We start from the raw sequence: 56,885 nt of genomic DNA, 5'->3' as shown, positions 1-56,885 counted from the left end.
ACCAAGGCATAATCATCGTGCTTTTATAGATCAAAAAGCATAAACTTTAAATTTTAGGTCTACTCTATTACAGGATTTTCGACAGGCTCCTTTCTATTTTTTAGAGGTGGTACCACACTTTGTTGGTGCCCTGCTGCTGATAATATTCCTGACGCAGGATAATATGTTCACTGTCGCAGCCTGACAGTGCGGCGGCGGCCATTTCCTTTTGTAGGGATTCATCAATAATGGGCAAGCCTGCAGCATCAAAGTAAGCATTGATGGCATAGATCTTATCGCTACAGTCCCGATTGGCCGGCGATTTTTTGCCTACCACATAGCGTGTGTACTGATGGGGATCGGAAGGATCTACCCGCGTACCTTTCTTGGGGGTAAAGAGATACCAAATTCTCATCTTGAGTTGTTTTTTAAGTAATATAATCAATTGCCGCTTACTCGATTGCAGGGTTTTCAGCTCGGCCCTTTGTGATTTGATTTTGTATCTGTTGCCTGAAGATAGGCGGCGTACAGCATAATCTTTAGGGGATGTGTACGCGCCCATTTCAGACATGAAAACTAAAAAAACTATTAACCATATTGGATCAATCGCAATCTACGCAGTCATCACCTTTGAGCAATACATTGGTGGTACTGGTCTGATGTTCCAGTGCGCAGCAGATCTCTTCTTCCAGATCGCAGGTAATGATCGGTTTCTTGCGATTATCTTCCGCCTGTATAGCGCAGACTCTCAGGTGACCTTTACAGTAGGGCGGGTGACTGCCATAAAGCGTGTATTGATTTTTGTCTTTCGGATTACCATCCTTTGAACAGCAGGGGGTGAAGGTGTACCATGGCATAATCGGGGTGCTTTTATACATCAAAAAGCGTAAACTTTAGTTATGTGAATAAATGGAACTGCATCATCAGTATGCCCAGAAAAGCGAGTGATGTGAGCCAAATATTGACCTTTAAATATTTTTTCCAGCCCATCCGGCGGAACATGGCTCCGCATGGGCAGGGATAGATATCGTAAACCTGAAAAATAATCCCGGAGACATAGATTGTGAAGATCAGCATCAGGCCAAAGGAGGCATATAGCCCCCATAACCTGGTCTCCGGGAACAACAGCAGAAACACAACAGCAAGTTCTACTAATGGAATCATCACCGATAAAATGGGTACGCTCCATTTTGGAATGGCCTGCGATCCTAAAATATTGTAGAAGGACCGAAACTTAAAAAACTTGGGTATCGCGGTGTACGCCCATAAGAGGACGAATAGCGCAACAATAAGATAGGTCAGTAGTGTAGCCATAATCAAGTTTTATCTGGTGAATTAAACTAACATCAAGTTAGCGACAAATCAGAGGTGGGTGTTAGCATGTTTTTGACAGTTTTACTGTTGCGTTTTTTTCATTTAAATTGTTTAAAATAAGACAGTTTTAATGATCGATCGTGTTTGTGAGTATGGGCTGTGGATAAGATGGAGGGGGGAGTTTATGTGATCGGTGAATAGGGTTGATCAACAGGAAAAAGAGGTGATATTTGACTTTTATGGTGAAATACATGCTCACAAGGTGTGTCCAAGTAGTAAGTCCTTTCTTGTGTTTGTCACTATTTTAGATACTGACCACTTTTTTAAAAATATCCCAATCGATCAAGGATGAAATCTCACTAAAAACGTTTATATTTATCATAGTGGTGTGTGATTTTTTGCTATTATACGATAGCTATTTTAAAAAACAAAACGCTGTCATATTTTCTTTTCTTAATCATTTGAGGACTCTACTTTACTGAGATGTGAAAATATTAACGAAATAAATCTAAGTGATAAAAAAATGAACTACGTAATTGCTGTTTACAGAAACAGGACAGTCAATTAAAAATGAACCTATGGAAGCAATAAAAAAAACCTTTAATTTTTACTGTGATGAAAGTACACATTTGGAAAATGATTCGCATCCCTATATGATTATTGGTTATATCAGTACCCCATATCATTTGTTGAAAATGCATAATAGGAATATTAGGGAATTGAAATTAAAACACTTTTTGAAAGGTGAATTAAAATGGAGTGCTTTGTCAAAATCACAATATCCTTTTTATAATGAATTGATAGACTATTTTTTCAGTAATAGTTCCTTAGAATTTAGGGCGATTATTATTAAGAAGAGCCAAATGGATCATGCTGCACATCATCAGACACATGATGATTTTTACGACAAGATGTATTACCAGTTGTTGAATAAAAAGATTCATCCTGAACATAGTTATAATATTTTTATGGATATCAAGGATAGTTATTCCTATCGTAAAGCTAAAAACTTGAAAGTCTATCTAGAACGGGACTATAATAATGTTCGCAATCTACAAGTTATAAAATCGTTTGAAAGTGAATTACTTCAATTAGCAGATGTTTTGATTGGTGCCTTGAATTATAAACTTAGAGGGTTGAATAAAGTGACGGCAAAGAATAACATCATTGAGAAGATCGAGCGACATTGCGGTAAACCACTGACAGAACGTACACCTAAAGATGAAAATAAATTTAACCTGTTTTATATTGATTTGAATCATGGCAACTAATCTTTTGAAGAAATATAACGGTTTTTTGGATCTTACTCATCTTAATGAAGCCAGTAGAACGATTTCCTTAAGAGGTGTGTTTGATAGAGATATCGCTAATAATACAGCATTTGTTTTTCGTCAAAAAATAATTCGCCCTCTAAAAAAGGAAGGTGAAGTGGATATGGACACTTTGTTTGGTCATTTGACCAGAAAAACAGAAGATATGATTAACCCAAGTGGCGAAACAGTAAAGTCAAGAAATATATTTGATATAGATCGTTCAAAACGTTTACATTGGATATGGCATCATATTCAAGAAAATGTACCTACTGTACTTATCTTCTCTTCTCAAGAACGCAAAGATGGAAAGGATGTTATTCGTACATATATCTTTGATATAGACGAGCATTATGTTATAGTTCTACAGCCTCAACGTTCTACTTTTGATTACTATTTATTGTCCGCATATTATCTAAATGAAGAATGGGCGAGGCGAAATATGAAGAAAAAATGGAAAAGAAGAATATCAACGCTCTATTAAACCGCAAAGTCCGGTATGTATCGGGACATATCGGACTTCGAAATTCTTTTCTCCTATTGTGGTAGAATGAACAAAGCAAAAGTAATAGTAAAATATGATAAAAACAAATCTTAGTAAATTTATTTCCTGTTACCTTTCATTAAGCCACCTAAGATTAGATTTTAGTTGTTTTATAATAAAAAAATCCCCAGCTCTTGTGGAACTGGGGACATCATGGCCGATTTCAATTAAACAATGGGCTATTTCCCAACGCCTCGTTTAATTTCGTTAAAATGAGTCAACCATTTTGCAATAAACTGATATAAACTGTGTATCAACCATCTTAACATGATGAACAGAACAAGAGCTAAGTTAGGGAATCATCTATAGGGAGCGTTAGCATCTATTTGACAGTTTGAATGCAATATTGATGACATCGTGATCGTCATTGATGTGACTATCCATAGGAAGGTAAAATATCAAGTTTGCTATCCTGAATGATTTTGAGATGAATTTATGGAGATTCCACTAGGGAACTGCCTGTGTCGAGGAACCTATATACGTGTACTTTTGCTGAATGGCTGACCGATACACCAATTGATGATACTCGTTCAAAACTTTTATGAAAAACAAACAAATTTTACTCTTTCTATTTTTGCTGCTCTGTGGCGCTTCTTTTGCACAAAATAAAGAGGCTCTGTCCTCTGCAAAAGTGATCAATACCACCAATGCGAAAGCGCATCTCTCTTTTTTGGCGTCTGATGCACTGCGGGGTAGAGAGGCCGGACAGCTGATGGGGATAAAGCTGCACAATATATCGCCGACTACTATAAAAAAATAGGGGTAAAAGGGGCTGTTGATGGGGCCTATCTGCAAAGGGTCAATGCTACCCGCATTCACTTAGCCCAATCGCTCCAGGTAATGGGCAGTCCATATCAACCGGTGATTGATTTTTTTAATATGCCCAGTTCCATTTCCCTGCCTGGCTTTCAGCTGCAGACGGATAGTATCCTCTTTGCAGGCTATGGGGTGATTGATGATGGGATCCAATCTTATAATGATTTTGAGGAGCAATCGGTGACCGGAAAGGTGGTGATGCTGATCGGTTCTGGACCGCGGGATGGCGCCTTTTCTTTTCAGGATAAGGTCAACTATTTGGCTTTTCATAAAGCTAAAGCTTTATTGATGATCGAACCTGTGGTGGATCATAAATCGGATGGACTGATGCAGCATCTTTTTAATGAGCAGATGCTCTTGGAGGGGTCGGCAGAGCTTTCGAGCATCGAAAAAATGCCCCAGAATATGCCCATTATCTATATTGGACAACAGGTGGCCGATGCACTATTGAAATCGGTCAATACCGATCTGGCTACTGTGCGTAAAAAGCTGGTGGAAAGCAATAAACCTTATCCCTTTGTTTTTAAAACGGACTTGAAAGCTTCTGCTTCGCGCACATTTGAGGCTGTTCATCCGGCGAATGTGCTGGGATGGATACCCGGTTCGGACCCCATATTGAAGGATGAAGTGGTATTGCTGAGCGCGCACTATGATCATCTGGGCATAAATCCCTATAGTGTCGGTGATAGCATCAACAATGGTGCGGATGATAATGGATCGGGTACGACGGGTGTGCTGATGATGGCCGATGCATTTATGCAGGCGGTAAAAGCGGGCAAAGGACCTAAACGCAGCATCCTCCTGATGGCTGCTACGGGTGAAGAAAAGGGATTGCTGGGATCGTCTTGGTATATCAGTCATCCTGTGGTCCCCCTAAATAAAATCATCAGCAACCTCAATGTGGATATGATCGGTCGCACGGATACGCTGCCGCATCCTGATCACAATTATATCTATATCATCGGTGCTGATCGATTGAGCAGTGATCTGGATGCGATCATCAAAAAGACCAATGCGACCTATACCAAACTGGAACTGGACGAACGTTTTAATGTGCGCAATGATCCTTTTCAATTGTACTTCCGTTCGGACCATTATAATTTTGCGAAGCAGGGCATCCCGGTGACATTTTTCTTTAGCGGTTTTCATGCGGACTACCACAAAGCGAGCGATGAAATCGGTAAGATCGATTTTGATATCTTATGCAAACGGACGCAACTGATCTATTATACGGCATGGGAACTGGCCAACCGGGCGACTAAGCCTGTGGTGGACAAGAAGGTGGAATAGTTACAGGGAATGATATTTAGAAAAGGTTAATTATAAATATGTTCAAAAGAAGGGGTATAGTTTTTTATGGACTATAACCCCTTATTATTGGTTTAGGTGGTTAGATTAAAAAGAAATAAATGGAAGACAATTTTGTATGCGAAAGGCATATGGTCAAGGTTTTAACAGGACATTGACACCTTCCATTCTATTTTGTAAAGCTGTTGCGATCTCGCCCAGCAAAGTAGGGGTCAGAATCGGATGGCCCATATTGTCGTAAGCTTGGATAGCACATAGAAATATCTTAGGACTTGGACATACAGGTGGAAAAATACCTACCAGTGTATAATTATTTGGATCACAAATATTGCCGGGAAATGTAATCGGGGTATATGCGTACCAAGCCATAACAGTTAGTTAGTTAGTTAGTTAGTTAGTTAGTTAGTTAGTTAGTTAGTTAGTTAGTTAGTTAGTTAGTTAGTTAGTTAGTTAGTTAGTTAGTTAGTTAGTTAGTTAGTTAGTTAGTTAGCACATTTATTACTATCATCCAAGCGGACATTGATCGTGTCGATCTCCAGTTCTAGGGCATTTGAAATTTCCATACGCAGCATCATATCGATATGGGGCAAGCCTGCGTGGTCTTCGGCTTGTATGGCTGTAACAAAAAGTTTGGATTCGGAAGATTCGGGTGGTGTATCTCCCAATAAGGTATAATTGGTCGGATCCTGAGGATCACAAGAAGGCAATATGGGTGTAAAGGTGTACCATGGCATCATGAGGGTGCTTTTATCAATCAAAAAGCGTAAACTTTAATCTAGCCTACTCTGTTACAGGATTTTCGGCGTGCTCCTTTGTCTTTATATTTTTGTTTTATATCGTTATGGTCGATCTTAAAACCACATTTGTAGTTTCTGTTTTATTATTAACTGCTTCTGCAATTTCTAGTATTAAAGCTTGTGTAATAATGGGTTTTCCGCCAATATCATTAGCTTGGATACCACACAAATAGTTGTTTGGCCCAGCACAAGATGGTGGTGAACTTCCAACAGGGTTATAATTGCAGGCTCCTCCTATATTATAGGGCGGTGTTCCTGTAGGATTGTAAATATACCAAGGCATAATCGTGATGTTTTTATCAATCAAAAAGCTAAACTTTAGTTATGGAATAGTAATCGAATTAGCTTATAAAAGCTCGTTTATCTAAAGCAGATCGTATCCTTGTTTAAGGATTCTGTTCTTCACACCGGATGAGCATTCCAAAGACTTAAGCAGTATTCACGCTACTTAAGTCTTTGGTAATTACATCATGGGACAACCGAAAGCGCCAGCAGCGGTATCAGCAAAATCAGAATCGGTACGCCCCATTTCGGGTTTGAATTTGAACAGTATTTTGAAAAAAGAAAGTAAGTATTTGGTGTTTAAATTTGATATGCTTTTTTATGTTAAAGTCCCATCGGTCCTGGATCATGAAATCAAATCAGGCTAACATCGCCTGCTGCTGGACAAGAGGACATTGGTGGTATCTCGTCTATTCTGAAGTGCTTGCGCCATCTCTCCCCGCAATGCGCTGGTGATAATGGGCTGTCCTAGATTGTCGTTTGCCTGTATAGCGGTTAAAAAATAATTGGGTCCTGGAGCAAATGGTGGTACAGAACCGACCAATGTCCAATTGTTGGGATTGGTGGGACTGGATCGACGTGAAGGCGTATATATATACCAAGGCATAATGGTGATGCTTTTATAGATCAAAAAGCCTAAACTTTAATAAATGCCTACTCTGTTAAAGGATTTTCGGCAACCTCCTGTAATCGTATATCATGGTCCATGGTGAAACAGGAGTATGAAATACTGTCCCCTATGAACTCGTTGGTAACACTAAGTTCGAGAGAAATCGGATGGGGAGGTTAGCAGAAGATTGACAGTTTTGCTGTCGGTGATTTGACAAATATTTTGAAAAAATATGAACAGAGAAACTGTCAAAGATGTTGCATTTTTAGGGTAAAATCTTTGACAGTTTCCGGAGCTTTACCTGCCCATAATCTTTTTCTTCAAGACGGTATAGCCCTGGCGGGTCAAACCCACGTGCATGGCTTTGGTACCAACTGATGCAATGGTGCAGAACAAGGGGTTTTCGGCTTCAAACTTGACGATCCGATCTGTAGAGGGTTCGTTCAACAGTAATATCCGATGCTGCGAAGCCTGTTCATTCTGGACAACGATCTGCTCAATATGCGCGGCTACTTCATGGAAATCTTCGCGTAGTGCCAACACATCGCGATAGCTCATCGATAGGACAATACCGGACTCCAGCATCTGGATATGATTGGTCCGATCTTCGCCACGGAGCAGGCTTGATGCAAAGAGGATAATTTCGTTTTTCTCCAGATCTGGGTACCGTAATTGGCTCCTCTGGCTTTGTTGTAATAGTAACTGTGGACCATCGCCTGCGCTGAATACCAGATGCGGCCTTCGTGGGCAGGGCCTGGAGATTCGAGATCTTGGTATTTGATCGTTTTTTGGATCTGACATAGGGGTGCAGCACGCTCAAACAATAAGGCTTGCCTGTCGGGAGTCATGTTGAGCTTGGTTTCAATGTACTGTTTGATCAATTGGTGTTTATAATCTTTCATAATTGATTTATATTAACGTGGATCCCTAGGTTGGAATCGATATCGGATTGGGTGGATATCATGCTATTGGTTAATCTGTTCATGGTCTGCTTGGTGTTAGTCTGCGATACGGTACCTGATCCAAATCATAAAGGGATAAATAACCGTACTGTTTGCCGTGGCGCTGTTGACCGTCGGGAGCGGGGTGCTGGAGACAATAATATCTTTGACTCCCGGTTTGTCATCTGCTGCAATGGTCTCTTTGTCAAAACTGACATGCAGCTGCGCTTCCCAGGTACTGGCAATGCCCTCGGCGAGGGTCGCTCTAAAATTGGGGGGCATGTTGCTGATCTGCGCGATCTGGTTGACATGCAGATCAAAATGGGTGTTCATAAAGAGTGCGAAATCCGAGCGGATTTGCGCGATGAGAAATTGTTGTTCTGTTAAAGTAAGTTGGAACAATTCGTTTTGGAAGGCAGTGACGCCGGCGTTGTTTAGGATCTGTTTCATTCTAATTATATTTTTTTAGGTGCTTATTTAGTAAAATTCGGAACTTTAAAATCTAATTTCAAGGATATTAAATGGCTATTTTCGGAAATGTACATTTTTTGTACATCGTTTTTTAAATGTATGTATAACATAAAATACAGTTAATTTACTTGTAGTTTATTTTTATTAAGCTTGTATTCGAAAACGTTTTCGCTATTGAAAATGATTTTATAACTTTATGTTTCTATTATTTATAAAAATAGCATAGTACCATTTATCAATTTATAATTTAACCTATATCTTTTCTCTATGATTAATGTCTACCTGAAAAAGCATGTTTTTTATTTGCTCGCCATTGTATTATTTGCTTTTGTGATAAATCTTGGAACTGCCTTTGACAATGTGATGATGCGTATGAAACAACCATTATTCCAGCAGGTATTGGTGGCGACTGTCGCAATGCTGTACCTCTATTTATATATTGTCCAGAATATTTATCACTATTTTTTCTTTCGTATGGCGTGGTTTATCGGGCTAAAACCTCTGCTGAAAGCGGGCATATTTGTGATCGCTGCAGCCGGTCTGATCAGCTTGATCCATGTCCATATTTTAAATTTGCTGTTGGCCCAGCGCAACCACGGAACGGTCTTTACTTTTGATTACTTTACAACTGATTTCTGGTTTTTCTTTCTTCCGCTATTATCGTATGTGATCATCTTATATCTTAAACCAAATAGGCTTTTATTTAGGCTGCCAGCAAGAGAAACGGAAGAAATGTCTAATGGGCATGCTTCTCAAGCACAGGAATTGCTCCAGCAGATCGTCGAACCTATGGAAATAGACCAGGAGGATGAACTCTTGAAAATATGGCGCATCAGCAGGGTCAAATCATTTTGTATTTGATTATTTTTTTAGAAAGTTTTCTAAGGAAGAGCGATGGCATCTGGAACAGGATATTCCGCTCTGGAAAGTTGTTATTCTGGAGAAATCCGAATTGATCATGTTTGGCTATTTTATAAATGGTGAAAAATGGGCATTGCATCATGTGGACGACAAGATCTTAAGCAATCCATGGTTGGTCAAGGTAAGCCAAAATTGTTATATCAATATGCTGTATGTGGTCGATGGACTATGCCGCCGCAGTATGTTGAAGATGGATCTAAAAATGGGAAATCGGGTTTCAAAGGAGGTCAATATGGAATTGGTCATCCTCCATGAGGAAATAAGAGCGATCCTGCTGTCGACGACTAATTCGGACAAATTGGATCAACTTTTGATCGTGACGCGACGGATGAAAGTCAACTATAAAAATTTTTGGGAAAGCACTTTCTTGCATCAACTGGACGAAAATAGACTGATGGATCCCGTGGGATCCATCAACCGTAAAAACAATTAAAAGTCAGCCAATTGTTCGCATTGCAGCCAGCCAAGCCTAGTTTCGGAGGATCGGTGAGCACATCGTTTTTGATTTTTACACATTAAAATCAAGGCTTCCACATGGCGGATCCTACCTGCTTGTGAACGCGCTCGATTTTTTAAAGAAGCTCATCGCATCCCAATTATCGGGATCTCATCAATATATCATGTCGAGGATTTTTATAGTTTGGTATAAGTCAAAAGCCCGTTGGTCGAGAATATTTAAATAAAGATTGTAAAACAGCTAAATTTCCTTTCGTTAAGCCTAAATATATCATGATAAAAGAAAATCTCGCTAAACTACCGATCTTATTACTTACGTTGATTTTTTGTGTGCATCTGATTTTTGCTCAAGGAAGAGCTGCAAATACTGGAAAGGAAGATCTGCTCCATAATAGCTGTTCAACTTGGGGAAATACCGCGGTTCCTGACAGTTTATTGAGGACTGATTCTTTTGGACTTGCCGAACTTGACAATTATTCATTTGCACAGCTTCATCATGACATGCCAGGCGGTGGTATACTGGCTGCCCGCGATCTTTGTTTTGGTCAAAAAGAAATTAAAATACCCGTAATCATGACCGGGCTGGATCAAGGGATCGCACATTTGAAAAATCCTATCCATGAGGAAGGAAATCGATCGCATATCTCGTAGTCTCCAGCTGATTAAAAGAATTATATCTTGTGTTGAAAATAACTAAAAGATATGTAATGATTTCCGAATAATCAATATTTAGTCTATAAATTTATATCTTGGCGTTAAAAGTACGAAATGCTTTATATATCTGTTGATGATTATTTATAAAGAGAATTTTAAAAAAAATACATAAAAATACGATGATTGAATTGGATAGGAGCATAAAGCTGCTTATAACAGGAATGATATGCGTGACAACGATGGCATGTAACAAGGAAAATAAGTCGACATTATGGCCGGCAAAATTTACCTGTGAAGTCGATGGAATCGCTTATAAAGATCAAACACCCTATATTCTTCCTCCTGGCGCAAAGCGTACGCCCTCTTTCAACTATCACTTTGATGATCTTCAAAAAGGAATGTATTTTTCTTCGCGATTGGCGCTGGTCAATCAAGGGCAAAGTGAGGTGGGCGGGTATGCCATTATGATTGATATTCCTTTAAAGGACCCGTTAGCAATCAACAAGGAATATCAATTTGTCGGCATGGCAGGAGAAGAGCATAACATGCCCATCAACTACTTGTTTAGGTACCGCGAGAAAGGATTGGCATACTGCCATGTTTACGCTAATGGTGAAATGAATAAGAACAGTTTTGGAACCGGAAAATTAATAATACAATCTTTTGATCTGGAGAAATCGCAGGTGGTGGGTCAAATTGAATTTTCGGTTCCTTCGCCCGTGTCCGAGGATGCGCATAAACGGCTGTCTTTTAAAGGACAATTTGATACCGGCATAAACCAAAATTAAAGGGATAACCATGAAAAACAATATAGGTATGAAACCGATGAAGAGATTAACGATAATTACTTTATTCCTGATCTGTGTTTCTCTGATCGTGACCATACAGGCATGTGATGATAAGGAAGGCTATGCAGATGCTCCTGATTTTAATCGGGGCCCTTATCAGATTTCTGCAGCAGGAATTGATACGGTTATATCGGCTAGTAATACGGTTGATTGGCAGTTTTTGGATCTTATCATAGATGGGAAGCAAGTGCTATTATCTGATCAATCAATTGAGGTCAAATCTAAGAGGTTTTCTTCGGATGGGCCAGAGGTCGTGTATTTAATAACCGGCCAATGGTTTGTTCTCGAAAAAGTGGACCGGCACAAGTTGCGTTTTGCAGTGTATCATAACGATGATGAGTCACTACGGAAACTTGACATCACTGTACATCATGGAAACGGTGTGAGGCAAATCTCCATACGACAGCAATCAAAATAAGTAGGGAAGGAGCTGGTGTTCGCGGCTCAAGATGTCGGTGATGACGCCGTTTTGATCTATCTGTGCTGATAGGAGCAAAAGTTTTGTTCGGACGCCTCCTGTGGATTAATCTTGTAGTCTCATGCTGCATCGTGGACATCAATCCGTATAAAGGGCATATCAAGTATTGATCAAAAGGCAGTTCTTCTATTTTATTCTCTGTTGTAAGATATTGTAAATTGGATCCTTACGCAGCACCTCCTGATTTCTGAATTGATCTGTTTGTCGGATGATGGGGCTTTTAGCGATCAAAATGTCGATCTCGGTTCTCTTTATATGGAATGGTGTAAAATTGATCTTGTGCCTACTATTTCCTTGAAATAAATAATAGTTTAATAAATGTAAAATATCGATTTAATGAGATAACGATTTTTTTACAATGCAGCATTTTTTGTTTTTTTAGATTTATTTTTAGTATTCTTATGCATTTGTTGTCTGTCCTAACAAGAGAGACCTTCAACTCATGACAAGTTAAATTATGTGGGGAAAGTGTTATAAAACACATGTTCGTATGGTGGTTCATCTACTCTTTTGGGTAGCGGTATCGCTATTATATTATCTTTCGTATGAAAGGCTGGTCGGGGAGTACTATTGGATTTTTATGATGAAGGACTTGTTTGTCACGTCCACCTTATTTTATCTGGCTTCTTGGTTATTGCCAAAATGGGTATTAAAAGGTAAGATCTTGCTGTCTTTAATTGGGATTGTTTTTTCTTTCTTGTGGTGGGTGGGCTGTACCTATGTCATCTGTAAAATCGGTTCGGATATGATACCTCCATCTGAGTCTAAAATACATGCCTATTTTAATATTTTTTTGGAGGATGGTTTTTGGGGTGCATTTTCATATCAAAATCTATCCGATGTTATTCTTGATTTTCTATTTTTAATTTCCCTTCCGCTGTCGCCCAAGCTGACTAAAGTGATTTTTGAGGATGCGCATAAATTAACGGTTTTGGAACGCGATAAGGCCAGCCTGGAACGCGATAATCTGCAATTGGAACTCGACACATTGAAATCACAGATATCTCCGCATTTTGTTTTTAATACCTTGAACAGTATCTATCGTATGGCTGAAAAACAAGATCCCAATACGTCTGATTCGATTTTGAATTTATCAAATTTATTAAAATACATCTTGTACCAGACCAAAGGCGATCGGATTTATATCATACATGAGGTGCAGTTTTTGAAAGATTTCTTACACCTGATGAAGCTGCGGTATCCAGAAGACGTGAGGATCGAAATCACAACGGAGAATACCGATGAACCTTACCAGATCGTACCGCTGATATTAATGCCTTTTATTGAAAATGCAATTAAACATGGGCCGGATCGCAGTCGGAAAGACGCTTGGGTGAAGGTGTCGATCAAGATTGAAGATGGCATGCTCAAGTACCGGGTCTCCAATAGTGTCAATAATCGGGCTGAACAGCACCAAAACGGTGGCCTAGGGCTGCAAAATATAAAAAGAAGATTGGATATTTATTATCATGGCCATTATTTGCTTGATATAAAACAAGATGATCAGCTTTATAGCGTATTATTAGAGATTAAACTTTGAAAGGGAAAATGATGAGATGTATCATAATTGATGATGAAGAGCTGGCACAGGAAATACTGGTGTCTCACTTAAAAAAGATTGGAGATATGGAGATTCTGGGGGTGTATGACAATGCAATGGATGCGCGGATGATGTTGAATTCGAATGAGGTTGATCTTGTCTTTTGCGATATTCAGATGCCTGATGTCAGCGGTGTCACATTTCTAAAAAGTTTGCGAAATCCACCTTTATTTGTATTTGTGACGGGCGATCCTTCCTATGCACTGGAGAGTTTTGAACTCCATGTGCTGGATTATATTTTAAAGCCGTATGGTGTGGACCGGTTACTCAAAACGTTGGAGAAAGCAAAAGCCTATGTGGATGGCGAAAAAAAATCCAATTCGGAACGCAACTTTCTGATTATTAAAGATCGATCCCACATCATTATATCTCCATACAACGAGGTGTTTTATATTAAAGGGGATAAGGATTATGTCTGGATAGAGACTTTGGAAAAGAGATATAATGTATGGAAGAGATTGATCGATATGGAAGCGGCATTATCCAATGCGAAGCAGTTTGTGCGGATCCATAAGTCTTATATCGTTAACTTGGATTTTGCAAAACGCGTAGAAGGCAATGTGATGATCATGAAAGGTAGCATAGGAAATATTCCGATCGGCGGCCAGTATAGAACGGAGCTTTATCGAAGGTTGGGACTTTCTGGAAATGAATAATTTTGATGTGCTATAGCGCTGGACTGTAGGTGTGCCGACCGGAGGTATTTGGACAGGAAATGATAGACGACCATCTCTTGTTCGCGTTGTTTTTGAGCAAAAATTCGATTGAAGAACATGTGGATCAAAGCAGCCATGATGGCTTGAGGTTGTTCTTTAAATTCAGGTGTGTCGAGGCATTTGATGCTGATCTCCTTTATTCGGCTGTTATACTGATCAAGTGCACGCGATATCTCAGGATATTGATCGGATAGGTTCTTGAAAAAGTCATGAATCAGATGATACTTTGCCCGATAAGTCATATCCATGGAATAGCGCAGTTTTTTATAATGGTTAAATTCAATCAAAAACTGATCTCTTATTTTTTCGGTGAGCGCAATTTTTTCAGAGACCGTGAGATGAAAAGACGACAAGATGAAATGGGCTCCTTTTAGGGCAATAAGCCATCTTAAATTGGCATTGTTTTCTGTTTTTAAATGCGGCAATAGATTCAGGATCAATTCACTTTCTGCGTGAAATAGCTGTTCGCAATAGCCCATATTGCTGGCTCCATACCGTTCTAATTCCCGATCGTAAGTATCATACTGTATGTTGAAGATCTTCTTTTGTGAAATAAAAGGTTCGCAGTACTGATTGATGAACTGGATGATGTCCGCAAGAGCATCTGTGCCTTGTTCGCGGAGTTTTATCCTGATTCTTACATGTGGATCGGGATCGCTGTAACGGATAAAAAACCATTTTTTTAGATATTTTTTTTCATGGAGTAGCGCAATTAGTTTTGGGATGGGATCGGAGAGAATCCGATCAAAGGTACGTTCTGCAGCATACAGTTTTACATACAGCCACTCTGTGCCTAATGGAAATTGTCTTGTCGTGGTTGCTGCATATGCCGAAGATAAGGGGGCAGTGCTTTTGTAATGCCCAACTTTGTAGGGAATAATGATTTCATTGTTGAAATGCTCACCATTTTCGCCTTGGACAACACTCTGATAATGATCATACAGGTATTCTACTATCGTCATGTTATTTTTTGATAATTCTTGTAACAGCACTTTTGCTCCCATGACACTGGTAAGATCAAGGAATAGTTCATGGTCTCCTTCGGTCAGGAGTATGCGATCGGGGAGGCCATATTTGGATTTGAGAAAGCTGATACTTTGCTGAATATCCGTTTCATGGTGACTGGCTAAATGTTGTTGTTTGATTTTCCAGCGTGCTCGGGAGAGGATAACATGTTTGTAGGTAACACGTGGTAAATACGTTTTTGCAGATAAAGAACCCCAGTCCCATTGGAGATCCATGCCCCAATCTTGCTTCTGCAGATCGCATAGAAATCGGTATATGACCATCCCATAGTGAAAATTATGTGCACTACTGAGGCGGGGAATAATTTCTTTGTTTAACCTTTTGGAAATGAGCTTGATATTGCCATCCTTGACGGTCACCTCGATATCTTCCAGTTTAATCGTATACTCATCTTGCACCGCGGCTTGACAGATGATGGGGATCTCATACTGGTAGAGAGAAGATCGTGTAAGGACATTGCCTGCTCTTGCATTGGGCAGAAAGATGACTTCTGCTAAAATAGCTCCTTCGACCTGTTTTTCCTCATAGGCAGCGATTTCTAAAAGCTTTTCTTTTAATTTGGGATCTAAATGGTCAAATCTTGTCATTAGGGGCAAGGCTGAGGCTCCTCCGGCTTTTAAAAGATTGAATTTATAAGGACCATCAGCTTGATGTTTGTCCTGGTCCCATAGCAGATTTCCCAGCAGGTACATGCCCAGGATAGGCTTGTTGGCGATCGCTTCAGTTTGTTGCTGAAAGCGCTGGAGATCATGCTCTTTTAATTCCAGAACCTGCAACCTGGCTGCTGGGTGATCTGATTTTTCGTCCATTAGCGTCTGTATGATCGCGTTGAATCTTTCCGCTGGATCTGGAACGGAACGGATGTTGAAATTTTCCAGAAGCGGAACGGTTTCATCCGAGAGCGAACTGGCCATCCCATAGCCAATACCTATTTCTGGATCTAATGCTTCCATTAATGGAATCTTCCTCTCGCCATATTTCGACTGAAACTTGTTGATAAATGTAATCAGGTCCGGAGATCGGGTATTCTTGTTGAGGATGCTCAGCTCTGTGAGCTCTTGAGATAGCTGCTGGATCATGGCAGCATCGATCTGGTTGGTCACGGTATCTCTTCGGTAATCGACTTGATAGATTTGTTTGAAATGAACAGCTAGAGAAGATTGAATCTGTTGTTGGAGCGCAGTCAGTTTCGAGAGATCATAGAGAGCATCCCTGTGCTGTCTGACCTGTGCGACCTCAGGAAGTAAAGAGAGGTCTATTTTGTCTCCTAAATGTGAAGATAGCGTGGTCATCAGTTCGTGTGAACGCTCTCTGGTGACGATGGGCTCTAACTCGGGAATGAGCAATTTTATTGCGATCAGTTCATCAATATACCCACTAGCTTGATCTTTGCTGAGCGCAAGGGCAGTCAATGATTGTGTCATTGCATGGTAGGTCATGCCTTCTTTTGCGAGGTTGATGAGGTTGGACAGTAATGGATTATCTTGGATTTTGCGCCATTGAAAATAACGATTTTCGCCTTGATCGATGTATCCAATATAGGCTATTGTCGTTTGTTGATAGACTAGGGTGCTATTGGGAAAATAGGTCATATTTTCTTTGACCGCTGAATCTGACAGCAGCTCTTGGGTCGCTTTCAGTCGTAATTCTTGATCAAAACGGATGTGGCTCACGATACTCTTTGATAGTTGTAAGGAGGTCTTGGTCCATGAAAATTGACCGTAGGAAATGCCAGCAAATTGTCCAAAGGGAGTTGGCCGGCTTGACATCCGGATCAGGTATCTGTACAGGGTCGTGAACAGTTTTTCTTTCTTTTTATGTGTCCCCGTTTTGGTATATTCAACAAGTTGATCGTATACTTCGGTATTTGCGAAATATAATGCCTGAAGTGTTTCCGGATTTTCGAAGAATTGCAGGAGATAGGAATAGACCTCTTCTTGGGAAGACAATGGCTTCAATTTGTCTAAAACTGCTGTTGAAAATCGAGGGGTTCTTAATAAAAAAAAATCAAACGGTACCAGGGGATTCACAGATTTCGGATTTTAATTTGAAAACTATTTTTTCGACACAACGGCTAAAATTGGCGTAGGAAATCGGTTTGGATAACTCAAATATGGGTCCTGCAGGAAGCGGTCCTCTGTAGAGATGTAAAGGAATCCCGGAAATCAAGGCAATGCATGAAGAGGCGGGGAGTTGCCCCAGATGAAAACCATTGCTTTCACCAGGGGATATGATTAAATCCAAAAAGATCATGTTAGGGGTCAGCTTTTGGACCAATCTTTTGACTTCAGCCAGCTCGCTACCAATACCAAAAAGGATCAGATCATCTCTTCTGTTGATGTAATCGCTAATCATATCGATGGCCATGGCATCGTCTTCGATCAATATGCAGGAATATCTTTGCATAAGCGCGCCTCCCTTTTTCTAGTTGGACTTAATGTGTCCGAGTGGTGAGCGAGGTAATTCCGCCACTATCTTCTTCATCAAATATTCCTTTATGAGCAATGGCAACGTGATCTGCACTAGCAACGATTTCGTTTTCGATCATTAAAAATTGTTCGATCAGCTCTAGGTTCAAATTTTCCATCATTTTAAGATTTAGTGATAATTTGTTTTTCCCTAAACTCGCTCATCTATGTTCTGAAAAAAAATATTCTCGACCAACTTGATTTTGACCTATACCAAAGCCTGTAATTACTCTATTTGTCGGTTGATAGGATTGAAAGTGTGTTTTTTGATCTATTTTTTGTAGTGGTCGAGGAATAACTTGGTTTGGTGTAGCTGGTATTTGTATTGGTCGAGAAACGAGCTTGGTATTTGGTTATTTTAAAAAGTTTTTAGAAAAAGAAAAAGCACATTGGGAAGGCCATTTTCTCTTCTGAAAAAGTTGTTATGTTGGAGAAGTGTGAGATGATCACAGTTGGTTATTAGATCATTGGGAGGATACAGCTGCTGATGTCAAGTGGAGAAGTTTTTGGCTTGGCTTTTAATAAATGATACACATGTAGGTCTTGGTCGACCTACATGTGTATTCAATAAATAGGGGTGCATTGATTACTGATGCATAAAAGGTATAAATCGTTGTCAGATCACGCTCCTCAAGAATGCCTGCAAATTTTGAAGCCTGTCTTGTAATAGACTGCCCTAGCTCTGCAGAGCAGACAGCGGCATGTAAACGCGACCCCTATTTTTGGGGTAGCTGTGTATGGCACCTCTTATTTCCTAAGATTATTGCTGCTTCCCATTTAGCGGCTGTAACTTAGTAAATTTCCTAAGAACCACCTCATAAATTGATATTTGTTTGGATATAGGAACTATTTCTTTCCTTGTTAACTAAATTTAGATGTTACGAAAAACCAAAGTAGCATTATGTCCACCAAATCCAAAAGCGTTGCTCATAGCGGTTTTGATGATCTTTTCCATGGGTTTGTTTTTGACAATTTGAATAGTTTCTGGAATGTCCGTATCCAGTTCTTCAATATTGATGGTTGGCGGAATGATATTGTCAGTAATCGATTTTATAGCTAAAATAGCTTCAATTGCTCCAGCTGCTCCCAACAAATGGCCGGTCATGGATTTGGTGGCACTGACCCACAAATTTTTGGAACCTTTGAACGTTTTTTCTACGGCTTTTAGTTCTGCAATATCGCCAACAGGTGTAGAGGTGGCGTGCAAATTTAAATAATCCAAATCTGAAAAATTGAGTTTTGCTTCTTCCATAGCAAGCTGCATGGCTTTTGCCGCTCCTATACCCTCAGGATGTGGCGATGTCATATGGTATGCATCTGCAGTCATGGACGCCCCCACCAATTCGGCATAAATTTTGGCTCCTCGCTTTTTGGCATGCTCATATTCTTCCAAAATCAACGCTCCAGCTCCTTCTCCCATTACAAAACCATCGCGATTTTTATCAAACGGACGACTGGCTGTTTTCGGGTCTTCATTTCTCGTGCTCATCGCTTTCATTGCAGCAAAACCACCCACCGATGCTGCGGTAATGGGCGCTTCGGAACCACCGCTCACAAAGACTTTTGCTTTGCCCATGCGGATGTAATTAAACGCATCCATAATCGCTGTATTGGCTGTGGCGCAAGCTGAGACCGTGGTATAATTGATACCCTGTAAACCAAATTTCATCGAAATCATTCCTGAAGCCATATTAACAATCAATCGGGGCACAAAAAATGGGCTGAATCGGGGGATATAATTCCCGGTTACGTAATTTTCAACTTCTGTTTCAAAAGTTTCCATTCCGCCTTGTCCTACTCCCCAAATCACGCCAATGTCGAATGGATCGATGGTGGAAATATCTAAACCCGAATCTTCCAAAGCTTGCGAGGCACTGTATAAAGCGTACTGCGTAAATAAATCGCTTCGTTTTATTTCGTTACGATCCAAGTATTTTTGGGGCTCAAAATCTTTTATTTCGGATGCAATTTGGGTGCGAAATTTGGACGCATCAAAACGGGAAATAATGCCCGTATTGTTTTTTCCTTCAAGGCTGTTTTTCCAAAAGGTGTCTACATCATTTCCCAATGGATTGATGGTACCTAAACCTGTTATGACAACTCGTTTCATGTATTTTTTTTTATTTCAGTTTTAAATAAATTGGAAGAACCTTTGGCAATTAATCTCGTCTTATCGGCATTCCAAATCTCACATTCTGCGTTGATGAATTGCCTTCCTTTCTTGATAATAAGCGTTTTTGCGATGATGGTCTCCCCTGATTTTGCGGTTGAAAAATAATCAATCACATTGTTGATGGTGGTGTAAAAATATGCTTCATTTAAAGAAAACATGGTAGCACCCAAAACGTCATCAACAATAGCTGCAGTTACATCGCCGTGCAGATTTCCAATGGGATTGAGCCACTCGGGGCGAATCCGGTATTCAAATTCTAATGCACCCGTTTCTACACTTTTCACAACAGGATTTAACCAATGCATAAATGGCGATGGCGATGCCGTAAACTCTTGGCCGATACAGGATTTCATTATTTCTAATGGACTCATATTATATAGTTTATCTTTTCTAAGTGTTCTTTCTGGTGCTTCCTTAAAATCAAGCTGTGTTAATGGTACTCATCTCAAAAAGATTGGATGGTTAATGGTCAACATACCGATGGATATATTGTTTGTCCAGTTTTTTAGATGACGATTTCATCATTGATAATTTTTACAATCCGATCTAATGCCCAATATAAATTTTGGGGTGCATTCGTTACTTTTGAAAGCAAAATTCCGCCTTCAATCAACATTAAAAAGGTGGTTGCGTATTCTTTTGAATTGATATCTGGACGAAATTCATGTTGTTCTATTCCCAATTTAATCATATGCTCCAATCTTTTAGTCCAACTGGCAAAAGCATCTTGAACGGCAGAGGTCATAAATGGCAGCGCATCGTCTGTTTCGATAGCTGCATTTAACATGGGACAACCGCCAGTTTCGGAAATAGCAAACCAGTTGTTTCGATAAAATTGGGTATACGCAATGAGTTTATCGTAGGCGCTGGTTTCCATGGAAACAGCGCGATCAGCATTTTTCGCTAATTCCGCTGAACTATGTTTGAATACAGCAATCATGACCTCTTCTTTATTTTCAAAGTTGCCATAAATACTACCTTTTGTCAAGCCGGTAGCAGTGGTCATATCTGATAAAGAAGTTCCGGCAAATCCATTTTTATTAAAAAGTACAGCCGTTTTTTCGATGATGAATTGCCGAGTTTGTTCTGCTTTTGACATTATTTTTTAAAAATATTTTTTAGTCATGATTGAACAAATATACGATTATATACCGAACGGTATATATTTTTATGAGATTTATAATTTAAACCTCGTACGTTAGCTGGTATTGGTTTAGTGTATTTATAATCTTCATCTTGCTAATGGTTGGCAGGATGATGAAAAAAGGTCGAGCACTACCTACTTTAGTCCAATCATCAGGGAAATTTTTTACTTACAGAAATGTTTTAAATGCTTTTTTTGTGCATTGGTCGATCGTAATTTAGTATTGTTGATCAACACAGCAGTCATCCGAAAAGGCTTATCAAATAGAGTAGGAGTAATTCTTTTATAAACAAAATATGAATAATTTAGAATTAAAAACGATCGGCGTCCAAGAAATGGATATGAACGAAATGGTACAGGTTGATGGAGGTATAATTCCTGTACTTGCTCTAGGTTTTGCTGCAGGAACTTTTTCTTTGGCTTTAGGTTATTATGCTGGTAAAGCATTATATTATGCAACTCATTAATTATAGAGTTATGACGGATTATCAATTTAAAGAATTATCTTTTGAGGAACAAAAAGATACCAATGGTGGTGGGCTTATTCCATTAATTCTATTGGCAATGTATGTTGGATATAAAGATGCTGAGGCCGCCAATAAATAAGTAATATTAAACACTAAAAAACTGGATTGGGAAAATGGTTAATAGGGGTCTGAAAATATTTTTTCTGTTGTCCCCATTTTAATTTCTCTATTACGGCTGATACTTTTACTAGCTTAGTAATTAAAGTTTTGTAGTTTCTAAATTTAGTTTATTTAACATTAGATTGACAACTTTAGATCTAGTGTTGAATAAACTTTTATATTCTAAAAATACACAAAAATATGCTGTAGTATTTGCTGCATCGCACGCTCGGATGATACTAGATCTCAAAGTAATCTCAATGACCTATGATAGGTGTCTTGCTGTATAGATCGTTAATTTAGACTCCTATGTCGGATAGATAATCCTAAATAATCCTGCCATAACATTCTCTTGGATAAGCTTCACTATAATCTTCAAATAACTTCGTGATTCTGACAGTACTGCCTATTTTAATGTGGATTTGATTTTCCTTATTCCTACAAGTAGGTATTGATATACTAAACCAAAAATGTTTTCTCCTGTAAAATCACTGGCTAGTGATGGTGGTAAAAGTTCGTAAATACTGATACCAAAATACTCGGCAATTTTGTAGACCTGATCTACTTTTACTTTTGTTTCATTCCTTTCAATTTTTGAATACGCGGCTTGCGACATCTCCAGATGATAAGCAACTGCTTCTTGCGATATTTTGAGCGTTTCTCTCTTTTCCCTAATGAAAGTTCCAATCTTATGTTTTGACATAACTTATATTAAAATTTCCAATAGACAAATTTAAGAATATAACTTGAGGTTATAAAATTTACATGTGTTAAAACTGTAGGTTGTAGTTTAAAACCTGTGGTTGTGGTTTAGTGTGTTCTATTTCAGGAGTTTTGAGAGGTAATAAAATCAACAATCATGGAAGAAAAATTAAACAATAGTCATGTGGTGGCACTAAGTCCAGAGGAAACAAGAGCAATAAATGCGGGCAGTAAGCGAAGGGGCGAGAAGCTTAATAATTGGTTTGAAAAGATGTGGATGTTATTTACAAGCTAATCATTTAACTGAGAATCGAAGTAAAGATTTTTAATCCAGCTTGAGGCCGCACAATCTGTCTTAGAACGGTTCCAATAAGATAGGCTGATAGATGTAAATATTTATTAATCGAACTGTTTTTAATCTGAGCTAATTATAATAAGATCAATAATCAGAAGATCCAACTTTGCATGGCACTATTTCGTTCCAATTTGTGGTGAAATAGTGGTGGTCGTGTCATAAAAACCTCCTGAAATACTCAATTCAGGAGGTTTTATTTCTAATATGAGAATGCAATAATTCTGATGGGCTATCTGTATCAATCGCCTATAAAACTTCGAAAAGGTCCTTATATTTTACTGTCGTACCATTTAATTTCATTTCAATCGCGGATTTTCCTTTTGGAGCAAAGGCTGGAATAATAAAACGAATTTCATCAGTGCTTCGATAGATACTATTGGCATATGCTCCTCCTAGAGTGGTTTGTATGTAGAGCAATCCCTTACCTTTAATGGTTACAACATCTCCTGGATAGCCCTTGAGTGGTGATATGTTATCGACCTGAAAATCGTGTATATACAGCTTTTGCTTTTTAGGGGCATAATAACTTTCATTGTAATTGATATTTACACCATATCCTATCTGAATTTCTGTTTCTCCGATGACGTAGCCCGGAATGATGAAAGATATTTGACCATTTTGAGCGATAGCACCTTCTCCGATCCCATTTCCGATAATGGAATATCCGTGACCATCAATAAAATTACCGGTTATTGTAAATGGCTCTCCGACATATCGTGTTGTATTGGAAGGTGTATCCCATTTCAAGTTTCTAACTTCTACTTGCTCTGTACTAGTTACGCTATAAAAAGGACTGCTGTAACTAAAATTGTAAACACCATCTGGAATATTACGCACAGTAAATGATTGAGTTTCATAAGAACTGTTAAAATAATGCGGTACGCTATGTTTGCCTAGATAATACTTGGGTTGATCGGGATTCATAATGTAGGTGTACAGATCAATACCGTTTATATTCATTAAAGAGGGAGAATGAATGACCTTTCTTTCAAAGTGGATATTACTGCCAAGGGGCTTGATCAGTTCTATGGAATCTTTGAAGACGACCGAGTCTTTTCCATTGTAATAACCCAATTGAAATTTAGATCCTTTTAGCCCTTCGATCTCATGAAGATAAATCTGTGATCTGTATTCTATTTTTTTTCCATTGATTAGGATATAAAATGGGGCAGAAAATGGTATTGCATCTCCATTTACCGCTATCCCGGTGAGTTGTATAGGTTCGTTGAGATAGATCTTATTTTGTGCAGGCGGATTTAACGAGCCCAAGATCTGAATACTGGCGACTTCTCTATTGGTTTGATAGCCCGATTGATCGCTGATCTGCAAGAAAATAGATACAGTATTGCCATGATAGAATTTGTCCGACTTTGGTAAGGTAAAGGTAAGGCTTTTACGGTCGCTAGAAACTTGAAAAGGTAGCTGGACCTCCTGTTGGTATTGATGTTGATAATACATCTTAATGTTTTCCGTGAGAAATTGGAAATCGCCGGTAACGGTTATTTTATCGTTATTGGGAACTAATTTTAGCTGTAAAAGATCTATTTTAATTCCATCCACTTCAAAAATATTACTTTCGCCACGATAGAATCCGTTTTTAGTTTTGACATATAGTGTATAACGATAACGATCGCCTAATTCGAAATTGCTGCTATGTTGATACTGCAATGTGACCTCACCGACGGAAACTTTGCTTCCAATGCTGACGACAATTTCTTTTTCATTTTCTTTTATCTTTTGGATTATAAATCCATAATCTTCCACCGGCATTCCATTTAATCGAGAAATATTCCCTTTTAAAGTAACCGTTTTTCCTGCCAAGTTACTAAAAGAGGTTGTTTTCAATTGTACAGGGCTGTAGTCAATAGGCTCAATGACTTCTTTTTCTTTACATCCAATAAGTATCCCCAGACAGAATATAGGAATCCAGAATAAGAAAATTTTAGCTATAGATTTAGTTTTCATAATAATTTCTCTTTTTCGATTAATAGATTTCAAGATATTCTGTAGCTGAAACTGTATTGTCGAAATCGAAAGCAGTATCACTAATGTTTATTCTGTATTTACCTTTTGGTAAGTCATCCGGTATTTTAAATTGTATTTTGTTGTTTTTAGATAGGGTATGACGGACTTCAACATCAGCAATTTGTGCTTTGTAGCCATTCATTCCATTACCTTCAATTGTAATTAGACTTCCACTTTTAGCGCGTAGAGGATATATAGAATTAATAATTGTGGGCTTGATCTCCAAAGCTACGGTATTGGATGGTCTTGTCGATCCGATCTCACTAAAATGCTGCACTTTGACTTGATAATTTCCTGCTTTCATCAATGGGATTTCAAAAGTTATTTCACCGTTAGTCGTGCAACTTGAATAGGCAGCAGATATTTTATCTATTTCTAATGTATAAGATCTGCCCTTGATAAATAAACCTTTCAAGGTTATGATATCTCCGGTATAACTTGCACTGGGGCTGATTGAAGAAATATTTACTTTTCTTACTTTAATCTTGTTGTTGCTTTTATAGCTGAAGTGGTAATTGGTCATTTCCATTGGATATTCACCATCTGGAAGATCGCCTATACTCAATTCTCCTTTTTTAGAAGCACTGCCTTCTTGCAAGTAATAGGCACGTTTATCTCCTACAGTGACATAACCATAGAAATTAAATTTGGCAGGATCTGGTCCTGACACTTCAAATGTTGTCCCGGGATGCACATAATCGGGTTTTACAATAAAATCATTGGGATCTGGCTCAATAAGATTTAGGGGCTGTGGAAAAGTGACCGTATCTCGTCCATTGGTATAACCCATAGGGAAAGACTTGCCTTTTTGATGGAGGATAAAATCAGAAATGCGTAAGTATTCCGAATGTTTTAAAAAAACATTTCCGATAAATACCTGCAATCCATTGTTATCATAATAATTTTTTGTTGTATATGGTAAATTAACAACATCATTAAAGTAATAACTGTAAGTGGATGGTAACGATAATTTTGCAACTATAAAGGCATTTGCGACGATGGCAGCCAACTGTGGTCCTTTTTGATCCTTGCTAACCAGTCTGAATGTGACATTGTTTCCCTGCTCTAATCCTTCGGGAATTTGAAAACGTATGCTTTTTCCTGCATTAATAATTTCAAAGGGTATCTTAAATTCTTCGTAAGTATAGTAGGAATATACCAGGTCGTAATTCTTTTCGATATTGGTAAACTCTCCATCGACGGTTACGGTTTCGCCAATAGCCATTATGAGATTATCTTTCGCCTGCACTTTGAGGTTACTTACCACAAATTGATTTAATTTACTGGTGTACATTCCCTTTTTTGTATTTATAAAATATTTATACAGGAAATATGTTCCCTCTTTATAAATCTCTGGATCAGGAACTTTAAACGTGATTCGGCCTGCTTTTAAAGGTGTTGATATGGAATATTCTTTTTTAATGTAAGTCTCTCCGCTTATCCCATCTACTATAAAACCATGCGATTGGATCGAATCACTATTGTTTAAATACCTGACTTCGGCGGAGAAGATCAGATTATTGCTAGTATTGCTTTCTGGTGACAAAATGACTACTTCTGTTGCGTTTGTATCTGGAGGGACAATGATCACTTCCTTTGCGCAGGAAAACAATAAAAATGTTAGAACACAACATATATAATGTCTAGTTCTTAACTTGCTTAAGGGATTATTTAAATTGGAAAAATTCATTAGATTATTATATAGGCTAAATCTGATGCGCGAATTTCAGATAAAATTCTTGTATTTTAAAATTATTTTATTGTTACCTACGTATTTTTTTTATTTATTATAAATAATATTTCTTTAAACCGTCGCCAATATTAAATCAATTAATCTGGCTTAAGGATTTCCTTTAATTTGTCTCTCTCACATATTTATAGCGCCCACCTCTGTCTTTCTTCAAGGGTTTTTCGAACATATTTTAAATGCTTTTTTTGTGCATTGAGCGATAGTAATTTAGTACTGTTGATCAACAAAGCAGTTATCCGAAAAGGCTTATCAAATAGAGTAGGAATAATTTTTTATTAACAGAAATATGAATAACTTAGATTTAAGAAAAATGGGCCTTCAAGAAATGGAAAAACAAGAAATGGTTAATATCGAAGGTGGCATAAAATTTCCAGGATTAATTACGGCAATTTATGAAGCAATATCTGATGCTGTAGATTGGGTTAAAAACCAGTTTTAAAATTTAACTTTTATAAGTGGGGAACTAATTTCCTATTTAGCACCCCACTTATTTTAATGAAATTGTGTATTTTAAATTTTATGATTCCAAAATATTTTCTTCTTTTCTTTTGTGTAGTACTGTCAATGCCAGTTGTTGGTCAAATATTTTTTGTTGATAGTGCAGATCATACTCCGATTTCAGGGGTAAATATTTATACGAGGTATGGAAACTTAATTGGATTTAGCAACAAAGATGGTCAGTTTGATTTGTTAGATGGCATTCAAGTGAAAGATGAGGATTTATTAGGACTTGCCGCACAGCATATTTCTTATCAGACAAAGAATATCAATATCCCTTCTTTAAAGACAAAATTTACTATTCTACTTAATCCCCGTTCTATAAAACTTCAGGAAGTAATAATTAGTCCTAAAAATTCCGATGTAATTGTTTTAAAGGGTTATTTTAGATCTTTGGAAACTTTTAATAAGAAAAATAAGTATTTTATAGAGGGTCTTATGGAGTACTATATTCCTTCCAATGGACAAAAATCTCGTTTTCGGCTTCTCGATTATAGGGTATTTTGCGATTCGGTTATAGTGAGAGATTATGATGATAAAATGGGAAGCTTCTTTCTTGTTAGTCATATCGTGGAAATTCCTTTTAAGCATATTCTAAAAAACTCAAAGATATATTCAATAGAAAAGAAACAGCCCAACCTTTCATACATCATGAAAAATGAAAAACAAGCAGGGACTATATCTTATAATAAGGACAGTGAAAGTATGCAGATCTTTATTGATCAGGTTTTACCAGACACTATATTGAAGGATAAAATTTTTAGACTTGAAATCAATACAAAACAAAAAGTACAAGTCGAAAATTATTCATCGTTAGAAATCGAAAAAGCCAATCTGTATCATCTTTTGAACATATATCAACATGAAGTTGCTACTATAAAACGTAAAGCTGAGTTTGGCCATTTGCCATATGAAATATTATCTGAATTTTATATTTTAGATCGAAATTTTATGTCCTCTGACAATTTTAAGAAAATGAAAAAACAATTGTCATCAAATAGCTATAAATCACCAAATAAAAGTAAATATTCAAATGAATTTTGGAAAAATTTGGATCAATATGATATTCCACCTATTAACAACGGTTTGTTAAACCAACTGTATCAAAATCTTAAATTAGTAAATTAATCAGTAGTGTTCATTATCTGAATGAAACTTTGATTTATGCTTTTTATTTGCGTTTTATTGATCGATCAAACTTATTTTTAGTTTATCTAAAAATAAGTTTGATTTTTTTTATTCCAACAACAATATAGTGATAAGCTAAACCAAATACGTTTTCTCCCATAATATCACTCGCTAGTGATGGAGGTAAAAGTTCATAGATACTTACACCAAAATACTCGGCAATTTTGTAGACCTGATCTACTTTTACTTTTGTTTCATTCCTTTCAATTTTTGAATACGCGGCTTGCGACATCTCCAGATGATAAGCAACTGCTTCTTGCGATATTTTGAGCGTTTCTCTCTTCTCCCTAATGAAAGTTCCAATCTTATGTTTTGATATAACTTATATTAAAATTTCCAATAGACAAATTTAAGAATATAACTTGAGGTTATAAAATTTACATGTGTTAAAACTGTAGGTTGTAGTTTAAAACCTGTGGTTGTGGTTTAGTGTGCTCTATTTCAGGAGTTTTGAGAGTTGATGAAATCAACAATCATGAAAGAAAAATTAAACAATAGTCATGTGGTGGCACTAAGTCCAGAGGAAACAAGAGTAATAAATTCGGGCAGTTAGCGAAGGGGCGAGAAGCTTAATAATTGGTTTGAAAAGATGTGGATGTTATTTACAAGCTACTCATTTAACTGAGAATCGCAGTAAAGATTTCTAATCCAGCTTGAGGCCGAACAATCTGTGCTAGAAGGGTTCCAATAAGATAGGCTGATAGATGTAAATATTTATTAATCGAACTGTTTTTAATCTGAGCTAATAATAATAAGATCAACAATCCGAAGATCCAACTTTGCATGGCACTATTAACAAATGGGACAATAGAGTTTTGCATCGGTTGCAATGGATAAAATAAGGCGGAAAAGCCATACAAACCAAAGCTGAGTCCAGAGGCTCCTAAAGCTGTAAAATAGAAATCTTTTCTTTTTTGATAGGTCTGGAAAAGATTAGGAAGAATAATTAATAAAAAAAATAATAAAGGAGTTAGCACATAGGCGGTATGCACACCATACTCTTGGCTAATCGTTCCAAACATATCGTATCCTAGTCCAAAAATAATAAATGCGTTGAACAATAAATGCCAACAATTGCGATGAATAAAGGCAGAGGTAAGCAGGGTATGGATACGCTTGCCTCGGGCTATTTCATAAGGATGTAAAATCAAGGCATGAAAATAGGATTTTCTGTAAAATCCGATGATGCTACTGATGAGCATGAGCGGCACGAAGAGGTACGAATAGGGAGCTTCTTGAAGGGTCGGAAATATATCGAAAAATTGCATCTGCTCGTTAGACTTAATATGTTTTCAAGATAGTGAAAAAATATAAAATACAACCTGTGGTTGTGGTGGATGATGTAGTTATTTGGGAAATTTGGTTAATTCATGATCATTATGGGAAAAACCAATATTATTTATGTGCTCTTGCTTATCGCGATTGTCGGTACGCTTACGGCCTTACCATTTGTACATATTCCGATTTCGATCTCTGCATCGGGAGTGATTAGACCGCAAACTGAAAACAGCAAGATCATATCGCTGGTCAGTGGCCGTGTTGTCGAAAGTCGTATCCATGGAAACAATCAGAAGGTGGTGGAAGGTGATACCTTATTTGTAATCGTATCAAAAGATCTACAGAATAAATTGGAGCTGAATGAGCATCTGGAGGCTGACTATGCACAGCAGATCGCAGATCTAAAGCTCCTCCTTTCTAGCAATTATAAGGGCTTGCGAAGTGGCTTGTATCAGATGGAACTTGTCTCGATGCAGCAACGGATGTCGGAAGTGCAATCGCAACTGACCTTAGCTAAACGTGAATTGGATCGTAATGAACTGTTGTTTAACCAAGGTATCATAGCGCAGGCAGAATTTGATAAAAGTAGATATGCGTATGAACAATTGGAAAATCAAATGCTATCCGTCGAGAAACAGCAGATGGCGCAATGGAGTGCCAAGTTGATCGAGCTGCAACAAAAACATCAATCTACAGCTTCGGAGCGCCATGCGATTTATATCGATGGTGAAAATTATATCGTCCGGGCTCCGCTTAGTGGTACGGTGATTAATTTGAAGGGTTTCCAAAAAGGAAGTCAAATTATACAGGGACAGGATATATTGGAAATATCACCAGAAGATAATCTGGTGGCTGAATGTATGGTGCCTGCAAATGCCATTGGCTATATCAAAGATAAGCAAGTGGTCAAATTTCAGATGGATACTTACAATTACAATCAATGGGGTTTCTTAACAGGATATGTGAAAGACATTGATTATAATCTGGTCTCTGATCAGAAGAATGCTGCCTTCTTCAAAGTTCGCTGTCATATGGATGCCAATTATCTGAGTTTGCCAAACGGCAACAAAGTGATGGTCGGTAAAGGCAATACTTTTAATGCTCGTTTTTTTCTGGTGGACCGTACGCTCTGGCAATTGCTTTTTGATCGGGCTGATGATCTTTTTAACCCCAATCTGGGAAATAAAAACTCTTGATTTTTGGCTATTCGAATGAAAGAGGCATGTGCTGTGACGAGGTCGTAGCCATGAATAATGGCTCATGATCGGGCCATAATAATGTATAAACGAAGGGCAAAAGCTGTATGAAGTGTCGGCTAAATATTAAAAATAGATATTAATTATCATGAAAAAATCTCCAGTCCGTATTAAGCAACATGATATTCGAGATTGCGGAGCTGCTTGTCTGGCTTCCGTTGCAAGTTACTATGGATTAGATATTCCAATAGCAAAAATCAGACAATACTGTCATACCGATACGCGAGGTACAAATGTATTGGGTATGATCCAAGGATTGCAGGAATTGGGTTTTACGGCTAAAGGAGTGAAAGGTAGTATCGATGCCATTCCACAGATACCGTTGCCAGCAATCGCACATGTGGTCTTAAATGGTCAGTTACAGCATTATGTCGTGATCTATAAGGTGCATAAAAACCAGATCACGGTAATGGATCCGGGTCCCGGAAAAGTACAGCAGTACAGCATGGAGGAATTTCAGAAGATCTGGACGGGTGTATTGATCTTATTGGAACCGAATGAATATTTTAAGCAGCGCAATGAAAAAAAAGGTGTCTACAATCGGTTCTGGAACTTGATTCAGCCGCATAAGTCCATTATTTTACAGGCGCTGGTCGGTGCGGTGATTTATACCTTACTCGGTCTGTCATCTTCCTTTTATATCCAGAAAATAACAGACTATGTACTGGTGGATGGCAATGTTCGGCTGCTCAATCTGCTTTCTGTGGCTATGTTGGTGATCTTGTTATTTCAATTGATCATCGGCACGCTCAAAAGTGTGATGGTCCTGCAGACGGGACAGCGTATTGACCGCTATTTGATCTTAGGTTATTATCAGCATTTGCTCCGTCTTCCACAGCGTTTTTTTGACACGATGAAGGTGGGTGAGATTATCTCAAGAGTCAATGATGCGGTCAAGATTCGGGCATTTATCAATGATGTTGCTATTCAGGCTGTTGTCAATGTCCTGATTGTGATTTTCTCATTTGCATTGATGTTTTCCTATTTCTGGAAATTGGCACTGATTATTTTATTGGTGATCCCACTTTATTTTTTTGTGTATTGGCTGACCAATAAATTAAATAAAAAGGTGGAACGTCGGCTGATGGAAGAAGGGGCTGAATTGGAATCGCATCTGGTGGAGTCGCTCAATGCGGTCAAGACCATCAAGCAGTTTGGTATGGAAACTTATTTTAACAGCGGTACGGATCAGAAGTTTAGCCATCTGTTGAAAACTATTTACTCGTCTGTATTGAATGGTCTTTTTTCGGCAACATCGAGTGAGTTTCTTTCACGCCTGTTTACCATTATCTTGCTCTGGGCTGGATCTTATTATGTGATCGATCGGACGATTACCCCCGGAGAGTTACTATCCTTCTATGCACTGATCGGATATTTAACAGGTCCGGTGAGCCAGTTGATCGGGATGAATAAAACATTGCAAAATGCATTGATTGCTGCGGATCGTCTGTTTGAAATCATGGATCTGGAACGTGAAGAAAGTGAAGGTAAACTGGACTTGGCAAGCAGCCAGGTGGGTGATATTGTTTTTGAAAATATTCGTTTTTCTTACGGTTCTCGTGTTGAAGTATTCAAGGATTTCAGTTGCCGATTTGAAAAAGGAAAGATGACTGCTATCATCGGTGAAAGCGGAAGTGGGAAAACAACCTTAGGGGCTCTGATCCAACAATTGTATCCTGTCCAATCGGGAAAGATCCACATCGGTCAATATGACCTCAGTTATATCTCTAAGCAATCGCTCCGCGAGCGAATCGCAGTGGTGCCGCAACAGATCGACCTGTTCTCTGGAAATGTGGTGGACAATATTGCGGTGGGAGAGCAGGTTCCAGATTTTCAACGGATGATGGATGTTGTAAAAGAATTGGATATGATGTCCTTTATTGAGAAATTGCCTGCTGGATTTGAAACGTATCTAGGTGAAAACGGCTCTATGCTTTCTGGTGGACAAAGGCAGCGTATCGCCATTGCTCGTGCACTATACCGCGATCCTGATATCTTGATCCTGGATGAAGCGACCTCGGCATTGGATACCGAAACAGAATTGATCATTCAGCGTGCTTTCGACCGATTTCGGGATGCTGGAAAGACGATGTTGGTCATCGCTCATCGCTTGAGTACCATAGCTGGTGCGGACACGATTATGGTCATGAAAGAAGGGCAGATAATCGAACAGGGGAGTCATGAGGAACTATTGCTGAGCGAATCTGCTTATAGACAGATGTGGAAAAAACAATCGGTTATACTGGACTAATTCATGAAAAAATTACTACTCATCATACTCGTGTTCTCTTGGACAATAGGGCCGGCATGGGCTCAGAAGCGATGGTCTCTGGCGGACTGTGTGGCTTATGCGATCGATCATAATCTGCCAATAAAACGTCAGGATATTTTAGTGGCGATTAAAAATCTGGATCAGGAAATGGCGCGTAGAGAACGTTTGCCTGCTGTAGGTGGATATTTTAATGGGTACAGCACATTTGGTCACTCGCAAGATGTATTTGGCACGATCCGCCGCAATGATAACTTCAATAGCAATATGGGGATCAATGCGGAGGTCACGCTGTATCAATACAATTATCTGCGCAATCAGGCGAAGAAAGCAACGCTGCAATCGGAACAGGAGGAGTTGGAAAAAGGAATTTTAAGAAGAGACTTAACACTTAAAGTAGTACAAAGCTATTTGGAAGTATTGCTTTCCCGAGCTCTAGTACATGCACAAGATTCTGCAATAAACTTTTCTTTGCAATTGCTTGATAAAGCGGAGAAAAGTACTGCAGTCGGAGCAACTGCACCGGCGGTAGTTTTTGAGGCTAAGGCGAACTTAGCCAGGGAGAAACAGCAATTCCAACAATATCATAAAGAAGCGCAACAGACAAAATTAGCTTTAGCTCAATATATGAATTTTACGGATTATCAAAGTTTGATCATATACGATCCACTTTTAGAAACTGAAATTTTTAAAACGGGTATTGTTAAAAGTCAATCGGACCTTATTCAAACCGCCTTTGATAACAATCCCATTCTTGCAAAACTTGAAAATCAGCTTCTCGGATTGGATGTAGAAACCAAGCTGATCAAGGCGACAGACTACCCCTTGGTCAAAGGTTCGGCGAGCTTGGGAACTACTTATTTTAATGCTTTTAAATCTCCTGGTGAACGTACTGTATTTGTTCAGAGCAAAGATAATTTTGCTCAACAACTCGCTATAGCCGTCACAGTTCCCATTTTTAATAAAGGGAAAACGAAAAGACAATTGCAACAGATTACATTTCGTAAACAGGAAATCGAGTTATTAAGTGATTATGAAAAATTGCAGCAGGTACAAATTTTAGAAAAACTGAATCTCGACTGGATTGAAAGCAAACAGCAATATGATATTTCGACTGAAGCATTTGCCGCGACAAAGGAATCATTGGAATATTCTAGACTGAGTTTTATGGCCGGTAAAGCATCCATTTATGACATTAATACGAGTAAAAATAATTTAATTAAATCGGAGACCGATATGATTCGGGCTCGTTATAGCACTTTATTTAGTCTTTTGATGCTGCACTATCATGTGTCAGGAGATATTAAATTTTCTAATCATATACATTAAATCACAGTTTATGCAACTATTTAAATATATTGAACGGATCAACTTAATGGATCAACTGATCCGTCAAGGAAGAACAGGTACACAAACCGAATTTGCAAATCGTCTTGGACTTTCCGTCTCACGGCTTGCACGTATTATTGAGTATTTGAAAGGGATAGGTGCTCCGCTGGAATACGATCGATCACGAAATACCTATTATTACGAAGAAGAATATTCTATTCAAATCAAGGTTGATATTCAGCAGCTCAATTATCAGCAAATCAGACATATTTCAGCAGGAACTTATTATTTGTCAAAAAATATCTCCAATGCTTTTTTTGAGCATTGAGCAACTGTAATTTAGTATTGTTGATCAACGAAGCAGTTATCCGAAAAGGCTTAGCAATAGAGTAGGAATAGTTTTTTTATAAACAAAAATATGAATAAATTAGAATTAAAATCAATTGGTGTTCAAGAGTTGGATACTAATGAGATGGTAAATTTTGAAGGGGGATTTTTACCAGCTGTTGCTATCGGAATCATTTGGGGAGTACAATTGGGATTGTCAGCTGTAGGAGTAGGTATGTATTTAGCAAATAAAGATAAATAATTGAAATTTTAAAATATGGAACATTTAACATTGAAATTAGAGAATTTGAGTCAAGAAGAAATGATTCAAATTGATGGTGGGATATTACCAATCATTGCAGGGGCAGCAATTCTTAAAGGTGTTGGGATAGGTTTTGGTGCCGTAGCGGCTGGAGTTGGTTTAGTTGCAGCTGCTAAGGAGTTATTTTCTTAATGAACAGCAAAAAGCGATTTAAAAACTATTACAGAACTATATTCATTTTTGCTTGGATAATATGCTGTACTTGGTTTTTGATTAAAGCAGGAAAATATCTAGTCTCCTAAAATATAATATTAATCGAAAAACGCTTATTGTTTTTCGATTAATATTGAGAGAATTAAATTGATTTACTTTATTCATCATGAGTCATATTTTAAGTGAAACAGAGAAAGAGGAATTTACAATTAAAGAGAAAGATGCTAGTAATTTGATATTAAAATTGGTGTTCCCTATCAGTTTGATGCTATTTATATGCTATTACGCTATTTGGAAACATCAATTTGAAATTGAAAATATTCGACATCATGTACACGGTATGAGCGCAGTTGATCTAAGTTTATACTGTCTGTATATCGTTATTTCTATATTATTTGGAATTGTATTACATGAATTACTACATGGACTTACGTGGGTACTCTGTTCAAATATTGGTGGATTTAAATCAATAAAATTTGGAATTATAAAAGAAACATTAACACCTTACTGCCATTGTAAGGCTCCTCTAAAAAGAAATTCTTATATTTTAGGTATAATTATGCCGGCAATTGTTTTAGGACTAGTTCCGATTTTGATAGGCTTGTCTATAGGTAATATATTGATTTATTTTTTCGGTTATATTTTTATTTTAGTTGCAATGGGCGATTTTATGATTACTTATTATTTACTCAAATATGTTGGTAAATCGTGCAGTGTGCAGGACCATCATAGTAAAATTGGTTTCTTTATTTTTAAGAAGGTTTAATATTTTAAAATAAGTAATTTTTCTATGTCACTAGGATATTGATAAAGGAAATGATATCTATAACTTCAATCTATTACGGATTTGTAATTGACACCTTTTAATAGTTCGATCATCTACAAATCAGATATATTTTTGCACGATAATATAATTTTTCAAATACTACTGCCAATGCTTTTTTTGAGCATTGAGCAACTGTAATTTAGTATTGTTGATCAACGAAGCAGTTATCCGAAAAGGCTTAGCAATAGAGTAGGAATAGTTTTTTATAAACAAAAATATGAATAACTTAGAATTAAAATCAATGGGTGTTCAGGAATTGAATACTAATGAGATGGTAGATCTTGATGGTGGCTTTATCCCAATGGCAGTATTATTGGGAATTTGGGCATTTCAAGGAGCAGTTTGTGTTGCGGGAATAGGGTTACTTGCTTCACAAAAATAATTAAACAATTTCCCTGAACTTTAGTAAGGTTAAGGGGAATTGTTTAATATTATAAATTGTTATATGAATAAATATTTGTTATATATCTATATACCACTTACATTAGGATTAGATCTTTACAGTACTTACTGGGCTTCAAACGGCGATATAAATAATATTATTGAATTACATTTTTTAAGCAGTGTTTTTGGTAAAGGATTTACAGGTCTATCAATTGTATTTTTTATTGAAAGTATTATTTTGCTTTTTTTATTAAAAATAAGTGCTAATTCAACAAAAAACAATTATATACACGAGTATAAAATACTTAAGATACAGAAAAGAAAAAATATACTTGATGTGAAGAAAATTATTAATTCAATGCCGGTAATTGTTTTAATAATTTGTACTTCACATGTAATTTTTTCTTTAAATAATTTTTTACTAGGATTTTATTTACGAGGTTCAAGTTCAAAAATTGTTGTTTTTTATATAAAACATGTACACATTGAACAACGTATTTATTTGATTCATATTATAATCATGATTATTACAACAATGATCATATTTTGTTTTCTTCGTAAAAGAAAATAAATGAATTATGTTTTTGCATAGATCTTTCTGAAATTGATTGTATTGCTCGAATAAGAGTTTGCTACACATATTGTGCTACCGAAAAAACTAAAGCCGTTGAACTGGTATTAATTTGGTTTGCAATGGGTTGTCAGTAGCTTGGAATTGGGCAACGAGCTAATTAATGAGACATTAACGCCTTATTGCCATTGTAAGGTTCTTTTAAAAAGAATTTTAAATTCTATTTTTCTCTATTCTGATTATATATTCAGGTATTGAAGCCTTCCTATTTCATTATATAATGGCTGATAATGATAAAGGGTAATCGAATCAAATTACTTTTTTATGTATAAAAAGATATATTATATGATAGCAGCACTTGTAGGAATACTAATTTACTTGATTATTATTTACCTGTTCCAATTTTTTAAATAATCATTTATGAACACCTGTCAACTTTTAGTTTTTTAAAATAGACATCGAAAATCAATCTTATTGTCCGTTTTTCTTGATACATAATTTATAAAATAGGATATGGATTAGGGGAAATCAGGTACTTACACTATTAAGTCAGCTCCAATAGGTTTTATTGAGTAAAAAGAGTATTAAATAAGTCTATATGAAGGTTCGTCGAAAACTTAATTTGAGATATTCTTTTTATATTGTTGTAACATTTTTTTTATTCAATCGACTAATCGATTATTATCAGTTAACTTATTTATGAATTTATCTATAACAAACCTCAGTAAAATCTATCCGAATGGTGTAAAAGCCTTAGATGATGTCACTCTTGAAATTAAACCAGGTATGTTTGGTCTCTTAGGGCCAAATGGAGCTGGTAAATCTTCTTTAATGCGAACTATCGCGACACTTCAAAGACCGGATAGTGGTACCATTACCTTTGACCAGATTGATGTGCTGAAAAATCAGATGGACTTGAGAAAAGTACTGGGCTACCTACCGCAAGAATTTGGAGTCTATCCCAAACTTTCGGCTGTAGATCTATTACAATATTTTGCTCGTCTTAAGGGTATTTCTTCAGGTGCTGACCGCCAAAAAATCATAAACCGTGTTCTTGAAGTGACCAATCTGTGGGATGTGCGCCATAAAAGTGTAAGTGGATACTCCGGCGGAATGAAGCAACGATTTGGTATTGCGCAACTGCTGTTGAACGATCCCAAATTGATTATTGTGGATGAACCTACTGCTGGACTTGATCCTGCAGAAAGACACCGTTTTCTCAATGTATTGCGCGAGATCGGCACGGATCATACGGTTATATTTTCTACGCATATCGTAGATGATGTACGTGAATTGTGTCATGAAATGGCCATCCTGAATGGAGGGAAGATCTTATTAAGGGGAACTCCGAAAGAAACCATAGATAAACTGTCCGGTAAGATTTGGGTACGTATCATCACGCGGGAACAACTGGATGAGTACACCCAAAAATATAATGTGATATCAACCAACTATAATCAGGATAATACCTTAAATATCCGCGTGTATAACGATTTATGTCCTGATGAATCTTTTGTTCCTGCTGATGGACAACTGGAAGATGTTTATTTTGTCGCCCTTAAAAAAGATCAACACCATGTTTAGCACTATTTTTAAATTTGAGTTCACCCGCTGGTTTAAGAATAGTACCATCTATATCTACATGTTGCTGTTCTTTGTGCTAGCACTGTTCATCATGCTGTCTGCACTTGGTATCTTTGATGGTATTACCGCGACAACATCTTCCAATACAATCATGAACTCACCTCTGGCGATCAGCGAAATGATCAACGGGATGTCTAATCTAATTTATTTTCTGATCCCAACCATTGTGGGAGCTTCTGTCTATCGGGACTTTCAATACAATGTGCATAGCATTCTGTTTAGCTATCCCTTTACCAAGACTGATTATTTACTCGGTAAATTTTTTGGTTCACTTTCAGTAGTCTTAATCATCGTATTGGCTTCTACACTAGGGATTATAGTTGCGCAGTATGTTCCCGGTATTAACCAAAATTTATTGGGTCCGGTACATGTATTTGCCTATTTTCAGACCTATCTTATTCAGGTCATCCCCAACCTGATAATTTTCAGTTCCACTATTTTTGTATTGGTGACACTGACTAGAAATGTATATGTGGGTTTTGTTGCGGTACTGATTTTACTCCTGCTGCAAGCGGTGGTTCACAGTACTACAGCTGATATGGATAATCGATACCTTGGTGCATTGATCGATCCATTTGGGGATAGTGCCATTTCCTACTATACACAATACTGGTCTCCAGCAGAAAAAGATATCCGAAATCTTCCTTTTACTGGAGCGGTGATCTATAACCGATTGATATGGCTAGCCGTATCTTCACTTTTTATTGGTGGTTTTTACTTGTTCTTTTCGTTTTCTCAACAAGCTTTTACATTTAAAACGAGTAAAATTGGTAAACGCGTGACTAAAAATAATTTTGAAAGTATTTTTAGAATGGATCTTCCGGTGGTGAAATATAATTTTTCAGCTTTTCACTATTTTAAAACTTCATGGGCATTGGCGAGATACAACTTCAGTTACATTGTCAAAAATCCTGTATTTATGATTTTGACATTGGTAGGGATCCTCTTTGTTATCTTAATGGCAAGTACCGTCGGTTCTATTTCGGGAACATCGACTTATCCTGTTACTTGGAAAATGCTGATGATACCTGGATCCACATTTAAGTTTTTTCTGTTGATATTGACTTTCCTGTTTACAGGTTTGCTGATTCATCGAGGGAGCATTAGCCGTATGGGGGGATTGATTGATGCGAGTCCTGTCCCGAACTGGGTTTTACTTTTATCAACTTTAATTGCTATTATCAAAATGCAGCTGGTCTTGTTACTGGTTGTTATCGTGACTTGTATGGCCTTTCAGGTATATCATGGGTATTATACTTTTGAGATCGGACAATATGTGATGAACCTCATGGTGTATGGCATGCTCTCCAATATAGCTTGGCTGTTTGTCTCTGTGTTTGTCCATACTTTGTTCAAAAATTATCTGACGGGATTTTTTGTGCTCTTGCTCTTGTTTATCGCATTGCCTTTTCTTTCGGCAATGGGAGTGGAACAGAATATTTACAAATTTAACCAGGGACCTGGGATTGATTATTCGGATATGGATGGGTTCGGGTATGTGTTGCCGTTCTTGACCTATAGGGTATATTGGCTTTTATTTTCGGTTTTCTTCTTGACGATTTCGTTGTTACTATGGCGAAGAGGTTTGTTCTCAGGAATTAAGGAAAGATGGCTGATCCTTAAAAGTAATTTAAATCCTACTATTACTGCGATAATCACGGTCAGTCTTGTCGGATTTATCGTTATGGGAGCTGGTATATATTATGAAAATAATATTAAAAAACCGTATTATACCAGTTTAGATCATGAAAAACAGGCTGTTGAATGGGAAAAGAAATATAAAAAATATCAATACCGGCCACAGCCTAGGGTTGTGGATGTTAAATTTAATATGGATATCTACCCAAAAGAGCGAAGCTTTAAGGCACAGGTAGCTTATATATTGAAAAATAAGACCGGGGTAGCCATTGATTCGATTTTTGTTAATTATAATGATTATGATTACAAGTTCTCGTTTAATGTGCCCAATACCTTGGTTTCGGAAGATGATAAGTACAATTTTAACATCTATAAATTACAGCAACCGCTTGCTCCAGGTGATTCCATTACTTTGAATTTCAGTACCCAAAGTCCGCTCAATACTTGGGTGAATGAACGATCTCCAGTCAAAGGCAATGGTACTTTTATCAACAATATGCAATTCCCGAATATTGGATATTTGGATAGAGGGGAATTGGTCGAGAACGATATCCGAAAGAAATACGGACTGCCCCATCGAAATCGGATGGCACCACCAACAGATCAGAAAGCGTTGCAAAATAATTATATTTCGAATGATGCCGATTGGATTCGTTTTGAGGCTATCGTGAGTACGGATTTGGATCAGTTGGCCATCGCACCGGGTTACCTGACTAAGGAATGGGAAAAGGATGGACGTAAATATTATCACTACAAGATGGATACGGAAATTCTCAATTTCTACGCCTTTAATTCTGCGCGATATGAAGTAAAGAAAGGCAACTGGAATGGCGTGAATCTGGAAGTGTATTATCATAAAGGACATACGTTTAATCTGGACCGCATGATGGCATCCAGTAAGGCATCTCTGGCTTATTATAGCCAAGAATACAGTGCTTATCCGCATCGTCAGTTGCGTATTGTCGAATTTCCACGTACCGATGGAACCTTTGCGCAGTCATTTGCCAATACCATTCCTTTTTCTGAAGCAATCGGGTTTATCGCCGATGTAAAGGAGAAAAACCAAGATGCGGTAGATTATCCTTATGCGGTAACCGCGCATGAGATCGCACATCAATGGTGGGCACATCAAGTTGTAGGTGCGAATGTACAGGGAGCTACATTGCTATCGGAAAGCATGTCGGAGTATTCGTCGTTGAAAGTGTTGGAAAAACGTTATGGTAAGGGACAGATGCGCAAATTTCTGAAAGATGCATTGGACGGTTATCTAACAGGGCGAAGCGCTGAGAAATTGGGCGAGAGGCCGCTCATGTTCAATGAAAATCAAATGTATATCCATTACCAGAAGGGTTCCTTGGTGCTGTATGCTTTAAGTGATTATCTGGGTGAGGATGTTTTCAATAAGACTGCTAAAACCTATCTGGAACATACGACTTTTCAAAACCCACCCTATACAACATCATTGGAGTTTGTGGAGCATTTTAAACAAGTGACCCCCGATTCATTGCAGTACTTGATTAAAGATATGTTTGAGACCATCACTTTATATAATAATAAGGTTGAAAAAGTTACTGCTAAAAAAATGAAAAATGGTAAGTATCAGGTCGATATTGAATTTGAGGTTGCCAAATATCGTGTGGATGAGAATGGAAAGAAAAGTTATCATGACCCAGGAATCAAATCCATCTCATTTAAAAAATCAGATCAAGAGACCGTACAGTCTTTGCCACTAAGCGATTATATCGAGATCGGAGTTTTTTCGAAAGCGAAAAAGCAGGGAGGAAATCCGTCTCCTGAATTGTATCTGAGGAAACATAAGATTGATCAGATCAATAATAAGGTTACACTGGTGGTCGATGGATTGCCTGCTCAGGTAGGTATTGATCCGTATAATAAACTGATCGATATCGACTCCAATGACAACAGGAAAGATATCTGATCATGACCAAAATTTCAGTTGCACAAATCGGTCTATTCATTTTTATGCCGGTTTGAAATCGGCTAGTTTACTGTTAAATTAATCATATATGTTTGGTAAAGTCACGTTGAGAAATGTGGCTTTACTTATTTAATAATGTTGATGGATCACTTCTGAACTTTTTTCGGATACTTGCTTCTGTATGATTTTCATCGGCATAGAGTAAGATGACATAATGGGGTGTCGGTTTTATCGAGTCCTGTACTGCTATGGGAGGGAGAGCTGTTGAATGGCCTGCTATAATACTAGCCGTCGATTTAGGATCTGAAATCCGATTGCTACCAGTTGTAGCTGAGGTCTGGGGAGGTGCTATTATTTTTTTAAAATAACTGAATTGACCTTGGTCAAGGAAAGGAATTTCTTGTTGCTTATCATAATAGGGATAGTCAGAAGTCACATACTGGACTTCAATCCAACACATGCGCAGCCTTGATGTTAAAAAATATGTGGTTATGCATAGTAAAATCATACATAATGTAAATCCCAATAGATAACAAAGATGTTTCCATTGGAAATTAAGACTTATGGTATTACTTTTTTTTTCCTTTGTTGCAATAGGGGTTCTGATCATGAAGAAACTATCCTGAGGGAATATCCAATCTTCTTTTGGATATATGTTGGATGATGATCGTGTCTTTTTTTGATGAAGACCAGAGCTACTATTTTTGTTCGATCCTTCCTTTTTTGTATATAATACATGTTGCTGTATTCCAGTCCATCTATTTTCTAACCTTTTTTCTTTCTTTATTTCGGCAAAGATTTCTTCTCCTCTATATCTATTTTTAAAGTGTGTTTTGGAATGTTGATTTTTAAAATTGGAATTTTGGATTAGGCTATCTTGAATGCCCTTTTCTTTACTCTTGTTGCCTGCTCCTTCTTTACTCTGTTTTTCATCAAGATGTTGTTGAATGTCCTGATTCTCATCTATACGATTGTCGATTCCGACCATTCCACTCTCCTTCATACCAACTTGTTGACACCCTATTCCTTCATATTTTCCCTCTGTTTTAATTGTAATATTCTGGTTTTCTATATGTTCTAGATCTTTTGGAAGAACTGTTTTTTTTTGATGACGTAATTGACGCCATTTATGAAATGGTCTTGACGAAAATTGGATCAGTATAGCCAATAGTTTGACAATATTTTCATCTGGATTGCTTGTCTTGGCCATCATAAAGTTCTTAAGTGGCTTCAATTTATCCAATTCAAAACGACGAATGCCCGTTTCAAGATCAGCATACTTATTCGTAGGATTAAAGAAATCTTGAAATACTTGGATATCTTCTTTCGACAATCCATTTGCATACAATTTGAGGCTTAAATTTCTCAAATTGCCTGGCGTCGGATGCTCTAATCGAGTATCCAATTCATGTCGCAATAGCATGTCTCTATAGGTTCCAATAACCTCTTTTTTAAATTCTTCAAATTCAAACATTGTTCAAAATTAAACCAACGATATGGTCTGATTTTACGGTTTTCCGTAAAATTCAAGATCATTTATGAGCTTTTTACACATGGAATAATCGGAATTTTTGGAATAGTTGCGGAATATGTGGAAATATTGGAATTGTCTGATAGTTAGAATTTTAAGTGCTATAAATTTGATTTCGAAATCAGTTGATCAATCAACTAGTCCTTTCCAGGAAAGTGACGAATAGATTTTGAACGAGTAACTATCGCGGTAGTTTTTAACCGGTTTGGGAAGCAGTTATAAGCTCCCGCGATAGCCACTCACAGACTTCCCGAAAAATTCAGAAGGCCTTCTGAAAACATTGTAGTAACCCCGAGCACGAAGCTCGCGGGACTACCAGGTTTTTGACTTTTAATTTTTTGAAACATGTGGTATTTCATTTTAGCACTTTTATTTGGAAATCCTTCCAATAGCAATACAAGTAACGACCAAACGATGTACAGTATACAAACGGAAGACACTGCCACTGACGGTGATGGAGGTGTAAAAGGACCAATTCGTCCTGGTAAGTAAGAGGTGTCATTATAAGTGAAAATAAGGCAACCAAATGTTGCCTTATTTTGTTTTTTAGGCATGGGTTGTTTTTCCAGTAAAATTTCGATATTTTAGAGCAAAATAGCTACCTTGTTGAAACGCTTTAGTTTATATTTATACTTCGTCATTTTTATTTCTTGTAGGCAAGAACCTCTTCAAAAGGAGATGCCTATTGATAACCCTGCTTATGATAAAGCTTTTGAGCATTTAGAGAATGGACATGCAGATAGTTCTTTTTATTATTTTAATGCCGCAAAACAGGTTTTTTTAGAACAGGGTGATAGTTTACATGTTGCAAAATGCTTGATCAATATGGCTATTACCCAGCAGGAACAAGGTGATTATTTTGGTTCTCAGGAAACTGCACTGCAGGCAATCCCTTTTCTTGACGAACACAAAACTGAACATCATTCTTTCTTGAGCATGAATTATAATGCCCTTGGCCTGGCTACAGATGACCTGAGAGATTATCCACGTGCTATTTTATTTTATGAACAGGCAATTAAATATTCGGATGATCCGCAAAACACATTGGTTTATCGTAATAATTTAGCATTTAGTCTTCTCAATAATAAAAAATTAGAAGAAGCTCAAAAAATCTATACTGACATTATAAGGGGAACGCATAAAAACCCTGCTGAATATGCACGTGTACTAGCAAATCTTGCGCGTATTAAATGGCAGCAAGATCCAACTTATCCAGCTATTCACGAATTTTTCATCTCGCTGAAAATCAGAGAAAAAGAAAAGGATTTTTGGGGTCAAAATGCAAGTCTAGCTTTTATTACTGATTATTACGAAAAAGAAAAACCTGATTCAGCTCTTATCTTTGCAAAAAAAAGGTATGATATCTCTAAAAAAATAAAAAGTCCCGATGATCAAATTAGGGCGTTAAAAAAGCTAATTAAGTTAAGTCCCAACGATTCTTCGAAATATTATTTTGAGATTTATAATACCTTAAACGATAGTATACAAAAGACACGTCTTGCTGCGAAAAATCAGTTTACCATGATTCGTTATGAAGTGGAAAAGAATAAAGCTGATAATCTAAGCCTTCAAAAAGATAATGCCGAGAAAGCTTATAATATCAGCCGCCAGCGCATGTGGATCGGTGCTGTTTCTATGTTATGTGTCCTGTTAGTTGTGGGAGGAGCATTGTGGTACAAAAGACGTAAAGAGCGTCTTCAACTGGAAGCTCAAAATAGAATCAAGGAAAATCAGCTTAATATCTCCAGAAAAATTCATGATGTGGTGGCCAATGGATTGTATCGGGTTATGACGGAGATTGAAAATAGGGAGGATATCGATCGGGATGGTATACTCGACCGATTGGAAATGATGTATGAGAAATCACGTGATATTTCGTACGAAACCGAAGTAAAGAAACCAGAACAACAGGATGATCATACCCAAATCGCTGAATTGCTAAAGTCTTTTGTGACCGAAAACCGAAAGGTGATTATTGCGGGTAATGATGCTGAAAAATGGGGACGCATCGATGTCGATACCAAAGAACAGATCCATCATGTCTTGCAGGAATTGATGGTGAACATGCGCAAACATAGTCAAGCAACAAATGTGGTCATACGCTTTGATTGGGACAATGATTTATTACGTGTTTTTTACAGCGATAATGGAATTGGGATGTCCGATTCGCAGGTCAAAGGCAACGGTCTCACCAGTACGGGAAACCGTATTTTCAATTTAAATGGCAAGATTACCTTTGTAACTCAAGCAGAAAAGGGATTAAAAATTGAAATTTCGATCCCTATTCTATAAAAGATGTAAAATGTATGTTTAAAAAAGTACTCATAGCCGAAGATCATGAAATAGCTAATATTTCGGTTCAAAAAACTCTCCAAGAACTTGGGATTCAAGAGGCTAAATATGTTTATTATTGTGATGATGCATGGACTTGGATTAAAAACGCATTAAGAGATGGTGAACCTTATGATCTGTTGATCACGGATCTTATTTTTGAAGCGGATCACAATCCGCAACGTTTAACAGGTGGTATTGAACTCATTCAGGCGGTCAAACTTTTACAGCCTAGTTTGAAAATCATTGTTTTGTCTGCTGAAAGCCGCACTGCGGTCATCGATGAACTGTTTAAAAATCGAGCGATTAATGGCTATGTACGTAAAGCACGACGAGATGCACAATATCTCAAGGAGGCACTACATGCTGCACAGCAGGATAAATCGTATCAATCTCCTGAAATTAAACAGTCGATTCGCGAAAAGAATTCTCACGAATTTAGTACACTGGATATCCATATTATTTCGCTATTGTCACAAGGTGTTCGCCAAAAAGAAATCCCATTTTATTTGCAACAGCAACAAGTCAAACCTTCGGGATTGAGCAGTGTGGAGAAGCGTCTCAGCTTGATGAAAGAAGTATTGGAGTTTTCAAAAAATGAACAGCTTATTGCTTATTCGAAAGATATCGGGCTGATCTAATGGATGGAACGTATGCCCATACAAAATTCTCCATCTCTTTGAATAGCATGGAGGATTTTATATGGGTATTAAAAAGTTTGTTTGATCTGGATTAACGGATCGATGGTTTGATCAATTGATATTGGATACCAAATCGAAAGACATTCAATCGGGCTGGTTGGGCTGACCTACCATCCATGCCGGATGTATAATCTTTGGTACCCCAAGAGTATCCTGTGAATACGGTATAGCGATCGTAATTGACATTAAATTGCAATCGGGGTCTGACGTCTACTTTCATTAAATCAGTACCTCTGTCGTGCTCAAATTCTGTTATATTACCTTGTTTATCTTCGACGCTTCCTTTTTCTTTTATGCTCATTGTTTTGGCCAGATCTACACCCAATTGGATATCCATCGTCATCGGCTCGAAAAGCACGCGATAACCAAAGAAAGGGTTGAAATTTAAAAATTGCTGATTTAATTTGGTCATGCCGCGGCTATTGTTTAAAAAGTCGTTGCCCTCTAAATTTATTTTAGTTTGTAAACGTTCCAAAGATCCTTCGATACCTAATAGAAAATTACTGCTAAATACATAGCGATAATTAATGGCGCCACCAATATTGATTCCATATTTTTTGCCAAATGGATTGTTGGTGTAATAACTTTGTTTGTCTGTGCCATTCAAGCTACTGAGGGCTGCACTGCCGGATCCTGTGAAATTGGAAAAACCAGCGTTAATACCTAATCGGAGTTCATGAGATTGGGAAAGGGCTAAAAAATGAATGCTGCACGTAAAAAGGCCAGCCAAAATAATTTTTTTCAACATAAACAGGAGTTTTTTAATGGTAATGAAAAAGAAACGCTTATTCTCTTTTTATATCCTGTTTAAATTTAAGCAAATGACTGCGATATATCCTATTTTGATGTTGTATTTATGTGAAATGTATCTTTAAATTGAAAAAGGGTCAGCCTACGATCTGTATGCTAACCCTTTTTCTTGATAAACCAACTAACCGATTAATCAATGTGTTTGCAGCAACTATCACTTTTTTGGGGAAAGCCATAGTCAGTTGAAAACTGTGTAAATAAAAATTCCCATCTACCTCAAATGTGAATATAACAAAGATAAAATTTCCCTTACAAGGGATTTTACGGGAAACCGGAAAATTTGAAATTATTTCTATTTAATTTTTTTATTATACATGTTAGAGTTTAAAAACAACTGATTTAATGCCTTTAAGCTTTAATAATAGCTATTTTTTAAATAGTGTCGTCATCACTTTTTTATCTTATCTTATCAAATTAAATCTTTTTATAAAATTCTTATTTTTAAGACAAGTAGATAGATTATCGTATCAAAGGATCTGTATGTTATGGCGATCGCTACTCGATGTGCTGGAATGCAAATGGCTGCAAAATAGTTCGGATTATTTTGCAGCCATTGAAATATAAATACGTTAAAATTATAGCGATGTGAACTTCATCCAATCGGCATTTTCTTCATAATCCATTAATGGATCTGCCGTATTGTTGCTGTTTAACTGTCCGACAAACATCGATATATCCATATGGATATGCTGGCGGGTGATCTCTGTCATCTTATCGTTAAATCCGGCATTGTTTATCAATAAAACGTATTGAAAACAAACGACACGTGATATGATCCTTCCTATGGTCATCATTTCGCGTTGTTTGGGTTGATCCGGAAGATTGAAGTTTAAGATTTCGGAAAAGAATGGCGCAGCTAATACTGTTCCTTTATATTGTTTTAAGAAGGACAACAGGTTATTCTCTTTTCCTTTTCGCATTAATTTTGCGATGGCTTCTGCAATCTGCGTGTATAGCATTTCATTGGATCCTTCAAAAATCTGGAAAGGTCTGCTGTCTACGACGCCTCGACCAGCAATGTGGTCTAATCGATATCCATTTGCTCCTGACAACTGCAAACATATTTGTGATGATTCTTGCATCAAATCGGTCACAAATGCTTTTACGCTATTGGCATCAACTCCATGGCTGGAAAGGTCATGACTGATTGAACTGACGGAGGTACTGTACGCACACATGGCCGAACAGAGTGTGAACGCTGCTTGTAAACGTGATAATTGGAATTTTACAGTATCCATTTCATTTAAACGCATACCTGTCACGCGTCTTTCCTGACAGTGCTGCATCGCTTCGTCCAGCATACGCTTGATAAAACCCATACCCATGCCTGGGAACTGAAGCCTACTACGGTGCAACGTATCCAACATTAATTTGATACCGGTACTTTCTGGCGTTAAACGCTGTGCCGATGGGACTTGGATATCAATATGATTCAGCCCATAAGGAATGGCATACAGACCTAAACTATTGTAACGTTTTTCGACGATAATCTTTTGTTCTTCAAGTGCGTCTTCGGTTAAGAAGAAATCGATGTCGCGCGTCAGTTCGCCATTTTCATTTTTCTTGCGTGCGGTAACCAACCAATAGTCAGCGGCTCCCGTCAGGCCTTGCCAATGCTTTTGTCCTTGAATATGGTAAGCATCATCTTGTTGTACGTAAGAGGTACGCATATTGAGCGCATCACTACCAAAGTCAGGCTCTGTGATCATTAGACCACCCATTGCCTTATCTTCCAAAAATCGCTTGAATACTTTTTCCTGAACAGAAAGATTACCATATTTTGCTAGTGGTTCAAGGAATAAAGCGATATTGATACCAAATATGAGCGATAGGGATAACGACTCATAGGATGCAGCTGCAAGAACACCTAAACATTCTTTTACGTGAACACCACGGCCACCATGGATTTCTGGAATAGCAACCGAAAGGGGAGTCATATCCATGATCTTGCTCAAAAAATCAGGTGGCAAATCGCGCGATAGACTTAGCTTATTGTAATCGTATTCGTGATTAAATAGACTGGATAATCTTTCCTTAAAAGTGGATATGAAAATATCGAAATCTTGGGTCATGGTTGATTGTTCTAAAAAGTTAAGCATCTTGAAATATAGAATTAAATGATGAACAATTACGAAAGGGCATATGCAGAAACGCTAGTTGTTCACCGTCTCTTAAATTTTCAGATGAAAAGTAAGAACATAGGTAAGGTAACGAAATTCCTGAATCCAAAAAATATTTTTTTTGGGGAGTAGCATAAATTTTGTTGAAAACTGACTGCATATCGACCATCGCTTTCTACAAAAATAAGCCTAAAAACGTAACCCATGTGTATTGTTTAGTATAAATAATAGGACAAATCGTGCATATGTCAATAAAATCTATTTGGATTCATTTCGATAAGAGGTTGGCGACATGCCTACAATTTTCTTAAAGATTCGCGAAAAATAGGACGGATCGGAGAAGTCTAATTCGTAACAAATGTCGGCTATGCTTTTTGTTGATTCGAATAGCAGCAACTGGCTATGCATGACCAATACTTCTAGAATAAGCTCTTTGGATGATTTTTTAAATACGGTGGATACACACCTGTTTAAGTAATTAGGGGATACGGCGAGCTTATCGGCATAAAATCCAATCTCCTTCTGTTTTAAAAAATTTTTGTGGACAAGCTGTTTAAACATCATGGCAATCTCTTGACTACGATTGAGCATCTTGTTGGTGGCAGAAAGCTTGATAATCTTTAATAATGCCGATTTTAAAAGACTCTCAAACAACTCTTTATACGGCGATGCGGTGTGAAGTTCTTTGTAAAGGAGCCTAAAGAGTTGATGCAGGTCATGATCATCCTCCGCGGAAAGGTTATGCAACGGTGAAATATTAAAAATATTTAAGATTTCTTGCTCTCGGAATATGGAAGTCATCGCGGCATCATTGACCAATATACAGTGTCCTTTGGCAGATTTGTCTACCGATTTGATCACCGATATATTTCCATAGTTACTCATTAGGATAGCAGGCGCTTGGACAACATATTCCTTCGGACCAATCTGGTGCTTGAAATAGCCTTCGGTAATGTGTACTAGTAAATTGTAACCTAGAAAAATGGGGGGAGTTGGAAATTTAATATAGGGTGCAATTTCGCTAAGTCGAAAGATCTTTACCGGTGAACGCATATATTTGAGGTGGTCTAAACTACCAAACATAAAACGTTCTACAAATTCATCTGCGTTTACTTGTTTTTCCATGATTTGATCCCTAATATGAGAATTTTTAATAAGAACAATAAAGCTAAAAGATGTTTTCTTTCCTTTCCAATGTTGAGCTTGGAAATGACAGCAATTTTACACGAAAAATAATCAAACTGATCCACTTGCGGAAGATAACTACATATAACAATAACGTTGGTTCTCAATTTCTCAATCAAGTCATCATTGAACAACAAGGGTCTAGCGTAACGAACTGCTCTTAATAAATGTTTTACTTTATCGGCGCAATTGAAACGTTAGACCCTTTAATTTATCGGGGTTGCAGTAGTCGATTAACGGTCAAAGACTGTCATTCGTTTACCTGCAACGTGAGATATTATCTATAAATTGCAAATTCTTCTAATGGATTTCTTACTTTTTTCATGGGTGCTAACCAATCTTTTTCTTCGTCTCGGTATCCAACATACATCAATGATACACTTTTTAAACCTAGACTAGCTAAGTCAAGTACTTTATCGATCACTTGGTTGTCAAAACCTTCTGCTGGAGTGCTGTCTACTCGCAATTCAGCAGCTTGTGCCAAGGCAAGACCCAGTCCAATATAAGACTGCTTTGAAGTGTGTATAAAATGTTCTTCTGCAGTTTGTGAAGCATATAGCTTTTTGATCATGTCGGTATAGCTATTGAAACGTCCAGCTGGTAGATCCCGCTCTTCGGTAGTACGGTTGTAAATGCTATCGATACGCTCATCTGTATATTGATCCCAAGCGGCGAATACCAGTACATGTGAACAGTCGCGCATACATTCTGGATTTAATGCTCCAGCCATTAATTGCTCACGTATTTCTTGGTTTTCGACAACTATTATTCGAAAAGGCTGAAGTCCCGATGATGTTGGTGCTAAACGGGCTGCTTCTACAATTTTTTCGATATCCTCTTTACTTACTTTTTTGGTCGGGTCATATGCTTTTGCAGCATGACGCCACTGTAGATCTGCTATTAATGTCATTGTTTTTAATTTTAAAAGGTGTTAACCCTAATCTGAAATGCGACTCCAATTGTTTTTGATCTGTGGAAAAGATGTTTTTTCCGTAGATGTTGATGGGCATGGAGTCACAATCAACGATTCAGGCTTTTACTACTTGTTGTTATTTTAATTTTAATATTTTGTCCGCTATGCTGCGTATAGAGTCAATTTCTTCTTGTGTTATTTCCAGTTCTTGAATTAATTTCTCTGGGATGCATTTTGCTTTTTTCTTTAACTCAATCCCTATAGTTGTTAAGGAAATTTCAACGACTCGCTCATCTACCGTACTGCGTTGTCTCAGGACAATCTCCTTTTGCTCCAGACGCTTTAGTAAGGGAGTCAGTGTACCACTATCCAACAATAATTTGTGTCCGATCTGGTTGACTGTCTGCTTATCATTTTCCCACAGCACCATCAATACAAGGTATTGTGGATAGGTGAGTCCGATCTCATCAAGATGAGGGCGGTAACGCTGTATGATTTCACGACTCAATGCATAGAGCGGAAAACAGAGCTGGTTGTCCAACTTTAAAAGATCTTTCATATCATTTTTGTTTGCGCTACAAATATAACAAGTTATCTGCAATTATATTGTGTGCAATATAAAAAAATATTTATTTGAAGTATTTGTTGACAATGCTGTGGCATTTTTCTTTGCCATATGGATATCAGAGTATTGTTAGAATGGATGGATAATCTAAGAGTGATTTTTTACTCTGATTAAGGGAAATGAATACGCGTAATAGACCTTAGCTGCTCAACTGAAAAGTTTGTTTTTGTGGTTGACATCGGGCTACTTTTGATTAATCTGGTTTGCATCAGGTATATGCTTTATAATTTTGATTTTCATAAAACATTTTGTGCTACACAAGGGTTTTACAAAAGTAGCAGTGCTCGATCGAAGCACTGCTACCTGTACGACTCTATGGATTAGATATCTGAAACAGAAATGGTAGCTAAATACACAACTAAGAGGGAAACGGCTCTATTTCTAATCCGTGAATCTGCGATTTAATATAAAAAATACAATATATGATGACATCATCTCGAATTGAACATGATTTTTTAGGAGAAAAGGAAATTAGCAACGATTGCTATTATGGTGTACAGACATTGCGCGCCAAGGAGAATTTCGATATTACCGGAATCCCAATCGGTAGTGAACCTCTTTTTATCAAGGCATTTGGTTATGTAAAGAAGGCGGCGGCTTTGGCAAACCGGGATCTGGGAATTTTGGATCCCAAAAAAGCGGAAGCGATCGCTTATGCTTGTGACCGTTTGATCGCAGGTGAATTTACGGATCAGTTTATCAGTGATCTGATACAGGGGGGAGCAGGTACTTCTACCAATATGAATGCCAATGAAGTGATTGCTAATCTAGGACTGGAATACTTGGGGCATAAAAAGGGAGAATATATTTACTTGCATCCCAACAACGATGTCAATTTATCACAGAGTACCAATGATGCTTATCCTACTGCTTTTCGAATTGCGGTATACTTAAAAATTGCCTCCTTTTCTGTTGCTTTGGAAGAATTGCAAGCGGCTTTTTTTGATAAAGGAAGAGAATTTGATGGCATTTTAAAAATGGGACGTACGCAATTGCAGGATGCAGTTCCAATGACTCTTGGTCAAGAATTTAATGCTTTTGCAACGACTTTAGGTGAAGATGTTTTGCGCATGCGGGAAGCTTCACTGTTGATCACGGAAGTGAATATGGGAGCTACGGCCATCGGTACGGGTGTAAATGCTCCTGAAGGTTATGCGCAACTTTGTGTCAAGTATCTGGCAGAGATCAGTGAGGTACCGGTGACCCTTGCTGCCGATTTAATAGAGGCGACCTATGACACGGGAGCACTGGTGCAATTGAGTGGCACCCTGAAGCGAAATGCCATAAAATTGAGTAAAATATGCAATGACCTCCGTTTGCTGAGTAGCGGACCGCGATGTGGTCTCAATGAAATCAACTTACCTGCTATGCAGCCAGGTTCTTCCATCATGCCTGGAAAGGTTAATCCTGTGATCCCCGAAGTGATGAATCAGACTTGCTATTATGTGATAGGTGCTGATCTTACCGTGACGATGGCAGCAGAGGCTGGGCAATTGCAACTAAATGTGATGGAACCTGTAATAGGGATGGCGCTGTTTACGTCTTTACAGTATTTGACTAAGGCTTGCCGTACATTGAAGGATAAATGTGTGGTCGGAATCACGGCGAATGTGGAGCATAGTAAAAATCTGGTGATGCAAAGTATAGGAATTGTCACGCAATTAAATCCGATCTTAGGTTACGAAGAATGTTCTTTGATCGCGAAAGAGGCCTTGAAAACAGGAAAGTCCATCTATGAAATCGTGGTGATCGAACGGAAGTTGATCACGCAGGCGAAATGGGAAGAAATCTATTCAATTGAAAATTTAATTCACCCTAAATTTATATCACATTGATCCTTGCTATTTGTAATGTTGCACAGTATAACGATGCAAGGCATCACAGAAGCAGTTGAATTGGTATGGTCTAAAAAAACGTAATGCCGAAAGTGCAATTTAGATGGATATGCCCGATAAAATATCGGGCATATCCATCTAAATTAAAAATGAACGTTGTTTAACTTTTCGGGTGAAGTCAGATTTTGTATCTGAACCCGTATTTTTCTTTAATTCTTATTGGTGATGAGATCTTTAATTTCTTCTAAACTTTGCAGCACGGATTCTATGACTGTTGGTGTTTCTGGCAAGGATGTAGTGTGATAGCTATGGAATTCCCATACTTCTAATACCTGTTCAAAGGGGATGGAAAAGACTTCGTAAATCTGATTTAATGATCGACACTGTAAAAAGCCGCCTTCGAGTATGCTGATGGATTTGAAGACAATATCTTGCCCCTTGAGGACGACGACGGCCAATGTTTCGGGCTTAACCTGATCCCAGTTTTCGATAAACTTACCCGTGACATCCATTTTTTGTGGAAAAGGCAACATGGAATCCCCATGGATGGGAAAGGTGCGATAGGTGCGATGTTTAGGAAGATTTGGGATCTGATATTTTGGAAGTTCAGCTAGATAGAGCGGGTCTGCATATCCTCCTGTGATATATCCTGCCTTTCCTTGTAAGGGTACGTAATCTGCATTTTCATGATCCGTCTTGTCGACAGTGATGGCAAGTACTCGTAAATTTCCACCTTTGATATAGATATCATTTCCGGCCTGTAGATCGCGAATTTTCAATTCTCCAAGTTTACTGATATCGACCGTCAATAAGGTATCTAAGCTGATCTTAAAATAATTGGATATGGACAATAGGAAATGCGGTTCCATCGCCTTGGTTTTTCCAATTTCGATCAGCGCAAGTTTGGTGCGCGTTACATTGATGGCATCTGCAAGTACCGTCTGACTCACTTTTTTACGCTCACGAAGGAACTTGAGGTTATTAGTGAAAAATATTTTTGGTTCTTTATCTTTCATTTGTTATTATTAGAAACATATGATTGTTTCTAATGGAAACAAATATAGTGTAAAATATTGAGAAATATTGGATTGGGTTTAGCGTTATAAGGTAGAGAGATGCGTTGAAGGAGATCTCTTTCTTATAGTGGAATAATAGGGGATTCATACCGTGTCAACTCATTTAATTGGATGAAGGTGAATAAATTTAAAAATATGGAATACGCCATTGTCGATATCGAAACTACGGGCGGACATGCGCGAAGTAGCCGAATGACAGAAATTGCTATTTTGATACACGATGGTCATCATGTTGTCGAGCGTTGGGAATCATTGATCAATCCTGAGCAGGATATTCCACTGGCGATTTTTGCATTGACGGGTATTGATAATGATCTGGTCGCAAATGCTCCGGTATTTGGTGATATTGCCCAGCACGTATTTGATCTGCTTGAGGGGCGCATATTTGTTGCTCATAATGTCAATTTTGATTACTCCTTTATTCGTCATCAATTGGAAGAGGAGGGTTTTAAATGGGGGGCTAGAAAATTGTGTACTGTCAGGTTGAGCCGAAAAATCAAACCTGGTTTTCCATCCTACAGTTTAGGCAAGCTGTGTGATGATTTAGGCATTCCAATTTCCAATCGTCACCGTGCTGGTGGTGATGCTGAAGCAACTGCTTTATTATTTGCATCTCTTCTAGAATCAGACCATGAAAGAGTGCTGGAGGAGATGCTGAAAAAAACTTCAACGTACCAACGTTTTCCTCCTAATCTTGCTATCGAGGATTTTGAAGCGCTTCCAGCAGAGCCCGGGGTTTATTATTTTTTGAATCAGCAGGGTAAGGTCATTTATGTAGGAAAGGCAGTTCATCTTAAAAAACGTGTCGCTTCTCATTTTACAGGACATAGTATCCATAAGCAAAGACAACATTTCTTAAAGGAAATTTACCATATCACTTTTGAAGTCTGTGCGACCGAATTGATGGCCTTATTGCTCGAATGTACTGAAATAAAAAGGCTATGGCCGGCGTATAATCGTGCTTTAAAACGTTTTGAACCAAAATTTGGTTTGTTTAGATATGAAGCACAAAATGGATATCACTACCTTGCTGTCGGGAAATTGAAAAAGCATTGTCCATGTTTGCAAACCTTTAATGTGGAATATGAAGGAATTCATGTCTTACGCCAGTTGATGATCAACTTTGAATTGGATCCGCGCATGTGTATGTTTGCGGCATCTGATACGCCGTACGCCAATAGAATTAAAGAGACTGATGTCTCTCTTCCTAATATCGAAGCGCATAATGCGCAAGTTGATTTGGCGGTCGATCATCTTTTGGGTCAGCAGCAGACTTTTGTAATCGTGGACAAAGGTAGAACGTTGGATGAAAAGAGTTACGTCTGGGTGGAACAGGGTAATTTTTACGCCATGGGTTATCTCGATCACGATGCACAGCTAGCCTCAATGGAAGATATCCGCTCGAGTTTAAAGCGTTATTATGGTAATCATTATATGATGCAGCTGATCAATTCATATGTCAGTAAATACCCCAGAAAGGTGACATATCTGAATGATTGTCACAAAGCTGTCGTTTTACCCGAAGTGACCGATGATTGCGATGGAGAATCTTTGATCTTGTTTTAAGTATACCTATTATTGAATTAAAATAAAAATGAACGGATGGATTACATATTATCAATAGCGAATAGTGTTATTTTCTTATTTCTGGCATTGATGCATTTATATTGGGTCTGTAATGGCCAAGTGGGTATCGCAGCAACAATTCCAACCAAGTTGAATGGGAAGCGCGTCTTTACTCCCAGTCGTTTTGGTACTTTTGTCGTAGCCGCAGGATTGTTTATGTTTGCGGTCACCAACTTGATTTTTGGAGGAATGATTG

Annotated in this window: 62 protein-coding genes (1 of these 62 cut by a window edge); 35 read left to right on the top strand and 27 right to left on the bottom strand. The window is 37.7% G+C overall.

Features of this window, described 5'->3' with window-relative positions; genetic code table 11:
• Nucleotides 1-100: 100 nt before the first annotated feature.
• Entirely contained in the window at nt 101-541 is a 441-nt protein-coding gene (locus AC06G9_RS15840; protein WP_480956685.1) for a hypothetical protein, read from the bottom strand.
• Nucleotides 542-548: 7 nt separating this feature from the next.
• On the opposite strand from AC06G9_RS15840, the gene AC06G9_RS15835 reads away from it, so the two are divergent.
• Complete coding sequence (locus AC06G9_RS15835; RefSeq protein ID WP_480956684.1) at nt 549-806, top strand: hypothetical protein; 258 nt, start codon at nt 549-551, stop codon at nt 804-806.
• Nucleotides 807-876: 70 nt separating this feature from the next.
• Here AC06G9_RS15835 and AC06G9_RS15830 read toward each other — a convergent pair whose 3' ends face one another.
• A complete protein-coding gene (locus AC06G9_RS15830) occupies nt 877-1,293 on the bottom strand; it encodes a MauE/DoxX family redox-associated membrane protein (protein ID WP_480956683.1) in 417 nt (138 codons plus the stop codon).
• A 578-nt stretch (nt 1,294-1,871) separates the two neighbouring features.
• On the opposite strand from AC06G9_RS15830, the gene AC06G9_RS15825 reads away from it, so the two are divergent.
• The 4 genes from AC06G9_RS15825 (at nt 1,872) to AC06G9_RS15810 (ending at nt 5,253) form a co-directional block, all read left to right on the top strand.
• Nucleotides 1,872-2,564, top strand: coding sequence for a DUF3800 domain-containing protein (locus AC06G9_RS15825; protein WP_346567599.1), 693 nt, complete (start codon nt 1,872-1,874; stop codon nt 2,562-2,564).
• A complete protein-coding gene (locus AC06G9_RS15820; protein WP_346567597.1) occupies nt 2,554-3,087 on the top strand; it encodes a hypothetical protein in 534 nt (177 codons plus the stop codon). The genes AC06G9_RS15825 and AC06G9_RS15820 overlap by 11 nt, the downstream gene beginning before the upstream one ends.
• A gap of 601 nt (nt 3,088-3,688) precedes the next feature.
• Nucleotides 3,689-3,907, top strand: coding sequence for a hypothetical protein (locus AC06G9_RS15815; RefSeq protein ID WP_480956682.1), 219 nt, complete (start codon nt 3,689-3,691; stop codon nt 3,905-3,907).
• Between the two features lie 80 nt (nt 3,908-3,987).
• Entirely contained in the window at nt 3,988-5,253 is a 1,266-nt protein-coding gene (locus AC06G9_RS15810; RefSeq protein WP_480956681.1) for a M28 family peptidase, read from the top strand.
• 153 nt (nt 5,254-5,406) lie between these two features.
• Here AC06G9_RS15810 and AC06G9_RS15805 read toward each other — a convergent pair whose 3' ends face one another.
• The 3 genes from AC06G9_RS15805 to AC06G9_RS15795 all read right to left on the bottom strand — a co-directional run bounded on the left by AC06G9_RS15805 (nt 5,407) and on the right by AC06G9_RS15795 (nt 6,351).
• Nucleotides 5,407-5,640, bottom strand: coding sequence for a hypothetical protein (locus AC06G9_RS15805; protein WP_480956680.1), 234 nt, complete (start codon nt 5,638-5,640; stop codon nt 5,407-5,409).
• Nucleotides 5,641-5,753: 113 nt separating this feature from the next.
• Nucleotides 5,754-6,008: a hypothetical protein gene (locus AC06G9_RS15800; RefSeq protein ID WP_480956679.1), complete on the bottom strand. Its 255-nt coding sequence runs from the start codon at nt 6,006-6,008 to the stop codon at nt 5,754-5,756.
• A gap of 94 nt (nt 6,009-6,102) precedes the next feature.
• A complete protein-coding gene (locus AC06G9_RS15795; protein ID WP_480956678.1) occupies nt 6,103-6,351 on the bottom strand; it encodes a hypothetical protein in 249 nt (82 codons plus the stop codon).
• A gap of 187 nt (nt 6,352-6,538) precedes the next feature.
• Here AC06G9_RS15795 and AC06G9_RS15790 point away from each other — a divergent pair, with 187 nt between their 5' ends.
• Nucleotides 6,539-6,718 carry a hypothetical protein gene (locus tag AC06G9_RS15790; protein WP_293927058.1) on the top strand — a complete coding sequence of 60 codons (180 nt, stop codon included), beginning with the start codon at nt 6,539-6,541 and terminating at the stop codon, nt 6,716-6,718.
• Here the strand turns inward: AC06G9_RS15790 and AC06G9_RS15785 are convergent.
• The 4 genes from AC06G9_RS15785 to AC06G9_RS15770 form a co-directional block, all read right to left on the bottom strand.
• Nucleotides 6,715-6,957, bottom strand: a complete 243-nt coding sequence (locus AC06G9_RS15785) for a hypothetical protein (RefSeq protein WP_293927061.1) — start codon at nt 6,955-6,957, stop codon at nt 6,715-6,717. The two genes, AC06G9_RS15790 and AC06G9_RS15785, sit on opposite strands and share 4 nt — an antisense overlap.
• A 300-nt stretch (nt 6,958-7,257) precedes the next feature.
• On the bottom strand, nt 7,258-7,518 hold the full coding sequence (locus AC06G9_RS15780) for a hypothetical protein (RefSeq protein WP_480956677.1): 261 nt from the start codon (nt 7,516-7,518) through the stop codon (nt 7,258-7,260).
• Nucleotides 7,515-7,808, bottom strand: a complete 294-nt coding sequence (locus tag AC06G9_RS15775) for a hypothetical protein (protein WP_480956676.1) — start codon at nt 7,806-7,808, stop codon at nt 7,515-7,517. Before AC06G9_RS15775 ends, AC06G9_RS15780 begins: the two co-directional genes overlap by 4 nt.
• 150 nt (nt 7,809-7,958) lie before the next feature.
• Complete coding sequence (locus tag AC06G9_RS15770) at nt 7,959-8,351, bottom strand: hypothetical protein (RefSeq protein WP_293927067.1); 393 nt, start codon at nt 8,349-8,351, stop codon at nt 7,959-7,961.
• Between the two features lie 393 nt (nt 8,352-8,744).
• Between AC06G9_RS15770 and AC06G9_RS15765 the strand changes: the two genes are divergently transcribed.
• The 7 genes from AC06G9_RS15765 to AC06G9_RS15735 all read left to right on the top strand — a co-directional run bounded on the left by AC06G9_RS15765 (nt 8,745) and on the right by AC06G9_RS15735 (nt 13,985).
• Complete coding sequence (locus tag AC06G9_RS15765) at nt 8,745-9,233, top strand: hypothetical protein (protein ID WP_480956675.1); 489 nt, start codon at nt 8,745-8,747, stop codon at nt 9,231-9,233.
• Between the two features lie 97 nt (nt 9,234-9,330).
• Nucleotides 9,331-9,726 (top strand): hypothetical protein, encoded by a 396-nt coding sequence (locus tag AC06G9_RS15760; protein WP_480956674.1) that lies wholly within the window; start codon nt 9,331-9,333, stop codon nt 9,724-9,726.
• A gap of 296 nt (nt 9,727-10,022) precedes the next feature.
• Entirely contained in the window at nt 10,023-10,400 is a 378-nt protein-coding gene (locus AC06G9_RS15755) for a hypothetical protein (protein WP_480956673.1), read from the top strand.
• A gap of 242 nt (nt 10,401-10,642) precedes the next feature.
• Nucleotides 10,643-11,191: a hypothetical protein gene (locus AC06G9_RS15750; RefSeq protein ID WP_346567580.1), complete on the top strand. Its 549-nt coding sequence runs from the start codon at nt 10,643-10,645 to the stop codon at nt 11,189-11,191.
• A 10-nt stretch (nt 11,192-11,201) separates the two neighbouring features.
• Nucleotides 11,202-11,669, top strand: a complete 468-nt coding sequence (locus AC06G9_RS15745; protein ID WP_480956672.1) for a hypothetical protein — start codon at nt 11,202-11,204, stop codon at nt 11,667-11,669.
• Between the two features lie 517 nt (nt 11,670-12,186).
• A complete protein-coding gene (locus AC06G9_RS15740) occupies nt 12,187-13,269 on the top strand; it encodes a sensor histidine kinase (RefSeq protein ID WP_480956671.1) in 1,083 nt (360 codons plus the stop codon).
• An 8-nt stretch (nt 13,270-13,277) separates the two neighbouring features.
• Nucleotides 13,278-13,985 (top strand): LytR/AlgR family response regulator transcription factor, encoded by a 708-nt coding sequence (locus AC06G9_RS15735; protein ID WP_480956670.1) that lies wholly within the window; start codon nt 13,278-13,280, stop codon nt 13,983-13,985.
• Here the strand turns inward: AC06G9_RS15735 and AC06G9_RS15730 are convergent.
• From AC06G9_RS15730 to AC06G9_RS15705, 6 genes are all read right to left on the bottom strand, one after another.
• Complete coding sequence (locus AC06G9_RS15730) at nt 13,952-17,101, bottom strand: lantibiotic dehydratase (protein ID WP_480956669.1); 3,150 nt, start codon at nt 17,099-17,101, stop codon at nt 13,952-13,954. The genes AC06G9_RS15735 and AC06G9_RS15730 overlap by 34 nt on opposite strands.
• On the bottom strand, nt 17,079-17,477 hold the full coding sequence (locus AC06G9_RS15725; RefSeq protein WP_480956668.1) for a response regulator: 399 nt from the start codon (nt 17,475-17,477) through the stop codon (nt 17,079-17,081). Before AC06G9_RS15725 ends, AC06G9_RS15730 begins: the two co-directional genes overlap by 23 nt.
• A 28-nt stretch (nt 17,478-17,505) precedes the next feature.
• Entirely contained in the window at nt 17,506-17,649 is a 144-nt protein-coding gene (locus AC06G9_RS15720) for a hypothetical protein (protein ID WP_293927088.1), read from the bottom strand.
• A 761-nt stretch (nt 17,650-18,410) separates the two neighbouring features.
• Entirely contained in the window at nt 18,411-19,649 is a 1,239-nt protein-coding gene (fabF, locus tag AC06G9_RS15715; RefSeq protein WP_293927091.1) for a beta-ketoacyl-ACP synthase II, read from the bottom strand.
• Nucleotides 19,646-20,083 (bottom strand): PaaI family thioesterase, encoded by a 438-nt coding sequence (locus tag AC06G9_RS15710; protein WP_480956667.1) that lies wholly within the window; start codon nt 20,081-20,083, stop codon nt 19,646-19,648. Before AC06G9_RS15710 ends, fabF begins: the two co-directional genes overlap by 4 nt.
• Before the next feature lie 134 nt (nt 20,084-20,217).
• Nucleotides 20,218-20,811 carry a TetR/AcrR family transcriptional regulator gene (locus tag AC06G9_RS15705; protein ID WP_480956666.1) on the bottom strand — a complete coding sequence of 198 codons (594 nt, stop codon included), beginning with the start codon at nt 20,809-20,811 and terminating at the stop codon, nt 20,218-20,220.
• Nucleotides 20,812-21,152: 341 nt separating this feature from the next.
• Here AC06G9_RS15705 and AC06G9_RS15700 point away from each other — a divergent pair, with 341 nt between their 5' ends.
• Nucleotides 21,153-21,323, top strand: a complete 171-nt coding sequence (locus AC06G9_RS15700; RefSeq protein WP_084405240.1) for a class IIb bacteriocin, lactobin A/cerein 7B family — start codon at nt 21,153-21,155, stop codon at nt 21,321-21,323.
• Nucleotides 21,324-21,333: 10 nt separating this feature from the next.
• The gene (locus tag AC06G9_RS15695) at nt 21,334-21,462 is read left to right on the top strand and encodes a hypothetical protein (RefSeq protein WP_293927100.1); all 129 of its coding nucleotides are present in this window, start codon (nt 21,334-21,336) and stop codon (nt 21,460-21,462) included.
• A gap of 426 nt (nt 21,463-21,888) precedes the next feature.
• Here AC06G9_RS15695 and AC06G9_RS15690 read toward each other — a convergent pair whose 3' ends face one another.
• A complete protein-coding gene (locus AC06G9_RS15690) occupies nt 21,889-22,185 on the bottom strand; it encodes a helix-turn-helix domain-containing protein (protein ID WP_045752172.1) in 297 nt (98 codons plus the stop codon).
• A gap of 156 nt (nt 22,186-22,341) precedes the next feature.
• Here AC06G9_RS15690 and AC06G9_RS15685 point away from each other — a divergent pair, with 156 nt between their 5' ends.
• Nucleotides 22,342-22,479 carry a hypothetical protein gene (locus AC06G9_RS15685; protein WP_480956665.1) on the top strand — a complete coding sequence of 46 codons (138 nt, stop codon included), beginning with the start codon at nt 22,342-22,344 and terminating at the stop codon, nt 22,477-22,479.
• Nucleotides 22,480-22,785: 306 nt separating this feature from the next.
• Here AC06G9_RS15685 and AC06G9_RS15680 read toward each other — a convergent pair whose 3' ends face one another.
• Nucleotides 22,786-24,504, bottom strand: coding sequence for an IPT/TIG domain-containing protein (locus AC06G9_RS15680; RefSeq protein ID WP_480956664.1), 1,719 nt, complete (start codon nt 24,502-24,504; stop codon nt 22,786-22,788).
• A 19-nt stretch (nt 24,505-24,523) separates the two neighbouring features.
• On the bottom strand, nt 24,524-26,155 hold the full coding sequence (locus AC06G9_RS15675) for an IPT/TIG domain-containing protein (protein WP_480956663.1): 1,632 nt from the start codon (nt 26,153-26,155) through the stop codon (nt 24,524-24,526).
• A gap of 445 nt (nt 26,156-26,600) precedes the next feature.
• Here AC06G9_RS15675 and AC06G9_RS15670 point away from each other — a divergent pair, with 445 nt between their 5' ends.
• A complete protein-coding gene (locus tag AC06G9_RS15670; protein ID WP_293927115.1) occupies nt 26,601-26,753 on the top strand; it encodes a hypothetical protein in 153 nt (50 codons plus the stop codon).
• Between the two features lie 80 nt (nt 26,754-26,833).
• Nucleotides 26,834-27,940 carry a hypothetical protein gene (locus AC06G9_RS15665; protein WP_480956662.1) on the top strand — a complete coding sequence of 369 codons (1,107 nt, stop codon included), beginning with the start codon at nt 26,834-26,836 and terminating at the stop codon, nt 27,938-27,940.
• An 82-nt stretch (nt 27,941-28,022) separates the two neighbouring features.
• Here AC06G9_RS15665 and AC06G9_RS15660 read toward each other — a convergent pair whose 3' ends face one another.
• Nucleotides 28,023-28,292 (bottom strand): helix-turn-helix domain-containing protein, encoded by a 270-nt coding sequence (locus AC06G9_RS15660; protein ID WP_480958192.1) that lies wholly within the window; start codon nt 28,290-28,292, stop codon nt 28,023-28,025.
• A gap of 325 nt (nt 28,293-28,617) precedes the next feature.
• Complete coding sequence (locus tag AC06G9_RS15655) at nt 28,618-29,268, bottom strand: rhomboid family intramembrane serine protease (protein ID WP_434440327.1); 651 nt, start codon at nt 29,266-29,268, stop codon at nt 28,618-28,620.
• Nucleotides 29,269-29,379: 111 nt separating this feature from the next.
• Here AC06G9_RS15655 and AC06G9_RS15650 point away from each other — a divergent pair, with 111 nt between their 5' ends.
• From AC06G9_RS15650 to AC06G9_RS15600, 11 genes are all read left to right on the top strand, one after another.
• A complete protein-coding gene (locus AC06G9_RS15650) occupies nt 29,380-30,474 on the top strand; it encodes an HlyD family secretion protein (protein ID WP_480956661.1) in 1,095 nt (364 codons plus the stop codon).
• Between the two features lie 148 nt (nt 30,475-30,622).
• Entirely contained in the window at nt 30,623-32,785 is a 2,163-nt protein-coding gene (locus tag AC06G9_RS15645) for a peptidase domain-containing ABC transporter (protein ID WP_094772391.1), read from the top strand.
• 3 nt (nt 32,786-32,788) lie between these two features.
• Entirely contained in the window at nt 32,789-34,132 is a 1,344-nt protein-coding gene (locus AC06G9_RS15640; protein WP_480956660.1) for a TolC family protein, read from the top strand.
• A 10-nt stretch (nt 34,133-34,142) separates the two neighbouring features.
• Complete coding sequence (locus AC06G9_RS15635; protein ID WP_108158825.1) at nt 34,143-34,460, top strand: hypothetical protein; 318 nt, start codon at nt 34,143-34,145, stop codon at nt 34,458-34,460.
• Nucleotides 34,461-34,550: 90 nt separating this feature from the next.
• A complete protein-coding gene (locus tag AC06G9_RS15630; protein ID WP_480956659.1) occupies nt 34,551-34,721 on the top strand; it encodes a class IIb bacteriocin, lactobin A/cerein 7B family in 171 nt (56 codons plus the stop codon).
• A 15-nt stretch (nt 34,722-34,736) separates the two neighbouring features.
• Nucleotides 34,737-34,913 (top strand): hypothetical protein, encoded by a 177-nt coding sequence (locus AC06G9_RS15625; RefSeq protein ID WP_248753082.1) that lies wholly within the window; start codon nt 34,737-34,739, stop codon nt 34,911-34,913.
• 187 nt (nt 34,914-35,100) lie between these two features.
• On the top strand, nt 35,101-35,700 hold the full coding sequence (locus AC06G9_RS15620; protein ID WP_293927145.1) for a DUF3267 domain-containing protein: 600 nt from the start codon (nt 35,101-35,103) through the stop codon (nt 35,698-35,700).
• 277 nt (nt 35,701-35,977) lie between these two features.
• Entirely contained in the window at nt 35,978-36,142 is a 165-nt protein-coding gene (locus AC06G9_RS15615) for a hypothetical protein (RefSeq protein WP_293927148.1), read from the top strand.
• 63 nt (nt 36,143-36,205) lie between these two features.
• Nucleotides 36,206-36,715, top strand: coding sequence for a hypothetical protein (locus AC06G9_RS15610; protein WP_346567550.1), 510 nt, complete (start codon nt 36,206-36,208; stop codon nt 36,713-36,715).
• 699 nt (nt 36,716-37,414) lie between these two features.
• The gene (locus AC06G9_RS15605; RefSeq protein ID WP_480956658.1) at nt 37,415-38,299 is read left to right on the top strand and encodes an ABC transporter ATP-binding protein; all 885 of its coding nucleotides are present in this window, start codon (nt 37,415-37,417) and stop codon (nt 38,297-38,299) included.
• Nucleotides 38,292-41,936, top strand: a complete 3,645-nt coding sequence (locus AC06G9_RS15600) for an ABC transporter permease/M1 family aminopeptidase (RefSeq protein WP_480956657.1) — start codon at nt 38,292-38,294, stop codon at nt 41,934-41,936. Before AC06G9_RS15605 ends, AC06G9_RS15600 begins: the two co-directional genes overlap by 8 nt.
• A 121-nt stretch (nt 41,937-42,057) precedes the next feature.
• Here the strand turns inward: AC06G9_RS15600 and AC06G9_RS15595 are convergent, their stop codons facing one another.
• Nucleotides 42,058-43,410 (bottom strand): hypothetical protein, encoded by a 1,353-nt coding sequence (locus AC06G9_RS15595; protein WP_480956656.1) that lies wholly within the window; start codon nt 43,408-43,410, stop codon nt 42,058-42,060.
• 402 nt (nt 43,411-43,812) lie between these two features.
• Between AC06G9_RS15595 and AC06G9_RS15590 the strand changes: the two genes are divergently transcribed.
• From AC06G9_RS15590 to AC06G9_RS15580, 3 genes are all read left to right on the top strand, one after another.
• Nucleotides 43,813-43,959, top strand: coding sequence for a hypothetical protein (locus AC06G9_RS15590; protein WP_480956655.1), 147 nt, complete (start codon nt 43,813-43,815; stop codon nt 43,957-43,959).
• Between the two features lie 186 nt (nt 43,960-44,145).
• The gene (locus tag AC06G9_RS15585) at nt 44,146-45,759 is read left to right on the top strand and encodes a tetratricopeptide repeat-containing sensor histidine kinase (protein WP_480956654.1); all 1,614 of its coding nucleotides are present in this window, start codon (nt 44,146-44,148) and stop codon (nt 45,757-45,759) included.
• A 14-nt stretch (nt 45,760-45,773) separates the two neighbouring features.
• Nucleotides 45,774-46,439: a response regulator gene (locus AC06G9_RS15580; protein WP_293927167.1), complete on the top strand. Its 666-nt coding sequence runs from the start codon at nt 45,774-45,776 to the stop codon at nt 46,437-46,439.
• A 91-nt stretch (nt 46,440-46,530) separates the two neighbouring features.
• Here the strand turns inward: AC06G9_RS15580 and AC06G9_RS15575 are convergent, their stop codons facing one another.
• The 5 genes from AC06G9_RS15575 to AC06G9_RS15555 all read right to left on the bottom strand — a co-directional run bounded on the left by AC06G9_RS15575 (nt 46,531) and on the right by AC06G9_RS15555 (nt 52,086).
• Nucleotides 46,531-47,247 carry an outer membrane beta-barrel protein gene (locus AC06G9_RS15575; protein WP_045754875.1) on the bottom strand — a complete coding sequence of 239 codons (717 nt, stop codon included), beginning with the start codon at nt 47,245-47,247 and terminating at the stop codon, nt 46,531-46,533.
• Nucleotides 47,248-47,884: 637 nt separating this feature from the next.
• A complete protein-coding gene (locus AC06G9_RS15570) occupies nt 47,885-49,408 on the bottom strand; it encodes an acyl-CoA dehydrogenase family protein (protein ID WP_480956653.1) in 1,524 nt (507 codons plus the stop codon).
• A gap of 279 nt (nt 49,409-49,687) precedes the next feature.
• Entirely contained in the window at nt 49,688-50,554 is an 867-nt protein-coding gene (locus tag AC06G9_RS15565) for a helix-turn-helix domain-containing protein (RefSeq protein ID WP_248753092.1), read from the bottom strand.
• 337 nt (nt 50,555-50,891) lie between these two features.
• Complete coding sequence (locus tag AC06G9_RS15560; RefSeq protein WP_480956652.1) at nt 50,892-51,524, bottom strand: NAD(P)H-dependent oxidoreductase; 633 nt, start codon at nt 51,522-51,524, stop codon at nt 50,892-50,894.
• A gap of 139 nt (nt 51,525-51,663) precedes the next feature.
• Nucleotides 51,664-52,086, bottom strand: a complete 423-nt coding sequence (locus tag AC06G9_RS15555) for a MarR family winged helix-turn-helix transcriptional regulator (RefSeq protein WP_248753093.1) — start codon at nt 52,084-52,086, stop codon at nt 51,664-51,666.
• A gap of 488 nt (nt 52,087-52,574) precedes the next feature.
• Between AC06G9_RS15555 and aspA the strand changes: the two genes are divergently transcribed.
• Nucleotides 52,575-53,987: an aspartate ammonia-lyase gene (gene aspA / locus AC06G9_RS15550; RefSeq protein ID WP_480956651.1), complete on the top strand. Its 1,413-nt coding sequence runs from the start codon at nt 52,575-52,577 to the stop codon at nt 53,985-53,987.
• A 209-nt stretch (nt 53,988-54,196) separates the two neighbouring features.
• Here the strand turns inward: aspA and AC06G9_RS15545 are convergent, their stop codons facing one another.
• On the bottom strand, nt 54,197-55,003 hold the full coding sequence (locus AC06G9_RS15545; RefSeq protein ID WP_045754869.1) for a helix-turn-helix domain-containing protein: 807 nt from the start codon (nt 55,001-55,003) through the stop codon (nt 54,197-54,199).
• Nucleotides 55,004-55,198: 195 nt separating this feature from the next.
• Between AC06G9_RS15545 and AC06G9_RS15540 the strand changes: the two genes are divergently transcribed.
• Nucleotides 55,199-56,629, top strand: coding sequence for an exonuclease domain-containing protein (locus AC06G9_RS15540; RefSeq protein ID WP_480956650.1), 1,431 nt, complete (start codon nt 55,199-55,201; stop codon nt 56,627-56,629).
• A 36-nt stretch (nt 56,630-56,665) separates the two neighbouring features.
• A protein-coding gene (locus tag AC06G9_RS15535; RefSeq protein ID WP_248753098.1) for a DUF3995 domain-containing protein crosses the window boundary here: on the top strand, nt 56,666-56,885 show its 5' portion. Its footprint extends 203 nt past the window's final position; 220 of the gene's 423 nt are visible here — the first part of the coding sequence; it begins with the start codon at nt 56,666-56,668; its stop codon lies off the right edge, out of view.

It is taken from the genome of Sphingobacterium sp. MAE, from assembly GCF_056711605.1.
The sequence above is the reverse complement of the archived record's forward strand: the minus strand, read 5'-3'. Positions and strand labels throughout refer to the sequence as shown.

What these genes read in the sequence shown, in the direction of transcription:
- AC06G9_RS15555 (WP_248753093.1), bottom strand. Translation starts at nt 52,086, where the DNA reads ATGAAAGATCTTTTAAAGTTGGACAACCAGCTCTGTTTTCCGCTCTAT.
- AC06G9_RS15615 (WP_293927148.1), top strand. Translation starts at nt 35,978, where the DNA reads ATGAATAACTTAGAATTAAAATCAATGGGTGTTCAGGAATTGAATACT.
- AC06G9_RS15830 (WP_480956683.1), bottom strand. Translation starts at nt 1,293, where the DNA reads ATGGCTACACTACTGACCTATCTTATTGTTGCGCTATTCGTCCTCTTA.
- AC06G9_RS15560 (WP_480956652.1), bottom strand. Translation starts at nt 51,524, where the DNA reads ATGACATTAATAGCAGATCTACAGTGGCGTCATGCTGCAAAAGCATAT.
- AC06G9_RS15780 (WP_480956677.1), bottom strand. Translation starts at nt 7,518, where the DNA reads ATGAGCTATCGCGATGTGTTGGCACTACGCGAAGATTTCCATGAAGTA.
- AC06G9_RS15685 (WP_480956665.1), top strand. Translation starts at nt 22,342, where the DNA reads ATGGAAGAAAAATTAAACAATAGTCATGTGGTGGCACTAAGTCCAGAG.
- AC06G9_RS15585 (WP_480956654.1), top strand. Translation starts at nt 44,146, where the DNA reads ATGCCTATTGATAACCCTGCTTATGATAAAGCTTTTGAGCATTTAGAG.
- AC06G9_RS15810 (WP_480956681.1), top strand. Translation starts at nt 3,988, where the DNA reads ATGGGCAGTCCATATCAACCGGTGATTGATTTTTTTAATATGCCCAGT.
- AC06G9_RS15725 (WP_480956668.1), bottom strand. Translation starts at nt 17,477, where the DNA reads ATGCAAAGATATTCCTGCATATTGATCGAAGACGATGCCATGGCCATC.
- AC06G9_RS15580 (WP_293927167.1), top strand. Translation starts at nt 45,774, where the DNA reads ATGTTTAAAAAAGTACTCATAGCCGAAGATCATGAAATAGCTAATATT.
- AC06G9_RS15590 (WP_480956655.1), top strand. Translation starts at nt 43,813, where the DNA reads ATGTGGTATTTCATTTTAGCACTTTTATTTGGAAATCCTTCCAATAGC.
- AC06G9_RS15595 (WP_480956656.1), bottom strand. Translation starts at nt 43,410, where the DNA reads ATGTTTGAATTTGAAGAATTTAAAAAAGAGGTTATTGGAACCTATAGA.
- AC06G9_RS15785 (WP_293927061.1), bottom strand. Translation starts at nt 6,957, where the DNA reads ATGCCTTGGTATATATATACGCCTTCACGTCGATCCAGTCCCACCAAT.
- AC06G9_RS15825 (WP_346567599.1), top strand. Translation starts at nt 1,872, where the DNA reads ATGGAAGCAATAAAAAAAACCTTTAATTTTTACTGTGATGAAAGTACA.
- AC06G9_RS15640 (WP_480956660.1), top strand. Translation starts at nt 32,789, where the DNA reads ATGAAAAAATTACTACTCATCATACTCGTGTTCTCTTGGACAATAGGG.
- AC06G9_RS15645 (WP_094772391.1), top strand. Translation starts at nt 30,623, where the DNA reads ATGAAAAAATCTCCAGTCCGTATTAAGCAACATGATATTCGAGATTGC.
- AC06G9_RS15570 (WP_480956653.1), bottom strand. Translation starts at nt 49,408, where the DNA reads ATGCTTAACTTTTTAGAACAATCAACCATGACCCAAGATTTCGATATT.
- AC06G9_RS15605 (WP_480956658.1), top strand. Translation starts at nt 37,415, where the DNA reads ATGAATTTATCTATAACAAACCTCAGTAAAATCTATCCGAATGGTGTA.
- AC06G9_RS15680 (WP_480956664.1), bottom strand. Translation starts at nt 24,504, where the DNA reads ATGAAAACTAAATCTATAGCTAAAATTTTCTTATTCTGGATTCCTATA.
- AC06G9_RS15610 (WP_346567550.1), top strand. Translation starts at nt 36,206, where the DNA reads ATGAATAAATATTTGTTATATATCTATATACCACTTACATTAGGATTA.
- fabF (WP_293927091.1), bottom strand. Translation starts at nt 19,649, where the DNA reads ATGAAACGAGTTGTCATAACAGGTTTAGGTACCATCAATCCATTGGGA.
- AC06G9_RS15815 (WP_480956682.1), top strand. Translation starts at nt 3,689, where the DNA reads ATGAAAAACAAACAAATTTTACTCTTTCTATTTTTGCTGCTCTGTGGC.
- AC06G9_RS15565 (WP_248753092.1), bottom strand. Translation starts at nt 50,554, where the DNA reads ATGGAAAAACAAGTAAACGCAGATGAATTTGTAGAACGTTTTATGTTT.
- AC06G9_RS15795 (WP_480956678.1), bottom strand. Translation starts at nt 6,351, where the DNA reads ATGCCTTGGTATATTTACAATCCTACAGGAACACCGCCCTATAATATA.
- AC06G9_RS15625 (WP_248753082.1), top strand. Translation starts at nt 34,737, where the DNA reads ATGGAACATTTAACATTGAAATTAGAGAATTTGAGTCAAGAAGAAATG.
- AC06G9_RS15620 (WP_293927145.1), top strand. Translation starts at nt 35,101, where the DNA reads ATGAGTCATATTTTAAGTGAAACAGAGAAAGAGGAATTTACAATTAAA.
- AC06G9_RS15545 (WP_045754869.1), bottom strand. Translation starts at nt 55,003, where the DNA reads ATGAAAGATAAAGAACCAAAAATATTTTTCACTAATAACCTCAAGTTC.
- AC06G9_RS15700 (WP_084405240.1), top strand. Translation starts at nt 21,153, where the DNA reads ATGAATAATTTAGAATTAAAAACGATCGGCGTCCAAGAAATGGATATG.
- AC06G9_RS15760 (WP_480956674.1), top strand. Translation starts at nt 9,331, where the DNA reads ATGTTTGGCTATTTTATAAATGGTGAAAAATGGGCATTGCATCATGTG.
- AC06G9_RS15695 (WP_293927100.1), top strand. Translation starts at nt 21,334, where the DNA reads ATGACGGATTATCAATTTAAAGAATTATCTTTTGAGGAACAAAAAGAT.
- AC06G9_RS15705 (WP_480956666.1), bottom strand. Translation starts at nt 20,811, where the DNA reads ATGTCAAAAGCAGAACAAACTCGGCAATTCATCATCGAAAAAACGGCT.
- AC06G9_RS15750 (WP_346567580.1), top strand. Translation starts at nt 10,643, where the DNA reads ATGGCATGTAACAAGGAAAATAAGTCGACATTATGGCCGGCAAAATTT.
- AC06G9_RS15745 (WP_480956672.1), top strand. Translation starts at nt 11,202, where the DNA reads ATGAAAAACAATATAGGTATGAAACCGATGAAGAGATTAACGATAATT.
- AC06G9_RS15835 (WP_480956684.1), top strand. Translation starts at nt 549, where the DNA reads ATGAAAACTAAAAAAACTATTAACCATATTGGATCAATCGCAATCTAC.
- AC06G9_RS15765 (WP_480956675.1), top strand. Translation starts at nt 8,745, where the DNA reads ATGAAACAACCATTATTCCAGCAGGTATTGGTGGCGACTGTCGCAATG.
- AC06G9_RS15790 (WP_293927058.1), top strand. Translation starts at nt 6,539, where the DNA reads ATGGGACAACCGAAAGCGCCAGCAGCGGTATCAGCAAAATCAGAATCG.
- AC06G9_RS15775 (WP_480956676.1), bottom strand. Translation starts at nt 7,808, where the DNA reads ATGACTCCCGACAGGCAAGCCTTATTGTTTGAGCGTGCTGCACCCCTA.
- AC06G9_RS15800 (WP_480956679.1), bottom strand. Translation starts at nt 6,008, where the DNA reads ATGATGCCATGGTACACCTTTACACCCATATTGCCTTCTTGTGATCCT.
- AC06G9_RS15630 (WP_480956659.1), top strand. Translation starts at nt 34,551, where the DNA reads ATGAATAAATTAGAATTAAAATCAATTGGTGTTCAAGAGTTGGATACT.
- AC06G9_RS15650 (WP_480956661.1), top strand. Translation starts at nt 29,380, where the DNA reads ATGGGAAAAACCAATATTATTTATGTGCTCTTGCTTATCGCGATTGTC.
- AC06G9_RS15840 (WP_480956685.1), bottom strand. Translation starts at nt 541, where the DNA reads ATGGGCGCGTACACATCCCCTAAAGATTATGCTGTACGCCGCCTATCT.
- AC06G9_RS15540 (WP_480956650.1), top strand. Translation starts at nt 55,199, where the DNA reads ATGGAATACGCCATTGTCGATATCGAAACTACGGGCGGACATGCGCGA.
- AC06G9_RS15575 (WP_045754875.1), bottom strand. Translation starts at nt 47,247, where the DNA reads ATGTTGAAAAAAATTATTTTGGCTGGCCTTTTTACGTGCAGCATTCAT.
- aspA (WP_480956651.1), top strand. Translation starts at nt 52,575, where the DNA reads ATGATGACATCATCTCGAATTGAACATGATTTTTTAGGAGAAAAGGAA.
- AC06G9_RS15740 (WP_480956671.1), top strand. Translation starts at nt 12,187, where the DNA reads ATGTGGGGAAAGTGTTATAAAACACATGTTCGTATGGTGGTTCATCTA.
- AC06G9_RS15820 (WP_346567597.1), top strand. Translation starts at nt 2,554, where the DNA reads ATGGCAACTAATCTTTTGAAGAAATATAACGGTTTTTTGGATCTTACT.
- AC06G9_RS15670 (WP_293927115.1), top strand. Translation starts at nt 26,601, where the DNA reads ATGAATAACTTAGATTTAAGAAAAATGGGCCTTCAAGAAATGGAAAAA.
- AC06G9_RS15805 (WP_480956680.1), bottom strand. Translation starts at nt 5,640, where the DNA reads ATGGCTTGGTACGCATATACCCCGATTACATTTCCCGGCAATATTTGT.
- AC06G9_RS15735 (WP_480956670.1), top strand. Translation starts at nt 13,278, where the DNA reads ATGATGAGATGTATCATAATTGATGATGAAGAGCTGGCACAGGAAATA.
- AC06G9_RS15600 (WP_480956657.1), top strand. Translation starts at nt 38,292, where the DNA reads ATGTTTAGCACTATTTTTAAATTTGAGTTCACCCGCTGGTTTAAGAAT.
- AC06G9_RS15690 (WP_045752172.1), bottom strand. Translation starts at nt 22,185, where the DNA reads ATGTCAAAACATAAGATTGGAACTTTCATTAGGGAAAAGAGAGAAACG.
- AC06G9_RS15655 (WP_434440327.1), bottom strand. Translation starts at nt 29,268, where the DNA reads ATGCAATTTTTCGATATATTTCCGACCCTTCAAGAAGCTCCCTATTCG.
- AC06G9_RS15710 (WP_480956667.1), bottom strand. Translation starts at nt 20,083, where the DNA reads ATGAGTCCATTAGAAATAATGAAATCCTGTATCGGCCAAGAGTTTACG.
- AC06G9_RS15635 (WP_108158825.1), top strand. Translation starts at nt 34,143, where the DNA reads ATGCAACTATTTAAATATATTGAACGGATCAACTTAATGGATCAACTG.
- AC06G9_RS15770 (WP_293927067.1), bottom strand. Translation starts at nt 8,351, where the DNA reads ATGAAACAGATCCTAAACAACGCCGGCGTCACTGCCTTCCAAAACGAA.
- AC06G9_RS15755 (WP_480956673.1), top strand. Translation starts at nt 10,023, where the DNA reads ATGATAAAAGAAAATCTCGCTAAACTACCGATCTTATTACTTACGTTG.
- AC06G9_RS15665 (WP_480956662.1), top strand. Translation starts at nt 26,834, where the DNA reads ATGATTCCAAAATATTTTCTTCTTTTCTTTTGTGTAGTACTGTCAATG.